Origin of the sequence: Deinococcus aquaedulcis, assembly GCF_019693445.1 — a bacterium.
Classification (GTDB): Bacteria; Deinococcota; Deinococci; order Deinococcales; family Deinococcaceae; genus Deinococcus; species Deinococcus aquaedulcis.
The window spans coordinates 1-54,187 of sequence record NZ_JAHRBL010000018.1; the positions used below are offsets into that span (position 1 = coordinate 1).

Genomic DNA, 54,187 nt, shown 5'->3' on the forward strand with positions numbered 1-54,187 from the left:
CGGCCGTTGACGAGCGATGTGCTTGGCTGATGACCCAAGAAGCTCTGGTTTCGCGCACGACGTACTTCCACTGGCTTCCCAATGCGTAATGTCCAATCTTTACTTCTTTTTCGTATCAGGCGGAAAAAGTCTCTATCGGCATGAAGAGTGCCCCCTCGTTTCTGGTCATCAGCTGACCAGCCGTCGCGCCAACGCCGCCTTTCCCCACACCCCGCCTCCCGCCACCCGCTCCCCTTACGCCCCCACCGCGATCACATTGCACGTGCACCGGGCCATGCTGGTGACCCGGCCGCGCTCGTCCTTGATCTCAATGGTCCAGACGAGCACCGTGCGGCCCTGGTAGGCCAGGATGCCTTCGCCGGTCACCCAGCCGTCCGTTACGCCGCGCACATGGGTGCCGTTGAGGTCTACCCCCACCGCCACCTGCCGCTGGGGGTCCAGGTTCAGCCACGAGCCCACGCTGGCGAGTTCCTCGGCCAGGGCAAGGTTGGCACCGCCGTGCAGGCGCCCGGCCGGCTGGCGGTTGCCCTCCACCGGCATCCGCGCCACCACCCGCTCGCGGCCCACCTGCGTGAACTCGATGCCCAGGCGCGCGCCCAGCGTGCCGGACAGGGCGTTCATGCGCCCGGCCAGTTCTTCCGGGCTCAGGGTATCGAGTTCGTGGGGGGTGGGCAGCTGAAGGTCGGGGTGCAGCGTCATGGCCGCATGCTAAGGACATCGCCCCGGAAGTGGAACCTGTCTGGCGCTTTTCCGAACAGGTGGAAACGTATGGGGCAATGTCCTCTTCTTACTTCGCTCGGTTGAAGGGGCGACCTTACCGCTAGCCCTGGCGGTGGGCCAGGGTGCGGCCCACGCCCAGGCCGTGGCGGTAGACCAGTTCGCCGCCCAGAAACCCCCCGGCGCCGGCCAGCAGCAGCCCCGCCCCGGACAGGGTCTTGCCCAGGCCGCGTTTGCCCTTCTTGCGTGCCAGCAGGGACGCCACGTTCAGGGTAAAGGCCACCTCGTTGACCAGACCGTGAATCAGGCCGGTGCGCCGGGCCTCGCCCCGGGTGTTCGACCAGTCGGCCCAGCCAGCGGCAATGGCGCCCACCGCGCCCACGGTTCCCAGCGTCAGGGCCAGATCGGCGGCGGCCTCGTTGCCCCCTGGCGTTTTGGCGGGCAGGTAGTCCAACGCCGCCGCGATCAGCCAGCCGCCCAGCGGCAGGTGAATCAGGATGGGGTGCAGTGGGTGGCCCAGCCCCTCGCCGTGCAGCGCGTCCAGCAGCGCGGGGGGCAGATGGTCTTCGGCCTGCCGCAACAGGGTCTGCAGGTGCTCGGCCGTGACTTCCAGGGTGTCGTGGTTGCTGAGCAGGTCCTCGGCGGCGTGGGCGGGCGGGGTGTGGCTCTTGAGCATGAGGGTCCCTCCTGCGCCCTACCGTGGCACCCGGCCCAGCCCGGCATATGGGAAGCGGGTTCAGGCGCGTTTAGAGGGGCAGAAGGGGGAACCCCTTGGGGGCGCTGAAGACGAGCGCCAGGGGTTCAGCTGGTGCCTGGGAGCGAGGCGGCCACACGCCAAGCGTCAAGCCTCGAAAAGCCCAACAGCACTTCCATCATCCTCTGCTCAATCGGGAATCAGGTCGCGGGGGTCTGGGGTCATGCAGGCTGTCCACGCGGCTTCAAATTCAGCCTTCTCCAGGCCCCGGCCGATCACCACCAGTTCAGACGTGCCGTCCCCGGCCGTCCAGGCGTCGGCGGTGAACAGATCGCGCACCGCCTGAAACAGAATGCGCTGCGGGTAGCCGTGCAGGTCTAAAAAGCCCTTGGCCCGCAGCACCTCGGCCGGGCGCGACAGCAGGAAGTCGGTCATGAAGCGCTGCCACGCGTACGGGTCCAGGGGCCGCTCGGCGCGCAGGATGAACGATTTCAGGCCCGGGGTGTGCGCGGCCTTTTCGTCCACCCCGTCCAGCACGCGGGGGTCAAAGTCGTCGCGGGCGATCAGGGCCGCCGCGTCCACCTGCCCCTGCTCCACCTTTTTCACGGCCGCCAGGGGGTTGACGCCGCGCAGCACCTCTTCGGCGTGGGCCAGCCGCCCCGGGTCGGCCAGATCGGTCTTGTTCAGCACCACCACGTTCGCATAGGCCAGTTGCCGCGCGGCCTCGGGGTGCTCGCGCAGGGTCTGAAGGACGTGACGGGCGTCCACCACCGCCACTAGGGTCGTGACCCGGAACGCCGCGCGCACCGAGCGTTCCAGCAGTGTGGTGAGCACTGGAGTGGGGTCCGCCACGCCCGAGAGCTCCACCACCACGGCGTCGGGCTTCTGATCTCGCATGGCGATGGTCACCAGCGCGCGCAGCAGGTCGTCGCGCCCGGTGCAACATAGGCAGCCGGCGGTCAGTTCGGTGACGTCGTCCTGCAGGCGCTCGATCAGGCTGCCGTCCACACCCGCTGCGCCAAATTCGTTCACGATCACGCCCAGGCGGTGTGGCAGGCTGCGGATCAGGTGGTTGACCAGCGTGGTCTTGCCCGCCCCTAGAAAGCCGCCGATCACCACGACGGGAATGCGCTGATCGGTCTGGGGCTGGGGCGTGCTCATGGGCCCCAGGATAGGGGAGAGGGCCAGGGTCTGTAGGGCAAGGGGAAGGATGGTCGGGCAGCGTCCTGTGCGCCATTCAGGCGCAAAGAAATGTGGGGATAAGCTGTGGGCCATCTCAAACCGCTCCAGCCGCGAGTGACTCATGCTCTGTTCTCGTTCCAGCGGAAGTTTATGCTGCTGGATATGAAGCGCGTGCTCCTGGCCTCCCTGCTGCTGCTGCCTGCCTGCAACGCCAGCGGTCCAGAACGCGACCCAGAAGGTACCCTTCAACCCAGCAAGAAGCGCACGGATGTCCAATGGGTCGAGCGTGGGGACTCCATTCCGTTTCGTCTCGTTGGTGGTGATACCAACGTGTTCTATCGCGCTGGTGAAAGTTGGGAACGTGTGGTGAAACGCCCCAGTCAGGATGCTGCGGCAGCATGCGATGCCACCATGACGCTGATGCCTTACGGGGACGGTGAGGGGTTCCCAATTGACACCCGGACAGAACAGGTTGGCTGGACCACCCTCAAGCGGGTGAAGCCAGGGGTGTATTTCTTCAGGACCAACACCAATCGCGCCTCCTGCACCTACACCGTGACGTTTTCCCCAGCACGCTAAGACTGCCCAACGAAGACACCCTTTGGGGCGTCTTTGCCTGGCTTCAGCCGACAAGAGGAGGTGTGCCGCAAGGCCGTAGCCTCACGACCAGCCAAAACGGAGGGGGCGGGCCGGTCACACCTGGTGAGCCAGGGGGCGGTGGAATTGGCGCTTCCCTCCACAGCACGTCCCGATCAACGGCTGTGACGTTGATCGGCGGCTCAGGGTTCGTCCGTGGCCCGTTTGATGACCTCGAACCAATTGCCGACCACCCACAGGGGCAGCGCCCCCGCCACAGAGGTCAGGGCAAAGCTGACTGTGAAGAACAGAAAGAGCGCATTGCGCAGTGTGGGCCACAAGGCGAGCCAGAAACTTGCCAACGTTGTGACCAGACGGGTCAGCAGCACGCCGAGAAATCCCCGCTGTCCCAGGTCAGCGCAAAGATCAAAACGGACAGACCGTTCCGTCTGGACGGCATTGCGTGACGGCGGTGTTCGGCCCCAAGGGTTTCTGAACGTCGGTCTCGCCATGTCAGGCCTGACAAGTTCACCCTCTTGTTTCTGGGTCTCCCGTTCTTGATGATGCCCGAGCATGCGTCAGGTGTCGTGGCCTCACAGCCAGAGCGGCACGGCGGCGACGGTCAACCAACCTGATCACTCACCGCACGCTTGTCGTACCGAGTGGCACGACGCCGAAGCTGTTTGGGGCGGCCAACTATCACCTTGGTCTACAGGCCCTTAGCCCAGCACGCGGTAGGCGCTCAGCATCCGCAGCACCGAGAGCACCAGCACCGCGATCCAGAGCGCGTGGTCGGTGCTGGGAATGACCTGGGTGCCGTGGTCGCCCGCGTAGCGTTTGCGCGCCCGCCACGCCAGGGCCAGAGCAATCAGGGGCAGGACCACAGCGAAGACATCGAAGTGATACCCCTGTACATGCTCAAGGCTGCCGGGACCATTGCTGGACCGCTCCTCCTGCCGCAGATAAAAGTGAACAAAGTACGGCGCGATGGCCAGCCCCAGGGCCCAGAACATGGCGCGGCGCAGCTCGGCTTCGGCCGGCGCTAATGGCATGAATTGTGTCATGGCTTTCAGTATAGTTGCCCCGGAATTCGCTGGGGGCCAGATTGGGGAGGATCAGAGCAGGCGAGCCTCTGGCCGCTGGCTTTCCAGAAAGTGCCCTTACAGCGGAAACCGAAGCCACACGGCCGTCAGCAATTTCACTGCACCCAGCGCCAGCACGCCCAGCCACAGCAACTGCTCGTCGCGCGGCAGGCGCGGGGTCCCCGCCGCCTTCAGATACTGCCCCCGGGCCCACAGCGCCAGCCCCAGGCCCACAGCGCACAGCACCAGATCCAGCAGGTCCACCCGGTAGCCCGAGGTAAAGGGCGCGCGGTCGGCCCAGTGGGTGTTTTCGATGAGCTGAAACACCGAGAAGTTCAGCAAAAAGCCGACGGCCACCGTCAACAGTGCGGCCACCAGCCGGCGCCGCAGCAGGGGCAGGGCAGAAGCAGGGCTGGACATGGGGGCAATGTAGGCGCAGGCCAACGGCGGCGCTGCCGCATCTGCCCGCCCCTTGCACCCGGTTCAGCCTCGCCCTGCCCCGTTCAGCTCCTGCCCTACACTGCTGAACGAATGCTGAACCTTGACACCCTGGCTGGGCGCGTGCTGCGCGGCGAACGGCTTTCTCACCGCGAAGGCCTGGACCTTCTGAACCTGCCCGACCACGACACCCTGCGCCTTGTGGACGCCGCGTGGCGCGTGCGCCGCGAAGCCTTTGGTGACCGCGTGAAGGTGAACGTCCTGCTGAACGCCAAAAGCGGCATCTGCGCCGAGGACTGCCATTACTGCTCGCAGGCCAAGGGCGCCGAGACCGACATTCCCCGCTACCGCGTGCTGCACCCGCGCGAGATGCTGGAAGAAGCCAGGAAAGCCCAGGCGGCGGGCGCGCAGCGCTACTGCATTGTGCTGGCCGGGCGCGGCGGCACCTGGAGCGAGGTGGAGCAGGTGGGCGAGGCCACGCGGCTGATCAAGGCCGAAACCGGCCTGGAAGTCTGCGCCTGCATGGGCCTGCTGCTGGGCGAGGAAGGCCAGAAGAAAGCCCAGGCCCTCCGCGAGGCCGGCGTGGACGCCTACAACCACAACCTCAATACCCATGAAGACCACTACGGCAACATCTGCTCCACGCACACCTACGCCGACCGGGTGGAAACCCTGACCCACGCGGCGCAGGCGGGCATGAGCACCTGCAGCGGCGTGATTATCGGCATGGGCGAGAGCCTGGAACAGATCGTGGATCTGGCCGCCACCCTGCGGGACCGGGGCGCGGACTCGATTCCGGTGAACTTCCTGATTCCTATTGACGGCACTGGCCTGGACGGTGCCCAGACCACCGCGCACTTCACGCCGTGGTTCTGCCTGCGGGTGCTGTCTCTGTTCCGGCTGCTGAACCCCCGCGCCGAACTGCGCGCCAGCGCCGGGCGCGAACTGCACCTGCGCAGCCTGCAACCGCTGGCGCTGCTGGTGGCCAACTCCATCTTCCTGGGCAACTACCTGACCGAAGAGGGGCAGGCCGCCGGCGCCGACTGGGCCATGATCGAGGACCTGGGCCTGCACGCCGACGCATCTGGCCCGCACCGCCTGAACGCCCAGCCCCAGCCCGTGCCCGCCCTGGGCGACTGAGGCGCGCGGTGCACCCCACCTTCTTTGTCACCGGCACCGATACCGGCGTGGGCAAGACGGTTCTGAGCGCCGCGCTGTGCCGCGCCTGGGGGGCCGCCTACTGGAAGCCCCTGCAAACCGGCGCGCAGGATGGCGACAACGACACCCGCGAGGTGGCCCGGCTGGCGGGCCTGCGCCCTCAGCAGGTCTTCGCCCCGGCCCGGGTGTACGCGGGCCCCTTTGCCCCCGAATGGGCCGCCACGCTGGAAGGCACGCGCGTCTCGGTGGCCGAGGTGCTGGCCGGCCGCCCCGCCCCCGCCGGGCCCCTGATCGTGGAAGGCGCGGGCGGCGTGCTGGTGCCGGTAAACGAGCAGGAGACGATGCTGGACCTGATGGCCGCGCTGGGCGCCCCGGTGATCGTGGCGGCGCGCAGCGCGCTGGGCACCATCAACCACACCCTCCTGACCGTGGGGGCGCTGCGGGCCCGGGGCCTGCGGGTGCACGGCGTGGTCCTGATCGGCCCCCCCGCGCCCCACAACCGGGGCGCCATCGAGCGCCACGGCGCCGTGCGCGTGCTGGCCGACCTGCCCCCGCTGGGCAGGGTGACGACGGAAACGGTCGCGCAGGCCGCCGCGCTCTTTGGGCCCCTGGAGCCGCTGCATGTCCACTGACCCCATCCTGGCGCTGGACGCCCGGCACGTCTGGCACCCCTTCACGCAGGCGCGCACGGCGCCGGACCCCACTGTGATCACGCGCGGTGAGGGCGCCAGCCTGTACACAGCGGACGGAACGCAGCTGCTGGACCTCGTGAGTTCGTGGTGGGTGAACCTGCACGGGCACGCCCACCCGCACATTGCTGGGGCGATTGCCGCGCAGGCGCACGCGCTGGAACACGTGATTTTCGCGGGCTTTACCCACGCGCCCGCCGCCACGCTGGCCGCCCGGCTGGCCGAACAGCTGCCCGGCGACCTGAACCGTGTCTTCTACTCCGACAACGGCTCGACCGCCGTGGAAGTGGCGCTGAAAATCGCCCTGCAGGCCGCCCACAACCGGGGCGAGGCCCGCACCCGCCTGCTGGCCTTTGAAGGCGGTTATCACGGTGACACCTTCGGCGCCATGAGTGCCGGGGCCAGCAGCGGCTTTTACGCGCCGTTTCAGGACAAGCTGTTTGACGTGACCTTCCTGCCATACCCCGCCACCTGGGATGGGGACCCGGCGGTGGAGGCCAAGGAGGCGGCGGCCCTGAACGCCCTGGACGCCGCGCTGGGCGAGGATGTGGCGGCCATCCTCCTGGAACCGCTGCTGCAGGGGGCCGCCGGCATGCGCCTGACCCGCCCCGCCTTTGTGGACGAGGTGATGCGCCGCGTGCGGGGGGCGGGGGCCCTGGTGATTTTCGACGAGGTGATGACCGGGTTTGGCCGTACTGGGCAGCTGTGGGCCGCCCGCCACCTGCAAAGTGCCCCGGACCTGATGTGCCTCAGCAAGGGCCTGACCGGCGGCTTTCTGCCAATGGGCGTGACCGCCACCACGGAAGCGCTGTACCGCGCCTTTGACGGGGATTCCTTTGCCCAGGCGTTCGCCCACGGCCATTCGTACACCGCCAATCCGCTGGCCTGCGCGGCGGCCCTGGCCTCGCTGGACCTCACCCTGAGCCCGGAAACGGCGGCGCACTGGGCGCGGATCGGCGCGGCGCACGCGGCCTTCCTGCCCGAACTGGCCGCGCACCCCTGCATTCAGCACGTGCGCCAGTGCGGCACCGTCCTGGCCGCCGAGATTCACGGCGCGGGCGAGTACGGCGGCAACGTCAGCCTGGACCTGCGCCGCTTTTTCGCCGCGCGCGGGCTGCTGCTGCGCCCGCTGGGCAACGTGGTGTACCTGCTGCCGCCGTATATCGTCACGAACGAGGAACTGCGCCAGGGCCACGAGGCCCTGCTGGCCGCCGCCACGGGGTTTGGCCGCCTGCATGGGGGCGCGCGCGGGGAAGGGGCCTCGTGAGCTGGGCGGTGCTGGAAGAGCGCCTGGCTACCCTGCAAGCCACCCACCGCGAGCGCACCCTGCACGACTGGACGCCCGACCCCCAGCCCGGGTACGTGCGGGTGAACGGGGCGCGCCTGCTGGACCTCGCCTCGAACGATTACCTGGGGCTGTCGCGCCGGGCCTGGACGCCCGAGACCGCCCAGGCGGCCCTGCGCGGCCACCTCCTGCCCGCAGAAACGGAAGTGGTGCTGGACGCCCTGACCCGTTACGGCGCCGGGGCCGCGCGGCTGATCAACGGCAACCACCCGGTGTATGCCCTGCTGGAACGCGAACTGGCCGACCTGAAATGCACCCAGGCCGCGCTGGTGTTCGGCAGTGGACTGGCCGCCAACCTGGGCGTGATTCCTGCGCTGGTGGGCCGGGGCGACGCCGTGTTCAGCGACGCCCTGAACCACGCGTCCATCATTGACGGTGTGCGCCTGAGCCGCGCCCAGACGCACATCTACCCCACGCGGGATCTGGGGGTCCTGGAAGAGGCGCTGCGGGCCAGCCCTGCCCCCCGCAAGCTGATCGTCACCGATGCCCTGTTCAGCATGGACGGCACCCTGGCCCCGCTGCCCGAACTGGTGGCCCTGAAACGCCGCTACGGCGCGTGGCTGATGGTGGACGAGGCCCATACCGGCGGCGTGTACGGTCCCCAGGGCGCCGGGCTGGCCCACGCGCAGGGGGTAGGCGCTGGAATTGACGTCCTGATGGGTACCCTGGGCAAGGCGTACGGCAGCGTGGGCGCCTATGTCGCCGGGGACGAGGTGCTGATTCGCTACCTGCTGAACACCGCGCGCACGTTCATCTTCACGACAGGTCTACCCCCTGCAAATATTGCCGTGAGCCTGCTGAACGTGCTGCAGGCCCGCAGCATGGACGCCGAGCGCCGCACCTTGCAGGGCCACGCCGCAAGGTTTCGCCGCGCCCTGACCGCCCAGGGGCTGGACACCGCTGGCAGCGAGTCCCAGGTGGTCCCGGTGGTCCTGGGCGCCGAGGACGTGACCCTGCGCCGCGCGGCGCAGCTGCGTGCCCAGGGCTTTGGCGCCGTGGCTATTCGCCCGCCCACCGTGGCGCCGGGGAGCACCCGCATCCGCTTCGCCCTCAGCGCGGCGCACGAGTGGGCGGATCTGGAACGGTGCGTGGACGCCCTGGTCCCGGCCCAGCCCGCGCGCTGATCAGTGGCCGGCACCCGGTCCGGGGCGCCGCTTTCCCGTACCCTGCGGGCCATGCCGGCCTCGCCCTCCGTTTTGCGCCGCCTGTACGGCCTGCTCACCCCCTACCGCCGCACGGTGGGCGCCGGGCTGCTGCTGCTGATTGGCAGCGTGGCCGCTGAACTGTACCCGCCGCTGGTCTGGATTCGCGTGGTGGACCAGGGCCTGCCCGCCCGGGACTGGACGTTTATCGGGGGGCACCTCGCGCTGCTGGTGGCGGTGTTTGCTGTGCAGCAAGTGCTCTCGGCGTGGCGGGGGCTGCTGCTGGAACAGGCGGGGCAGCAGTTCACGCTGGACATGCGGCTGGCGCTGTACCGCAAGCTGCAGGGGCAGTCGGCGGCGTATTTCGAGTCGCAGCGCACGGGCGACCTGATCGCCCGCGTGACGGGGGACGTGGACGCCCTGCAGGATGTGTTGGTGCGCGGCACCGACGCGGTGCTCGCCAACGCCCTGCGCCTGATTGGGGTGGTGGCGATCTTTGTGGCCCTGCAGCCGCTGCTGGGGGTGCTGACCACGCTGCCCATGCTGGCGGTGGGGCTCATGCTCTGGCGCTATGGCCGCACCGTGCAGCCCGCCTACCGCGCCGCCCGCGCCCGCTTGGGCGACCTGAGTGCTCTGGTGGCCGACCGCCTGAGCGGCATCCGGGTGGTGCAGGGTTTTGCGCGCGAAGGGGCCGAAGCTGCCCGGGTGGAAGCCCTGGGCCGCGTCCTGTACGCCGAGCAGCTGCGGGCCGTGCGGCTGCGTAACCGCGCCTTTCCCCGCGCCCGGTTCGTGGGCAACCTGGGCAACGTGATCATGCTGGGCGGCGGCGCGTGGCTGATTCTGGCCGGGCAGTTCACCCTGGGTGGGCTGCTGGCCTACCGGGGCTACGGGCGCTACTTCTACGGGCCCATTGATGATCTGGTGAACATCGGTGACCTGTTGCAGCGCGCGGCGGCCAGTGGGGGGCGGGTCTTTGAGGTGCTAGACGCCCCGGTGACCGTGCAGGAACGCCACGGTGCCCGGCCGCTGCCGGAACCCGCGCGGGGGGAGGTGCGCTTTGAAGGCGTGACCTTCGGCTACGACCCGGCCCGCCCGGTCCTGCGAAACGTCACCCTCACCATTCCGGCCGGGCAGCGCGTGGCCCTTCTGGGCGAATCCGGCGCGGGCAAGAGCACCCTGCTGGGGCTTCTTACCCGCACCTATGACCCGCAGGAAGGCCGCGTGACTCTGGACGGTATGGACCTGCGTGACCTCACCCTGAACAGTCTGCGCACCTACGCGGCTGTGATGGCCCAGGACACCTTCCTCTTTCACGACACGGTGGCGGCCAACGTGCGCTACGCCCGCCCCGATGCCACCGAGGCTGAGGTGCACGCGGCGCTGCAGGCCGCCCACGCGCTGAACTTTGTCGAGGCCCTGCCCGAAGGCCTGAACACCGTGGTGGGCGAACGTGGGATCAAGCTCTCGGGTGGGCAGCGCCAGCGCCTGTCCATTGCCCGCACCCTGCTGGCCCGGCCCACCGTGCTGCTGCTGGACGAACCCACCAGCGCCGTGGACGCCCAAAGCGAGGCGCAGGTGGTGGCGGCCCTGGGGGCGCTGATGCAGGGCCGCACCGCCCTGATCGTGACCCACCGCCTGAGCCTTGCCCGCACCGCCGACCGGGTGGTGGTGGTGCGCGGCGGGACCATCGTGGAGGACGGGGCCCCAGACGTGCTGCGCCGCCAGGGGGGCGCCTACGCGGCCCTGGAACGGGCGATGGGCGAAGCCGTGGGCCAGGAAATGCCGGCGCCAGCAGACGATTGAAGGCACGCTGCAAAAAAAGCGCCGGGGGTGGTCGCCCCGGCGCCATTGAGCCGCTTGGTTTACAGCACGCTCTTGACGACCTTGGTCACATTCTGCACGCTGAAGCCGAACTTCTCGAACAGCACGCTGGCGGGGGCGCTAGCGCCGAAGGTGTCCATGCCGATCACCGCGCCGTCCAGGCCCACCCACTCGTACCAGGGGGCCTTGCTGGCGGCCTCAATCGCCACGCGCTTGACCCCGGGGGTCAGCACCGAGTCGCGGTAGGAGCGCTCCTGGGCGCGGAAGACTTCCATGCAGGGCATAGAGACCACGCGCGCGGCAATCCCTTCGCCACTCAGGGCCTCGGCGGCGTCCAGCGCAAGGCTGACCTCACTGCCCGAAGCGATCAGGATGACCTGGGCCGCGCCCTCGGCGTCGCGGACCACGTAGGCGCCCTTCTTCACGCCCGCGTGGTTGCGCGGCAGAATCGGCAGGTCCTGGCGGGACAGGGCGATGGCGGTGGGGCCCTTGTCGTATTCCAGGGCCATCTGCCACGCGGCGGCCGTTTCGTTGGCATCGGCGGGGCGGATCACGTGGGCGCCGGGCACCGCGCGCAGCATGGCGAGCTGGTCAATGGGCTGGTGGGTGGGGCCGTCCTCACCCAGACCAATGGAGTCGTGGGTGAGCACGTAGGTCACCGGCTGCATCTGAATGGCGCTCAGGCGCAGGGCGGGCTTCAGGTAGTCGGCAAACACCAGGAAGGTGCCCACCAGCGGGCGCAGGCCGCCGTACAGGCTCAGGCCGTTGGCCGCAGCCGCCATGCCGAACTCGCGCACGCCGAAGAGCACGTTGCGCCCGCCCATGGCGCCCGCCTGCATCTCGCCGCCGTCCTTGATGGTGGTCTTGGTGCTGCCCGAGAGGTCCGCGCTGCCGCCCATCAGGCCCGGCACCACCTTAGCCAGTGCGTTGATCACCTCGCCGCTGGCGTTGCGGGTGGCCACCGCCTTGCCGCCTACCTCGTAGCTGGGCAGGGCGTCGGCCAGTTGCGCGGGCAGATCGCGGGCCAGCAGGGCGTCCACTTCGGCCGCCAGTTCGGGGTGGGCGGCGCGGTAGCCGTCCATCAGGGCGTTCCACTCGGCTTCCAGCGCCGCGCCGCGTTCGCGGGCGTTCATGTGGGCGGCCACTTCTTCGGGCACGGTGAAGGGCGGGTAGTCCCAGCCCAGGGCCTGCTTGGTGGCGGCCACGCCCTCGGCGCCCAGGGGCTCGCCGTGGGCCTTGCTGGTGCCCGCGCGGGGACTACCAAAGCCAATCACCGTGCGCACCTGAATCAGGGTGGGGCGGTCTGCGTTCTGGGCTTCGGCAATGGCCGCGCGAACCTGCCCCAGGTCGTTGCCATCGGCCACCTTCAGCACGTTCCAGCCGTAGGCGCGGTAACGGGCGGCCACATCGTCACTCTCGGCCTTGCTGGTGGGGGTGTCCAGCTGAATCTGGTTGTCATCGTGCAGCCAGATCAGCTTGTTCAGGCGCAGGTGCCCGGCCAGCGCGGCGGCCTCGTGGTTCACGCCTTCTTGCAGGTCGCCGTCCCCCAGAATCGCGTAGGTGTGGTTATCGAAGATGGCAAAGTCGGGGCGGTTGTAGCGCGCGGCAAGGTGCGCTTCGGCCATCGCCATGCCCACGGTCATCGCGGCGCCCTGGCCCAGCGGCCCGGTGGTGGCGTCCAGGCCCGGGGTGTGGAAGAACTCGGGGTGGCCCGGCGTCTTGCTGCCCCACTGGCGGAAGTTTTTCAGGTCTTCGAGCGGCATGTCGTAGCCGGTGAGGTGCAGCAGGCTGTAAATGAGCATGCTGGCGTGCCCGGCCGACAGCACAAAGCGGTCGCGCCCGGCCCATTCCGGGTGCTGGGGGTTGAAGCGCAGGAAGTCCTGCCACAGCACGTAGGCCATAGGGGCGGCCCCCAGCGGCGCGCCGGGGTGGCCACTGTTGGCGGCCTGCACGGCGTCAATGCTCAGGGTGCGGATGGTGTTCACGCTCAGCTGCGACACATCAGTGGACATGCTGTTCATCCTACCCTGCTCTGGATATGTGTCTTTCGTACACTTAGAGACAGGACCTTTACACACGCAGGAACAGGCCAAAAAAAGCGCCCCACCAGACGCGGGGGGCGGAAAAAGGGCCGAGCTTGAACAGCATCCGTCCTGGACCACAAGCACACCACGGCGCTTCCATTCCGGTACAAACAGAATACGGCATGGGCAGAATTTTGTCAAGGCAATCTGTGAATGTGAGGTGAGTATGAATCGGGTTGTATGGCGGCGGGCGCTGTTGAGCTCGGGGTGATGGGGGAGAGGGCTGGCTGCATATACGCTGCCCCGGGGTGGGGAAGGCTGGGGTGGTGGCGCTGCTTCCCCGGGCATGCCGTGCCCCCTGCCCCGGCACTCCGCCATCTGGCTTAGGGAGCCGATTCGCTTCCGGCCAGGGTGGCCGGGCACCATAGCCCCATGACCCACGCCCTGCACCCCACCGCACACCTCCCCACCCTGCGCCCCTTTCGCCAGGGCGACGCCCCGGCTGTGGCCCGCCTTGTGACTGAGAGCGTGCGCGGCCACTGGACCTACACCCCAGAGCTGTTCCGGGAAGTCTCGCCGCCCACCCGGCTGGTGGCCGAACAGGACGGCGCAGTGATCGGCACTGCCCGGCTCGCCCCCTTTGGCCCGGGGGTCCCTGACGCCCTGCGCCTGGATCTGGCCGGGGAAGCGGGCACCTTTACTGCGCTGACCCTGGCCCTGCTGGCCGAGGCGCAGGGCGGCTTTGCCCGCGTGCTGGGCGTGACCCGCGAGGATTTTGGCGAGCAGATGGCCTTTTTTCAGGCGGCGGGCTTTCGCAATGCGTGGCAGTCGTGGGGGGCGCACCTGGACCTGACAACTTTTGATCCTGCCCCGTTTGAACCCCTGCAGGAGCGCCTCTTCCTGGCCGGCTACGAGCCCGAGCGCCTGTCCCCCACGGCCCCGGAAAGCGACTGGGCCGCCGTGTTCGCCCTGCACGAGTTGGGCCTGCGCGACCGGCCCCGCAACCCCACCACCACGCCTGATCCCCTCAGCCCTGAGCGCCTGCGAGAGACCATCGTGCGGGAAGAAGCCGCCTTTGTGACCCGGCTTGGGGGCGAGATCGTGGCCCTCACCCGCCTGAGCCTGCGCGGCCCCGAAGTGGATTCCGAGGACACCGTCACCCACCCGGCGCACCGGGGGCGCGGCGTGGCCACCGCCCTGAAGGCCCATGCCCTGGGCTGGGCCAAAGCCGAAGGCTACACCCACGCCGGCACGGGCGGCACGGTGCTGAACCTGCCCATGCTGCGCGTGAACACCCGCCTGGGCTACCGGGTGGAGCGCATGTGGATCACCTGGGAAAAGGCGTTGGCCTGAGTGTATAGAGGGCCCGCCCAGACGTGGCTGTTGAGGCGTCTGGGCGGGCGTTTCTCGGGGTGGCTGGCTGGGCTTGACCCGGGCTGCATACCACGCTATCTTGTTTTTATCACCGCCGAAGAAGGCGGCTTTTTTGTTTTGGTGCCCTGCGTGGGGCTGGTGTGGTGGAGAGTCCCTTTGTCCGGCTGTTGTTCAAGAGGGGCAATAGGGCGGGTAGAGCAGCCGGCCGCAGATGAAGGCGAAGACGTTGGGCGTCGTTCAGCCAGGACCAGGACTTCAAAAGGCGAGCGTCCGTGAAGCATGCCTTCCCGCTTCAGTCGCAGTGAGGCTGGCGCCCGGTCACCCAACCGCTCCTCCTGCATAGCCTCCTCTCAATCACCGCGCAAACCAATGTCCAGCACGATGAAAACAGGCATCGCTGGCTGGGCTTGACCCCAGCTGCATACCACGGTATCTTGGTTCTATCACCGCCAAAGAAGGCGGCTTTTTTATTTTGATTGCTGTGGAGTGCCCGACCTGTCTCGGTGAACCCTGGAGTTCGGCTGAGAGGTTCACCGGCCTCAGCTATGCATCAGATTTGCCTTGCTTCTCCATAGAAAAGACGGCCAGGACGCCCAAAATCGGCCCCAACGGCTGGACTTGACCCGGGCTGCATACCGCGCTATCTTGTTCTTATCACCGCCGAAGAAGGCGGCTTTTTTATTTTGTCTTCTTGAGGGGGGCGTACTGGGCCACGCCGCCGGCCTGCTCGAAGGCTGCCGCAAGGTCGGTGACCGGGGTTTCGGGCTTGCTCTGGGAATCTCCGGGAAGGGTTTTGGCAAAGACCTCTAGGGCGTCCGCGTAGCTGTCGCCGTCGACGTCGGTGTTCGCGGCCAGCAGCTGGGACAGGGCCTGGGGGAAATTCAGGTGCTGCCCGGCGGCAGCGGCCTCGGCAAAGGTGCGCTGCAGGGCCTGCCCGAACGGGTTCCAGCCTGGCCCGCCCGCCGGGTCCACGTGGCAGTAGGTGCAGGGCATGACCCGGCGGTCCAGCTGCCACAGGGCGTTGCCTTCCGTCAGGTGCAGCTGCGGTGCAGCCTGGGTGCGGTACTTGGGCAGGGCCAGGGCGGGGGCAGCCACCACCAGCGCCCCCAGCAGCCCCGCCACCAGGCGCAGCGGGGTCATGACGCGATCCAGCCGGGGCCGGTAAACGAGCCGCCCAGAATCTCGCGGGCGTTCAGGCCCAGCCACTTGGTCAGGGCCTCGGCGTACACGCCCCGGAAGTCCTGCTTGTAAATAATGTCGCCGTCCGAGAGCTTTTCCAGGTCCGGGCTGCTGCCGTGAATGCCACCTTTGACGCCCTGGCCCAGCGCAAACATCACGCTGCCCTTGCCGTGGTCGGTGCCCGCGCTGCCGTTTTCGGCCACGCGGCGGCCAAACTCTGAAAAGCCCATCACGATCACGTCGCCGGCCACGCCCTGCCGCTCCAGGTCAGTCTGGAAGGCGGCCAGCCCCTCGGCCAGGGTCGCCAGCAGTTCGTCCTGCTCGGCGCGCTGCCCGGCGTGGGTGTCAAAGCCCCCCAGCGACACGTACAGCACCCGCTGGCCCACCCCGGCGGCGATCAGGCGCGCGGCCTCGCGCAGTTGCCCGGCGAACTTGGTCTGGGGATAGGTGGCGCCCGCCTTGTACTTCTTGGCGTTTTCCTGCACCCGGGCGGTGTTTTTCAGCATCTGCCGGGTGGCGCGCGTGAGGTACGCGGCCTCGCCCGTGCGGGGGGAATTCAGCATGGACTGAAACGGCGTTTGCATGCCGTCGGGCAGTTTCAGCTGAAAGTTGTCAATGGACTCGATGCTGGGCAGGCTGAAATCGCTGGCGCGCAGGGCCTGGGGCGTGGAGCCGCCCACGTTGCTGGCGCAGAAGGGATCGCCAATCTGCTCGGCGAGGCGGCCAATCCAGCCCTCGGCTTGGGCCTGGGTGGGATCGGCGGTGTGCCAGATCGCCATAGAGGCAAAGTGGCTGCGGTTGGGGTTGGGGTACCCCACGTTTTCCATCCAGGCCAGCTTGCCGCTGTCCCAGAGGCCCATGAGCGGGCGCAGGCTGGGGTGCATCCCCAGGTCTCCGGTGACCGTCAGCACGTCCTTTTTGGGAATGGCGATGTTGGGGCGCGCGGCGTAGTAGGCGCCGTTGGTGTGGGGAATCAGGGTGTTCAGGCCGTCGTTGCCGCCGGTCAGCTGAATGACCACCAGGGTCTTTTTGCCGCCGGCCTGCGCAGCGGCCCGCGCCAGAAAGCCCGGCATGCCGCTGGTGGCCGCCACCGCCAGCGCCGAAAGTTTCAGAAAGTCGCGTCGGTTGGTCATGGGGGAACCTCGGGTTGTGGGGAGTGGGTTGTCGGGTGTGGGAAAAGACTGTGGGGGACAGGGCGGTGGGGTTTCGGTGCCCCTGGGGCTCATCGCCCATGGCCCAAACCCCTTCACGCCAGCTGAAACTCGGGGCTGATCATGCTCATGTAGGTGCGCTGGCGGCCCTTGAGGCTGGACAGCAGCACGGCCGCCGCCGGGCGCTCCTGGCCGGTCATGGCGAGCAGGCTGGGGGGCTCGGTGAGGGCCGGGGCCTTGGAGGTCAGCGTGAGGGCGGCCGCCACCTGCAGGCGCAGCAGCAGGGTGGAATCATTGATCCATTCGCGCCCGCCGTCCCAGCCCTTGACGGTATCGGGTTCCAGCAGCAGCTGGCCCATGCGCCCGGCCGTGCTGGTGAGATTGAGTAGCGTCTTGGCGTCGAAGGTCGGCTGGCCCAGGGTGCGCAGCGCGCCCACGATGAACTCCACGGGCGAGCGAATAATGCGCGCGCGGCTGGCGTAAAACGCCTCGCTGCTCAGCAGCTCTTCCAGCACCGCGCCCACGTCGCCCTTGGTGCGGCGCCACGTTTCGGCGCTGCCGGCCACGGCGGCTTCGTCGGGGGTGTCGGCCACGAAGGCGCGGTGCAGCTTGCGGGCCACAAAGGTGGCGGTCTGCGGGTGGGCCGTGGCCAGCCGGATGATGTCCTCTCCCCGCAGGGTGCCGCTCTGGCCCAGGTAGGTTTTGCGCCCGCTGTCAAACTGCCCGGCCTGAAACACGAATTTGGGCTCGTCGAGATACTGCCTGTTGCCGCGCCCGCCCACGAAGGTCCAGCCGGTCAGGGCGCGGGCGCCCTCGCGCACGTCGGTTTCCGTGTATGGGCCGATGCCGGTGGTGAACAGCTCCAGCAGTTCGCGGCTGAAGTTCTCGTTGGGCTTGCCCTTGCGGTTCTGGTCGTTGTCGAGATAGCGCAGCATGGCCGGGCTCTGGGCAATGTCCAGCGTGAAGCGCTCGAAACTGGAGGTGGCCGCGTGGCGGCGCAGCAGCGCCAGATACCCCAGCAGGGCCGGGGTGTTGCGCACCTTGTCGGTGCCGACCACAAAGTGGTTGCTCCAGGTCAGCGCCAGTTTCTCGCGCAGTGGATGGGGGCCGTAGACCATTTCAAACAGCCACGCGCCGCGCGTGAGCTGAATGGCCGCGCCCGGCGAGGCCCCCTGCATCGGGTCAAAGGGGTTGTTCGGGGCCAGCGCCTGATCAAAGGCCAGGGCGGCTTTGGCCACGCTGCGGGCGTCCTTGCCGGCCAGGGCGCGAATCTGGGCGTCGGTGGCGCCAAAGGCGGTGCGGCGCAGAAAGTGCGCGGCGTCCTCGGCGGTGAGTTTTCGGGGCAGGGGGGTCAGGGACATGGCGGCTCCTTGGCGGGGCAGGATGGGGCAGGGTAGGGGCAACTACAACTTAGAGTCGGCGCGGGCCGCAAAAGTTCCGGGGGGCGGGTCTGGGCTGGGGGAGGGGCGGCGAGGAGTGACCTGAAAAGGACTGAGCGGCGTCTGGTCGGCGCGGGTGATGCCCGACAGCGCCGCGCCCAGGGGCCCGGGCGGCAGGTTGCCCACCAGCCACACAAAGCCGCCCGCCACCCGGCGCGAGGCCACCCCGGGCGCCGCCGCCACGTCCCGGCGCGCCAGCACCAGCGTCAGGGTGTTCAGGCCGTCGGTGAGGGCAATGTCCATGCCCGCTGCCCGGCGGCCCACGCCCGAGGGCACGAAACCTGGGGGCAGCCGCAGTCCCGGCAGGGCCTGGGCCAGCGCGGCGCGCAGGCCGGTCGGCACGGCGGGCGGGGCCACGTTCTGGCGCACCGGGGCGGCCCCCACCTTCACAAAGGCCGCGCGCCGGGCCAGCGCGCCCCCGGCCGAGCGTTCCTCGTAGGCCAGCGGCACGTTCCAGGCGGTGTCCACCCACAGCGACCAGCGCGCCGCCTGCCCCACCTTGGGGGTGAGGTCGTAGCGGATGACCGCCCGGCCTGCCACCGTGTCGGGGCCCACGCGGGTGGCCGTGAAGTTCTGCGCGATGAGATTGGGGCGCGCGGGCACCGTGGGCAGCGTGGCGGCGCGGCGGGTGGGTTCGGGGCGCGGCGGAAACAGCACCGTGACCTCGGCCTGCCCGCGCGCGGCCAGGGTGCGGGCCTGTTTCAGGGCGCCCAGCACCTCAGCCATTTCGGCCTCTGGGCCTGCCGCCTGCGCCGCGCCCAGCAGGGCCAGCCCTAGGGCCAGCAGCCTCACCAGCCCTCTCCCCAGGCGCTCTGGTAGACGTCGTAGGCGGCGCTGGCGGGCAGGGCGGTGGCGGCGGGGCGCAGCATCAGGGCGCCCGCCACCACGGCGGCCCCCAGCGCCGCCGAGAGCCAGCCGGCGCGGGTGTGCCGGGCCCGGGCCTGGGTCTGCGCCGCGCGGTGGGCCTCCAGAAAACGCGCGGCGGCAGTGTGGTCGGCCGGGGTCAGGGTGCGGGCCTGGGCGAACAGCGTGTCCAGTTCAGGGTGGGGGTCGGTCATGGGGTCACTCCAGCGGCCGTCAGCCAGTGGCGCAGGGCGGCGCGGGCCCGGGCAATGCGGCTTTTGACCGTGCCCAGTTCGGCGCCCGTGATCTGGGCAATCTCAGCGTAATCCAGCCCCGAGAGCTCTCGCAGGGCAATGGCCTCGCGCTGCTCGCGCGGCAGCGTGGCCAGGGCGAGTGAGAGGCGCTCGCGCACCTGCGCCTGCTCGCCCGCGCGGGCCGGGTCGTGGGGGGCGGCGGGTTCGGGGCCCTCGGCCAGCGGCAGGCTCTGGCGGGCCGCGAGCGCCTTGTGGCAGGCGTTCAGGGTCACGCGGTGCAGCCATGTGCTGAAGGCGGCGTCATGGCGAAAGCTCTTCAGGTGGCGGTGCATGGCGATAAAGACCTCCTGCACCACGTCGTCGGCGGCGCCCGGGCCCACCGTCACGGCGGCCAGGCGGTGCACGCCGGGCGCGTGGCGCGTCACCAGCGCCTCAAAGGCCCGCTCGTCGCGCAGGGCCAGGCGCGCCAGTTCGGCGTCTGGAAGGAGGGCGTAGGGGTCATTCAAGGGCACCTCGAATGTTAGAGGAGCGTGGGCCCCAAAAAGTTCCCCGGGCGTCCACCCGGCCGCGCGGCCCCCCCCGCTACACTGGGCGCCATGACCGGCCGTTCCCTCTCCCGCTCTGCGGAAGATTACCTGAAGCATCTGTACGTGCTGGGGCAGGCCGGCAAGGTGAACACCCAGGCCCTGGCCACCGCGCTGGAGGTGGCCCCCGCCAGCGTGACGGGCATGCTGCGCAAGCTGGCCGAACAGGGACTGGTGTCGCACGCGCCGTACCAGGGCGCGCGCCTGACCGCCGAGGGCGAGCGGGTGGCGCTGGAGGTGCTGCGCCACCACCGCCTGCTGGAACTGTTCCTGCACCGCGCGCTGGGCGTGCCGCTGGACGAGGTGCACGAGGAAGCCGAGCGCCTGGAACACGCCCTGTCCGAGCGCCTGGAAGCTCGCATTGCCGCGTGGCTGGGCGACCCCACCCACGACCCGCACGGCGACCCTATTCCCACGCTGGACGGCGAACTGCCCGCGCAGCCCCAGCGGCGGCTGTCGCAACTGGCCCCTGGCGACCACGCGGCGGTGGCCCGCATTCCCGACGACGACGCCGCGCAGCTGCGCGCCCTGATGGCCGCTGGCCTGACCCCGGGCGCCCCGGTGCAGGTGCAGGGTGTGGATACGGCGCTGGGCACCCTGACCGTCTGGGCCCAGGACCACACCCTGACCCTGGCCCTGGCGGTGGCCGCCCAGATTCATGTGACGTGGCCCGGAGCTGACGGGTGAGGGCTGATCGATGAGGGCCGAACCGTGAAGGCGAATCAGTGAGGCCCCGGGACCGGCTGGCCCGCCAGGGCCGCGCCCTGCACCTGGCCCTGGCCTTTCTCACCACCTTGCCGCTGCCCCACGTCACCCGGGTGGAGGAGGGCGACTTTGCGCGGGCCAGCGCCTACTACCCGCTGGCCGGCTACGCGGTGGGCGGCGCCGTGGCCGCGCTGCTGTGGTGGGGGCCGCCGCTGCCCGCCGGGGTGGTGGGCGCGCTGGGCGTGGGCCTGTGGCTGTGGCTGACCGGCATGCTGCACTTCGACGGGCTGGTGGACAGCGCCGACGCCCTGTTTGCCGTCAAGACCCCCGCCCAGCGCCTGGAGATTCTGCGCGACGTGCATGTGGGCGCCTTTGGGCTGGCGACGGGCGCGTTGAGCCTGCTGCTGCTCTGGAGCCTGCTGTCGGCCCCCCTGCCGCCGTACGCCCCCCTGGTGGCGGCGGTGAGCGCGCGGGCGCTGCTGCTGCTGCCCATGAACGGTTACCCGGCCGCCCGCGCCGAGAGTCTGGGGGCGCGCTCGCGCGAGGGGCGGGTCTGGGGCGCGCTGCTGCTGGCGGCCCCCACCCTGCTGCTGCCCGGGGCCTGGGTGGCGTGGCTGGCCGCCCTGCTGGGCGTGCTGGGCGCGGCGGCCTTTGCGGCGCGGCGCCTGGGCGGCGGCCTCAGCGGCGATGTGTACGGCCTGATTGTGGTCACGGCCGAACTGCTGGCCCTGGGCGCCTACGCCTGGGGCCGCTAGGGCAGGGGAGGGAGGGCCATGCTGACCCTGCATCTGGTGCGGCACGCGCCCACCGCGCCCAATGCCCAGCGGCGCTACCCGTTCTCCCACGAGGACGCGCCGCTGAGCCCCGGTGGCGAGGCCCTGGCCCAGACCCTCTACTGGCTGCTGGACCTGCCGCCCGGCACCCTGGCCTTCACCTCGCTGGCCCGGCGCGCGCAGCAGACGGCGGCCCTGGCCGGGTTTCCGGAAGCGGTGCCCACCCCGGCCCTGCACGAAGCCCAGTTCGGTGTGATGGCCGGGCACACCTGGGCCGAGCTGGAAGCCCTCTACGGCGAGGCGCCCCGCACCTGGATTGACGCGCTGGGTCAGCCGGGCTCGCCCCTGGGCCCCCCGGGCGGCGAGACGGGGGCGGCCTTTCACGCCCGGCTGTCGGCGTGGCTGGAGAGCCTGCCCCCGGCGGGCGAGGCGGTGGCCTTTACCCACGCCGGGCCACTGCTGGCCCTCTTGCGCCTGACCGTGGGCCTGCGTGCGGCGACTGTCCCCCCCGGCACGGTGGCGACCCTGGCGCGCGCTGGGGATGATTGGTGGCTGGTGCGCCTGTTGCCTCCGGCCCAGACCCCAGCGCCTGCCCCCTGTGCCACAGTGGGCCGCGATGAACCCTGACCACTTGACCGACCTTCACGCCCTGATTGGGGCGGTGCAGCCCGCCGACATCGCCGCCATGACCCGCGCCCAGGCCCGGCAGGCGCAGCTCACCAAGCCGCCCGGGGCGCTGGGGGCACTGGAGCCCCTCTCCATCCGGCTGGCGGGGGTGTTCGGCACCGAGCGGCCCCACCCGCGCGGCGTGGCGGTGCTGGTGGCGGCCGGGGACCACGGCGTGGCGGCGCAGGGTGTGAGCGCCTTTCCGCCCGAAGTCACCCCGGCGATGGTGGCCAACTTTCTGGCCGACACGCCCTACGGCCCCGGCGGCGCGGCCGTCAATGCCCTGGCCCGCAGCGTGGGGGCCCGGGTGTACGTGATGGACGCCGGGGTGAACGCCGAATTGCCCGCCCACCCCGCCCTGCACCGCGCCGCTGTGCGCCGGGGCACCCGTGACCTCAGCCGCGAAGCCGCCATGACCCCGCAGGAAACCGCTGCCCTGATCCTGGCCGGGGCCGCGCTGGCCCGCCGGGCCATAGAAGACGGCGCCGACCTGCTGATTCCCGGCGAGATGGGCATTGGCAACACCACCCCGGCGGCGGCCATCAGCGCACGGCTGCTGGGCCTGGACCCGGCCGCCGTGACCGGGCGCGGCACCGGCGTGGACGACGAGCGGCTGGCCCACAAGGTGGCCGTGATTCGCACCGCCCTGGCCCGCACCCCCGCCACCGACCCCCTGACGGTGCTGGCCGAATTTGGCGGGTACGAGATTGCCGCAATGCTGGGCATGATGCTGCAGGCAGCGGCCCTGCGGCGCGTGGTGGTGCTGGACGGCTTCGTGGAGGGCAGCGCAGCCCTGGTGGGCGTGGCCCTGGCGCCTGCCCTGCGCGACTACCTGTTTCCGGCCGGCCAGTGCGCCGAGGTGGGGCATGCCGCCCAACTGGCGCACCTGGGCCTGACCCCGCTCTTTGGGCTGGACTTGCGCCTGGGCGAGGGCACAGGTGGGGTGCTGGCCGCGCCGTTGCTGCTGGGCGCCGCCGCCACCCTGCGCGAAATGCGCACCTTTGAAGAGGCAGCGGTGCCGGGCAGCGCGTGAGTCGGGTGTTGGTGGGGTTGGGCGCCCCTGGCAACTGATCCCAGCTGCCAGCGCCGCGTCTGTCCATCCACGCCGCTGCCTCTGTCAGACGTGAAGGAGAGGTGGCTTTAGAGCGATTGACAAAAGAACCCCCTCACCCCTCGCTGCGCGAGGCCCTTCCCCACGAGGGGAGAGGGTCAAGAACCAACATCATCCTTATGTCCACTGCCCTAGGTTCGGCTCTGCTTGGTTGGCGTTGCCCATCCTTCACCATGAGGACTTCATAAAGAGGGGGTGCGTCCTTTTTTTGCCTCTCTCATGGAGAAAGGTGCGCACTTCGCCTAGACACGGCACTGACCGCGCGCTTAAATAAAGCATGAGAAACCTCAAGGTTTTAGGGTGGTTGATCTTCACCCTCTTGTGGGCCTGGGGCGGAGCCCAGACCCTGCCCAGGGAGGTGCGCGAGCGCATCATTCAGGCCACAGTGATGCTGATTCCTGCCGACAGTAGCGGCCGGCTGCAGTCCTCACTGGGGTCAGGGTCCATCATCAGTCCGCAGGGCTACATCCTCACGAATTACCACGTCATCGGAGATGCCAATGACCGGGTGATCGCGCCCCTGGTGCAGGTGCGCACCGTGCGCTTTGCCGACCGCGAGCCGGAATTCAGCTACTGGGGCAAGGTGGTGGCTGCCGATCCCAACCTGGACCTCGCCGTCGTTCAGATCGTCATGGACAAGAACAGGAAGGCGGTGTCTGGCCTGAAGCTGCCCTTCGTGGAACTGGGCGACTCGAACGCCATGAACATCGGTGACGACATCTTTGTGTTCGGGTTCCAGGGCACGGGCGGCATGACCCTCACGTTTTCGCGCGGGTCGGTGGGCGGTTTTACCGGCGAGGATCTGGAAAGCAGCGGGCGCCAGTGGCTCAAGCACGACGCCCAGACCGGCCCCGGGAACTCGGGCGGGGGGGCCTTTAATGAGCGCGGCGCGCTGATCGGCGTGCACACCGCCGGGATTGCGGGCAACAACAACTCGCGCACCTCGTTCATGCGCCCGCTGGCGCTGGCCTGGGGCCTGGTCACCCCCAACGTGCTGGGCTTCGTGGTGCAGCGCGGCAGCCAGGGCCCACAGGCCAACACCAACAATACGGTTCAGGAGCAGGGCGGCGCGTGGCCCCCGGCCCTGACCTCCGGGCAGAACAGCGTGGCCGGCACCGTGCGCGTGACCGGCAGCGCGGGCGCCGGCACCTGGACCCTGGACCTGACTGAGCCTCTGAAAGACGGCGGCCTGAAGGGCACCGCCAAGAACGGGTCGCAGACCCAGGCCGCTTTCTTCTATTACGACGAGGACGAGGACGTGGTCTGGGTGGAATGGACCCCCGACGGCAAGTCCTATGTGAGCTGCGTGGTGGAAGAGGACGGCGTGGGCGCCAGCAGCTGGAGCGGCATGGCCTACACCTTCAGGGACCAGAGCGCCGACGGGACCCGCACCGGCGACTGCACGGTGAGCCTGCGGGTCAAGGCGCAGGCGGCGCCCAATCCCAGCCCGTCGCCCAGCCCGGGCACCCTGAGCTGGCCCCCCACCCTGCGCGCGGGCCAGAAGTGGACCGTGAGCTTTGGCAATGCGGGCACCTACACCGTGACCCTGACCGCGCCGGACGACGAGGGCGGCTTTGAGGGCACGGCGGCGCGCGGCAACGAGCAGGGCAGCGCCCTGATGGACTATGCCGACGGCGAACTGCTGCTGATCGTGCAGCGCGCCGACAAGAGCTTCCTGGTGTGCAGCGCTGACCGCAGCGGCCTGAGCGGCGCTTCGCTGCGCGGCGACGCCACCAGCCACAAGAACTCCAGCGACAAGGGCACCAGCCTGGGGGCCTGCACCGTGAGCATGGGCACCGCCTCGGCGCCGACCCCGGCCCCCGCTGGCCTGAGCTGGCCGCCCGCCCTGGCCACCGGCCAGAAGTGGACTGTCGCCTTTGGCAACGCGGGCACCTACGCCCTGACCCTGGACCAGCGCGACGAGAAAGGCATCTACGACGCCGTGGCCACGCGCGGCAGCGAGCGCGGCACGGCCCTGATGGACTACTCCGATGACGAGCTGACTGTGATCGTGCAGCGCGCCGACAAGAGCTTCCTGGTGTGCGTGGCTGACCGCAGTGGGCTGAGTGGCGCTGCGCTGCGCGGCAACGCGAGCAGCCACAAGAACTCCAGTGACAAGGGCACGAGTCTGGGAACCTGCACCATCTCGCGCTGAAGCAGGCTCAGGTTGAAGCGCGCCCCGGGTGATGAAGCCCGGGGCGCGCTCCTGGTTCCAGGGTGGTCGGCTTCAACGCACCGCGAAAAGGGCTGGGTGGAGCCGCTATGGCCGCTCTGCCCCGCTGACGTCAAGGCAGGGAATTCGGGGACCGTCCGATGGGCATCCTGACCGCGCAGCGCCGGTGTGCCTCCTCTCCGCCGATGCTCAGGCCTGCGTTTCTCCCGTCTGCCCAGGCAGCAGGCGGCGCAGGTGGTCCAGATGCACGGCATGCCATTCGGTCTTGTCGGGCACGGCCCCCTGAATGCCGTCCACGTAGCCCAGGGCGCGGAACAGTTCCCCCGCCAGCACCGCGTCCTCGTGCAGGGCGCGCAGGTCGTCCAGCGGGGCGTGGTCGGTCCAGGCCGCCAGATAAACGTCGCGGGCTGCCGCCAGTGCCTCCGGCGGGGTGTCGTCTGGGGCAAGGTAGGCCGGGTTGGCGTCCAGAAAGGGGTGGGTGGCGCAGACATCCGACCAGTCCAGCAGGGTGAAGGTGCCGTCCCGGGCAGTGACATTGCCCGCGTGCAGGTCGCCGTGGCCCAGGGTGGGCGGCAGCGGGCTGGCCGCCAGCCGGGCCAGGGCGGCGTCCAGGGCGGGCTGGCGTGTGCGCAGGGCGGCGGCCTCAGCGGCAGTAAACCCTTTTGTCTGCCCCACCTGCAAGCCCTCGTCGCTCAGCAGGTGGGGCAGCCAGCGGCGCACGTATGCTGGGCCCCGGTCACGCAGCCCCAGCGTGGGCAGCAGCGGCAGACTGGCGCGCTGCACCCAGGCGAGGTGGCGCAGCAGCCCGGTCAGGTCGTCCGGGCCTGCCTCCCCGCTGTCGGCCAGCAGCAGGAAGCCGCGCGCGGTGTCGGCGGCCAGCACCCGGGGCGCGGCGCCTGGCACCTCGCGCGCCAGCACCGGGGTGAGCGCCACCTCGCGGGCAAAAAACTCCGGCACCGCCTTGAAGTACACCGGGCCCCCATCCGTGGGCACCCGCCACAGCAGGCTGATCTGCCAGTGCTTGAGCACCTCGGGTTCGCCTGTGCGGGTCAGCGCCTGCGCCGCCAGCTCCGTATCCAGCCACGTCAGGGCCTGGGCTGCCCAATCGGCGTGAAACCAGGGAATGGGGGGCGGCGGGGTCAGCGCGGCCTGCCGCCAGCCGGAAACCTCTGCTGGTGCTCCCTCTGGCCCCACCGCGTCCGGGCCCAGCGGCGCGGCGCTGTGCAGGTGCCACACGCACTGCGCCCGGGCCACGCCGTCCTGGGTGCCCAGCGGCGTAAAGGCGAGGCGGCGCCCCAGCTGCGCCCGCAGGCCCAGCGTCTGCGCCGCCTCCAGAATGTGCTGGCCGTAATACGTGGGCGTGTGCACCGTCAGGGTATGGTGCGCGGCCTGGGCCTCACCGGGGTGGGTCAGGATCAGGTGCAGCGTGGTGTGGCGCTGGGGCGCGGACATGGGCCCCAGCGTGGCACACCCCCACGCCTGCCCACATCGGCCACGTGGCCTGCGCCGCCCTTACGCCGGGTCGCCGTGCTGAGCGTTCAGACCGCGAAACACCGCGTCGTAGGTGCCGTTGGCCACGGCATGGCGCAGCGGCCGCACGCGTTCCACCAGCACGTAAGGGGCGTTCGGCTGGGTGTCCAGCAGGTGCAGGGTTTCTTCCATAAAGTCGGCCAGCGGCATGGCGCGCGGGTCCTGGCTGCCGCCGGGCATCAGCTCGGTGGCCACGTAGGGCGGCGCCAGCTCGGTCACCTGCACCGCCGTGCCGCGCAGTTGCCAGCGCAGCGATTCGGTATACGAGTGCAGCGCGGCCTTGGTGGCGCTGTAGGTGGGCGTGACCGCCAGCGGCACCGACGCCAGCCCGGACGTCACGTTCAGGATGGTCGCCTGGGGCTGGCGGCGCAGGTGCGGCAGCAGGGCGTGGGTCAGGCGGATGGGACCCAGCAGGTTCGTCGCCACGGTGGCCTCAGCGGTGGCGGTGTCTGGCTGGGTCAGCAGGTCTTCAGCCACCATGATCCCGGCATTGTTGATCAGCACGTTCAGCGTGGGGTGCTCGGCGGTCATCCGTTCGGTCAGGGCGGCGATGGACACCGGGTCGGTCACGTCCAGCGCGTAGGCGTGCAGGTTGGGACGTGCGGCGGCCACCTCCTGCAGCGTTTCCAGGCGGCGCCCCGCCATCAGCACCGTGTTGCCCCGGTCATGCAGGCCCTCGGCCAGCGCGCGCCCAATCCCCGAACCGCCGCCTGTGAGCAGCACCGTCTTTCCTGTGATGGTCATGGTGAATCCTCCTGGCCGCACCCTACGCCCCTCACTCTCTTTTGGGAAGAAGGCACCCAAAAGTGCTATGGTCTCCCTATGGAGAGTATCGAGCAGGCCGCTGTTCCTGGCCCCTGGCCCAAGGCCGCTCCCGAAGTGGAAGCCCTGGTGCGCGAGATGATTGGGCGGGTGGCCGACAAGTGGACGCTGCTGATTCTGGAGGTGCTGGAAGAACACGGCACGCTGCGCTTTACCCAGGTGGGGGAGCGGGTGGGCGGCATCAGCCAGAAGATGCTGACCAAAACCCTGCGCCAGATGGAAGCCGACGGCCTGCTGCGCCGCACCGTGCACCCCGTCATTCCCCCCCGCGTGGAATACACCCTGACCCCGCTGGGCCACAGCCTCAGTGAAGCCTTCTGCCCGGTGTGGCTGTGGGCCGAGGCCAACTACGCGGCCGTGATGCGCGCCCGCGCCGCCTTTGCCGGGGCGGCGGCAGAATAGGACCTATGACCGACCGCGAACTGAACTTTGCGCGCGAGATTCTGGGCCAGCGGAGCTACCGCGAGGTGCCTGACCCCGAAGTGCTGCAGGAGGCCGAGCGCCTGCTCTCGGCGTGGCTGGCGGGCGAGACGCGCATGGAACGGCCCAAGCTGTACGACCACTACGCCCTGCTGCTGCTGGCCCTGACCCGGCAGGTGCGGGCCCTGGAAGCGCGGGTGGCGGCCCTGGAAAGCGCCCGGCCCGAATGATCCGGGTCAAGGTCTGCGGCACCACCAGCGTGCACGACGCCGTTCTGGCCGCCGAAGCGGGCGCCGACGCCCTGGGTTTTATCTTCGCGCCGGTCAGCAAGCGGCTGGTCACGCCACAAGTGGCGCGCGAGGCGGGCCTGGGTGTGGGGCCCACGGTGGCGCGCGTGGGGGTCTTTCTGGACCAGGGCCTGGACGAGGTGCTGCGCCTTGCCGACGCCGCCCGCCTGAGTGCCGTGCAGCTTCACGGTCCTTTGTCAAGTCTTTACGTTGAAACAGTGGCCGCGTATTATCCCGTTCTGCGCGTGCTGCGCCCCGCCGATCTGGCGGCGGCGGCCGTGTGGCACCCTCCCCACATCACCCTGATGGTGGACGCCCCCGAGCCCGGCAGCGGGCACGCCCTGGACTGGGACGCGCTGCGGGCGGCTTTTCCACCCGGGGCGTGGCTGGCAGGGGGCCTGAGCCCGGCCAACGTGGCGCAGGCCATCACCACCCTGAAGCCCGCCGGGGTGGACGCGGTCAGCCGCCTGGAAAGCCGCCCCGGGGTCAAGGATGAGGCCGCCGTGCGGGCCTTTGTTCAGGCCGTGCGGACGCTAACAGCCCCCAGTTATCCACAGTGAAACGCGAAGCTGTGGATAACTTTGGAAGCGGTGGAACAGGCCAGCTCAACCACAACAAATGCCCATTGGGCGCCATTTTTCTGGGTTTTTAGCCTGGATTGGTTCCCCAGTTATCCACACCTTGTCCACAGCGCCTGTGGATAAACCTGTGGATAACTTTGGCGTTACAGGCCCAGCGCGGCGGCCAGCGCCTGCCCCCCGTCCACGATGGTGGTGGCGGGGGCCAGCGTGAGCCCCACCCCGAAGAACGGCACACGCGCGGCGGTGTGCGACTTCACCCGCAGATTCTCCAGATTGCCGTGGTCGCTGCTCAGCACCACACGCGCTCCGGCCTGCAGCGCCCCCCAGAGCAGGGCGTCCACCCGGCGCAGGTAGGCGCGGCCGGCGGCCCAGACCTCGGGGCCCGCCTCCGGCCCGCCCTGATGGCCCAGCAGGTCGCTGAACCACAGGTCGGCGGTCAGCAGGTCCACGTGGGCGGCGGCGCGCCCTAGCGCCTCGCCATGCCGGGCGATCTCGTCCAGCGCCCCCTCTTCGGTCCACGGGCCTGTATAGGCCAACCCCAGGGTGGCGCCCAGCAGTGGCACTCCGCCTGGGTTCAGCGGCAGCCCGGCGGCCTGAAACGCGAAGGGAAAGCAGCCCAGGCGGTTGCGGGGTCCCCGGGTGCCCGCCTGCAGGTAAGCGGGGTGGTAGCCGTTGGCCAGCACCGCGCGGCCCCCGGCCTGGGTCAGGCGCACGGGCAGCGAGGCCGCCCGCAGCAGCGCCTGCAGGGTGGGCCCCGGGTGCGGCCCGAAGTGCTCGCCCATCAGGGCCACCGCGTTCTGCCCGGTCAGCCAGCAGCTCTGCCCGGTGCCGGACTGTGGCAGTCCCGGCACGCCCAGCACCGCGTCCAGCGCGGGGACGGCGTCCACCAGCGGGCGCAGGGTGGGCAGGTCCTGGTCCCACACCGAATCTGGCGGGGCGTCCAGCGGGTGCCCCACGCCGTCCAGTGCCAGCCACAGCAGCCCGGTCATGGGCCAAGGATAGGGCCCAGGAGCGCCGTCAGCGCCAGGTGAACGCGTCTATGGCCGTGCCGTCCTGGTCGGTGACGGTCACGGAGCGCTGGTCCTACAGCCCGCACCCAGGCGGGGCTTAGATCGCTCATCAAGGCCCCTCGGGTTCCCAGGCCGGGTGCAGGCCAGCCACGCGAATGTGGCCCTCGCCGGGGTCAGCATCTATTGGAATGGACAGGCCCAGGGGCCAGGGCGCGCGCCATGTCGGAGACCAGCAGGCTCACGGAGGTGGAGCTGAGGATAGGGTCAGCGCATCGGTTGATCAGGGCTTTGGCGGATGCAGCGGCGGGAGTGGACGGCATAGGCTCCTTGTGGAGGCAGAGATGACGCTCAATCAAGCTCTTGACCGGCTTTACGACGTGTTCGGCCAGGTGCCAAAACCAGCAACTCTGGACGCCTGCTCCTGTTGCATGGACGACACTGAAATCCGGTTCATCCTGCGTGAGCCGCTCAGAACCCTGACAGCCTCTCACCTGAGTTCATACGCGTCGTCGGCGCTGTATACGGTCGGCGGCTGGGATGATTTCCGGTATTTTCTGCCTCGCCTGCTGGAGTTGGCCGTGCAGGGCGAATGGGTCTGGCCCGATGCCGAGTTGATTTGCAAACGGGTGCAGTACGGATTGGACGAGGGATATGTCTTGAGCGGTGAAGAGGCGCGAGCGCTCAGTGCCTTTCAGGAGGCGTGGTGGCGCTGGACGTTGGCGCACCTGCCGGACCAGGTGCCCTTGTCTGTGGAGGAAGTGCTGGTCGCAGCCCTCATTGGTGGCACCCCTCTGGAAGACCTCTTGGCCGACTGGCGGACTTCTTCAAGTGCATCCGCTCGCTGGCATCTGGCGCTTTTTATCAAGGTCAATTTCATGACTCTGGCCCTGGGGAAAACGATGAATCATCAGCTTCCCAATGGCGTGGCTGTCTCTGAGGCACTGGCGCAGTGGGTGATGGCGCCTGAACAGCGCGCCTGGTTGGAAGAGGCGTTCTTCGCTGACCCCGATGGACCTGCAGCTCAGGACATCAGTGACGCTTTGCTGTGGCTGCCGCCCCAGGACGCCCCATGAGCCGCCCCCTGCCCCCCGGTACACCTGTCACGCTGCATGCGCCGCAGGCTGGCCTCCCGGCCGGCACCGCTGGCGTAATTGTGGCCGCGCCCCAGGCCGGCAGTGTGTACGAGGTGGACTTTGCTGGGCAGGTGGTAGGGGTCAACCGCGTGCACCTGAAAGTGATGCGCCCGGACCTCCATCCGCCGCCCGTTCACGAGGACCTGCGCCCCTACGTGCAGTACGCCTGCGTGATGGGCAGCCGGGCCTTTGGCCTCAGCACCGACACCTCGGACACCGACCTGCGCGGCTTTTACCTGCCGCCCGCGCGGCTGCACTGGGGCCTGGGCGAGGTGCCCCCCCAGCTGGAATTTGCGGCCCCCGGCACCGAGGAGGTGTACTGGGAGGCCCGCAAATTCGTGCTGCTGGCCCTGAAGGCCAACCCCAACGTGCTGGAGGTGCTGGCCTCGCCGCAGCGGGTGACGGTGACGCCCGTGGCCGGGGCACTGCTGAACATCCGGAGCGCTTTCCTGAGCCGCCGTATTGCGCAGACCTACGGTGAATATGTGCAGGCGCAGTTTCGCCGTATGGAGGCCGACCGGCGCACCCACGGCGAGGTGCGGCCCAAACACGTAATGCATCTGCTGCGGCTGCTGCTCAGCGGCGCCCACGCCCTGCGCACGGGCGAGATCCTAGTGGACGTGGGCGAGCACCGCGCGGCGCTGCTGGCGGTGAAAACGGGCGAGATGACCTGGGCTGAGGCCGACCGCTGGCGGGCGCAGTTGCAGCGCGACTTTGAGCACGCGGCGGCGCACACTGGCCTGCCCGACCGTCCGGACTTTGGGGCGGTGGAACGCTGGTTGGTGGATGCGCGGCGGGCAGCGCTGGACTGGTAGGCCAGATCGCGTGCCTCGGCGCGACGCATGGCCGATGTCGCTCCTCGCCGGTGCCCGGTAGGGTAACGGGCAGTGATGCCCCATGCGAATCAAATACCCCTCCACCCCCCACCTGCCCTGGTCACCCGGGCTGCAAAACGACGACCGCCGCATTCCTGACCTCTGCGGCTTCAGCGGCCACGAGGTCGTGGTGACCGAGAAGCTGGACGGCGAGAACACCAGCCTCTACCGCGAAGACCTCCACGCGCGCAGCCTGGATACCCGCCCGCACCCCTCGCGCACCTGGGTCAAGGCCGAGCGGGGCCGCTTTGGTCACGAGATCCCCCCGGGCTGGCGCCTGTGCGGCGAGAATGTGTATGCCGTGCACAGCCTGCGCTACGCCGATCTGGAAGGCTACTTCTACCTGTTTTCCGTGTGGGACGAGCACAACGTGTCGCGCCCCTGGGACGAGGTGCGGGCCTGGGCCCAGCAGGTGGGGGTGCCCACGCCGCGCGAACTGTACCGGGGCCCCTGGGACGAGGCCGCCCTGCGCGCCCTGCCAGTGGACCCCGAGCAGATGGAAGGCTACGTGGTGCGCGTGACCGGCGAGATTCCGTATGCCGACTTTGGGCGCTGCGTGGCCAAATGGGTGCGCCGGGGGCACGTGCAAACGGACGTCCACTGGCTCAGCAAGCCCGTGGAGGCCAACGGGCTGAAGGAGACGCCATGAACAACGCCGCCCGCGTGAAGATGGCGCAGGAGACGCTGGCCCTGCTGGACGGGGGCGGCTACGCGCTGAACGGTCAGCCCATTACCCTGCCCGACCCAGGCCCCATGCTGGCCGGCACCCGGCTGCTGACGCCCGCTGAGGCGCCCACGCTGCTGGCCGCGCTGCCCGGGGCCCGGGACCGCTGGGCCACCCGCACCGAGGTCACGCCCGAAACCACCTTCGCGGCGGCGCGGCGCCTGCGCGCCAGCGGCCCCGAAGTCCTGGCGCTGAACTTTGCGTCCGCGCGCAATCCGGGCGGCGGGTTCCTGAAGGGCAGCCTCTCGCAGGAGGAAGATCTGTGCCGGTGCAGCGGGCTCTATCTGTCGCTGACTGCGCCGCCGGTGTGGGGCTATTACGCCGCCAACCGTGAGGAACCTTCCGCGCTGTACACCGACCACCTGATTTACAGCCCGCAGGTGCCCGTGTTCCGGGACGACCACGGCGCGCTGCTGGCCCAGCCGGTCACGGTGAACGTGCTAACGGCCCCCGCCCCTAATGCCGGCGCGGTGGCCCAGAACGAGCCGGCGCGCCGGGCCGAGGTCCTGCCCGCTTTGCGCCGCCGCGCCGCGCTGGTGCTGGGCGCCGCCGCCCTGACTGGCCAGACCCGGCTGGTGCTGGGGGCCTGGGGCTGCGGCGTGTTTCAGAATGATCCGCTTCAGGTGGCGACTGTCTTCCGCGACCTGCTGGCGCAAGAGGCCCGGGGCGTGTTTGAACAGGTGACGTTCGCGGTCTATGACCGGCAGCCGGGCCAGCCGGTGCTGGGCGCCTTTCAGGCCGTCCTGGGGGCCCCATGAGCCCCCCTGCCGTTCCCGACGTGCTGGCCCTGCTGGCGGAGGGCCGGCCGCTGACCTTCGAGACCATCAGCGCGGCCTTCACCCCTTTTGTGCCGCTGCTGGCCCGGTTGCCCGACACCCCGCAGGACCCCCAGTGGCACGCCGAGGGCTCCGTGGCTGCCCACAGCGCCCTGGTGGTGGCCCACGCGCACGCCCTGGCCGATGAAGCGGGGCTGGGGGGCGAGGACCGCGCCGCGCTGCTGCTGGCCGCCGCCCTGCATGACCTGGGCAAGGCGCGCACCACCCGTGAGGAGCCCGATGAAACGGGGGCCCTGCGCATCCGCTCGCCGCAGCACGCCCGGCGGGGGCGTGACGAACTGGCCTTCCGGTTGCTGGACACCGGGATAGCCCCAGTCCTGCTGCTGAAGGTCCTGGCTCTGGTGGCCGAACACCACAGCCTGCACCGCGCGCTGGACGGCGACGGGCTGAACAGTGGTTGGTCGCGGGGCGTGCCGGCCCTGGCCCGGCGGGCGCCGCTGCCCCTGCTGACCCGGCTGGCCCGCGCCGACGCCCGGGGCCGCGTGGTCCTCAGTGGCGACGCGGCGCGCGGCGAGGACAGCGCCGACCTGCTGGAACTCGCCGCGCAGGACCTGGGGGTGTGGGCGGGGGGCGATCCCTTCGCCGCCTTCCGCGCCGAGGTGGCGGCGCTGCTGCCCGGGGCCAGCCCGGACCTGCAGGCGCTGGCCGCAGGGCGCGGCCTGCAGGACTGGGAGGCGGGCCGCATTCACACCCCCCACGAGGCGGCGGCCCGCGTGCAGGACGCCGCCCGGCACGGCTTTCCCCGCCTGACCGTGCTGTGCGGCCCCAGTGGCAGCGGCAAATCCACCCTGGCCGCAGCGTTTCCAGATGCCGAGGTGATCAGTCTGGACGACCTGCGCGCGCAGTTGGGTGGGGGCCGCCACGGCGCTAAGCACGGCGCCTGGGTCAGTGGGCAGGTCATGCAGGCTGCCCGCGAAGCGCTGCGGGCCGGGCTGCGCCGGGGGGCCCACGTGGTCTGGGACGCCACCAGCCTGCGGCGCAGTGGCCGCGCGCAGGTGCTGGGCCTGGGCCGCGATTACGGCGCCCTGACTCGGATCGTGGTGGCCTGGACCCCGCCTGCCCTGGCCGCCGCGCGCAACCGCGCCCGCCCCCAGCCAGTGCCCGCCGCCGTGCTGGCCGACCAGTTCCGGGCTCTGGACTTCCCCGAGGTGTCCGAAGCCCACGAGGTCATCCTGCGCGGCCCAGAGGAGGAAACATGGACGCTTTAACTTTCCCGCCCCAGTTGGCCGCCGCCGCCGCCGACCACCCCTGGCCGCTGGTCTTTGCCACCGTCAGCGGCGCGCACCTGTACGGCTTTCCCAGCCCCGACAGCGACTGGGACCTGCGCGGCGTGCATGTGCTGCCCCTGCGCGAGGTGCTGGGCCTGGTCGTCAAGCAGCAGACTGTTGAGATTGTCAGCGACCCAGCACTCGAATACATGCAGATGGCGCCTTATGGACCCCAGACTGAACTCGATCTGGTCACGCATGACGCCCACAAGTTCGCGGCGCTCCTCCTGAAGCGCAACGGGTATGTCCTCGAACAGCTGCTCTCGCCGCTGGTGGTGCACACATCGCCCGCGCACGCGGCGCTGGTGGCCCTGGCCCCGGGCGTGCTGACCCGGTACCACGCGCACCACTACCTGGGCTTTACCGCCAACCAATGGAAGCTGCTGGAAAAGGAACCGGTGCCGCGCGTCAAGCCGCTGCTGTACGCCTTTCGCACGGTGCTGACCGGCCTGCACCTGCTGAACACGGGCGAGGTCCAGGCGAATCTGGAGGTGCTGAACGCCGGGGCCCAGCTGCCCTTCCTGACCGACTTGATGGCCCTAAAGCGGGAGGGGCGCGAGGCCGAACCGCTGCCCGGCGACCTGTCTTTTTACCGCGCCGAACATGCCCGGCTGGTGGGGGCCCTGGAGAACGCACAGGCCACGACCCGTCTGCCCGCTGCGGTGCCCGAGGAGGTGCGCCGCGCCGTCAGCAACTGGGTGGTGGCCGTGCGCCTGGGGGAGTTGCCATGTTCCTGAACGTCGTGGATGTGGAAGCCACCTGCTGGGACGGACCGCCGCCCCCCGGGCAGGTGAGCGAGATCATTGAAATCGGCCTGTGCGTGCTGGACCTGTCCACCCTGGAACGAACAGAGCGCCGCGCCCTCTTCGTGCGTCCAGAGCGTTCGGCGGTGAGTGCCTTCTGTACGGAACTCACAGGGCTGCGGCCACAGGATGTGGCGGCCGGCCTGAGGTTCCGGGACGCCTGCGCCGTCCTGCGGCGCGAGTTCCACACCGATTCGCGCCCCTGGGCCAGCTGGGGCGACTATGACCGCAAGCAGTTTCAGGCGCAGTGTGCGGCAACCGGCATCCCGTACCCCTTCAGTACCCGGCACATCAATGCCAAGAAGGTGTTTACCGAGGCCCACGGCCTGAACAAGCGCCCCGGCATGGCGCAGGCGCTGGCCCACGCGGGTCTGCCCCTGGAAGGCCGCCACCACCGGGGCGTGGACGACGCGTGGAATATCGCGGCATTGGTGGCGGGGCTGGTGCGAGCGGGGGGGTGGCCGGGGTCAGGGTCTGACGGGGTTTGGGCTTCGGGCTGACCCCTCCACCCCTTCGGGGCACCTCCCCTTGAGGGGAGGCAACAGCAGGCTTTGAGCGGAATGTTCGGCGTTGGCTCCCCTCCCAGGGGAGTTGGCCGCGCAGCGGCCTGAGGGGTAACGCGGCAGCAGACCCACCCCCCTTCGGACGGTCCACGGGCCCTGCCGTCAAGGGCCCGGCTCACCTCGTTTCTTTTGGCTTCACGCTAGCCTCATGGGTGTGACCCCGGCCGCCGCTCCCCCCTCTGGTTCGTGGCTGGTGGCCGTGAACCTGCCGGTGGTGGCCTGCGATTTTGCGCCCCTGCACGGCTTTCAGGGGCCGGCGCCGCTGGGCTGCCGGGTGCTGGTGCCTTGGCGTGGCGACCTGATCGTGGGGCTGGTAGTGGGCGCCGGGGACGGCCGGGGCGCCCACCGCCTGCGCGAGGTGGTGCATGTGCTGGACGACCCCGGGCAGCCCTGGGTGGCGCCCGCCACCGTGCAGGGTATTGGTGAGTGGGGCCGCGACGCCCGGCTGCCGGCGGGCCTGATCTGGGGCGACCTGCTCGGCGTGGGCTGGGCCGCCGCCTATGTGCATCTGGTGCGCGCGGTGGACGACGCCGACCTGAGCCCCTTTGCCCGCAAGGTGCCCGGCACCCGCTGGACCGACGCCGAGCACTTTCCGCCCGCACTGCTGGACGCCATCCGCGAACAGGGGCTGCTGGAAGAACGCTTTACGCCGCAGCCACGCCTGAAAACCGTGGTGCAGGCCCGCGCGCTGGCTGAGGTGCCGCCCGCCTCGCGGCTGGTCACGCTGATTCAGGCGGTGGCCCCGCCGCCCGCGTCCCTGACCCCCAAGCAGGCCCAGGCCTGCGCGTGGCTGCGCGAGCACGGCCCGGCCGACACCCTGAGCGCCTGGGCCAGGGGCGCAGGCCTCAGCAACAGCGTGGTCACGGCGGCCCTGAACGCGGGGGGCGCCGCCTACGTGCGCGCCGAGGCCCCGCTGCCCGAGGCCTGGACATGGCTGCACGAGCGGGGGACGGTGGACTCCTACGCCGCCTGGGCCAATGGCGCCAGCGCCGACGGCGTTCCCCTGAGCCCCACCCAGGCCGGCACCCTGGCCCTGCGCGGCTGGGCCGACACGCTGGAGGTGCCCGCCCCGCCCCCGCCGCTGCCTGAAGCCGTGCCCCAGGCCGCCCTCCCGGCAGAGTTGCCAGACCGCCTGCCCCACGTCCCGGTGTGGCGTCTGCACGGTGGGCGGCTGGGCGCGCGCTGCGCGGCGCTGGCGCCCCGGGTGGCCGCGCTGCTGGCCCAGGGCCAGAGCGTACTGGTCCTGGCCCCGGACCACACCACGCTGCGCCGCGCCTGGGACGGGCTCTCGGGGCTGGCGGCCCACGCGGGCACGCGCGCCGTGCAGGTCAGCGGCGCCCTCTCAGAGGTGCAGCGCGAGCACACCTGGGCCCTGATTCAGGGGGGGGAAGCCCGGCTGGTGGTTGGCAGCGCCCACGCCCTGGGGGCGCCCCTGCCGGCCCTGGGCCTCTTGATCGTGCTGGAAGAAGCCAGCGACGCCCACAAGCTCCTGAGTGGCAGCCGCGCCTTCGTGCCCGACCTCGCCGCGCGGGTGGCCGCCGCCCACGGGGCGCAGCTGGCCTACGTGGGGTCGGCCCCCGCCGCCGAAAGTGTGCCGCACCCCGGCGCGGTGCTGCCGCCCCCGCGCGCCCGCGTGCATGTGGTGGATTACGCCAACCCCCCCGAACAGCCGGAACTGGGCCCGCTGTCCGGTGTCCACCTGAAGATGGGTGGCCTGGGCTATCCCCTCAGCCACGACCTCGCCCGGGTATTGCGGCAGGTGCAGGAGCGCGGCCGACAGGCGGCCCTGCTGGCCCCCCGGCGCGGCTACAGCGCCCTGCTGCGCTGCCCGGGTTGTGAACATGTGCCCCAGTGCCGCCACTGCGACGTGCCGCTGCGCTTTCACCAGCAGACCCGGCAGCTGACCTGCCACCAGTGCGGCTATCACCAGCCGCCCCCCGACCGCTGCGACGAGTGCGGCGAGCGCATGTGGCAGGCGCGCGGCCCCGGCACCGAGTGGATTGCCCAGGAGGTTGCCAAGCTGCTGCCCGGCTTTCCGGTTTACCGCTACGACAAGGACCAGCAGGATGACCTCTCGCCCCTGGTGAACGGCGAGAGCGGCGTGGTGGTGGGCACCCAACTGCTGCTTTCGCACGACGCGCCGCCGGACCTCGCCCTGATCGGGGTCACCCTGGCCGATACCTGGCTGAATGTCAGCGACTTCCGCGCCAGCGAGCGCTACCATCGCCTGCTGCGCCAGCTGACCGAATGGCACCCCACCCGCGCGCCCATGCTGGTGGTGCAGACCTTCCAGGCCGACCACCCCGCCCTGAAGGTGGTGGTGGATGGCCAGGGCGTGCTGGCCTACCCCGCCGCCGAGGAACGCGCCCGCGCCGCGCTGGGCTACCCGCCCCACGCCCGCCTCGCCCAGATTGAGGTGAGCGCCCGCGAAGCGGCCAGAGCCCAGGCCGCTGCCCAGGACCTCGCTGCCGCCCTGCATGGGGCCGGCGCCACCGCCCAGGAGGTGCTGGGCCCGGCCCCCAGCCCGGTGGCGCGGCTGCGCGGTGTGTACCCCTACCACCTGTTCCTGCGCGCCCGCACCGAAGCCCGCCTGGGCGAACTGTTGCGCGTGCTGGACTCCCGCACCTGGAAAGCGCGCGTGCGGGTGGATGTGAACCCCCGGGGCGGCCTGTAAGCCGGTCTGCCGCCGACACCTCTCACCCGGAACAGGGTTGAGGGAGTCAACGCCACGCCCAAAAACCCGTTTCGCTCGGATTGAGCCGCAGATAGGATCGGAGGGTAGTGAAAATGCCTTGCTGCTCGCCTGATAGCTTGCTGTATTCCCCTCTCCCCTGGTGGGAGAGGGAGGGAGGAGCGGAGCGACGGAAGGGTGAGGGGGCCACCGCGTGGCTCGGAGGGGCGTGGCATCCATTCAGTCCCGTCTGGCCGGGGTTCGGCTCCTGCTCAAGCGAGGTGGGCAAGCCGCAAGCGAAACGTGGTCTTGGCCGCTGAGCACGCACCCCCTCCCAGCCTCCCCCGCAAGGGGGGAGGGGCAAAAACAGCGTGGTCGTCGCACGACTCTCTGCAGATGGCTCACCAGTCCTAATCGTTGACCATCCGCCCCTCCCTTAACCCAGCTGACCAGCCAGTCAGACTGGCGTCAAGCGGCACCGTCAGTCTGCCCCTCATGAAAGTGTTCAAATTTTCCATTTCGCTGCTGCTGCTGGCCCAGGCTGGAACCGCCGCTGCCGCGCCGCAACTTAGTGCCCAGAGCATTATCGTCAACCCAGCGCCGAGCGGCCTGCAGGTCAGCGTGCGCACCAACCGTGACCAGTCCGGCAACGGCACGCCTCAGTACCGCCCCGGCGACCAGCTGGAGTTCTACACCCGCGTGAACAAGAGCGCCTACGTGTACCTCTTCAACATTGACCCCCAGGGCCGGGTGAACCTGCTGGCCTCCAATGGCCTGCAGGCGAAGGGCAATTTTGTGAAGGCCAACACCACCCGCGTCTTTCCGCGCAAGGGCGACCGCTCCACCTTCCTGCTGACCCTGCCCCAGGGCCTGAACCGAGTGCTGGCGGTGGCCAGCCCCAAGCCGCTGAGCCTGGAGCAGATCGCGCAGGTGAAAGACACCCAGGGCGGCGCCGTGCCCCTGACCGTGACAGGGCAGCAGGGCCTGGCCCAGGCCCTGAGCATCGTGGTGACCCCGGTGCAGGGCTGGACCAGTGACGTGGCGCAGTACGAGGTGACCCGCCGCGCCCTGGGCACCCTGCCCGTGCTGGACCCCGCCGCGCGGCAGGCCCAGGTGCGCTTTACCAAGGACGCTCGCCTGAGCGAAATCTACGTGGCCTACGCCGACCGCCTGCGCGCGGCGGGCTACCGACCCGTGAAGGCCCAGTACGGTGAGGACCGGGCCAGCGGCACCTTCGTGTCGGGGAGCCGCCAGCTCACGCTGGACGTGCGCAAGTCGGGCCAGCGCTTTGATGTGAAGCTGGTGCGCAAGTAAGACGGGACTCAAGTGATTCCACACCCGTCCGAGCCACCCGGTGGCCCCCTCACCCCTCCGTCGCGCCGCTTTCAGAGTGTGGCTTTGACCTGTGGCGCTTAGGGCACTCGCACGCCGGTCAGCACGCGGTACAGGTCCAGCGCGTAGGAATCGGTCATGCCTGAGACATAGTCGGTGATGGTCAGCACCCGCTCGTAGGGCGTAAGCAGTCGGGCAGCGTCGGCCGGCGCAGCGGTGTCAACCAATCTGCAAAAGGTGGGGTCGGGACGAACTTTCAGATATTTGCGGGGCAGCATCTTCAGCAACTTCTCGCCTGAATTGCTCAGGTGTTCGCCGGCTTGCAAGTCTGGCGGCAGGGCGCCCAGCAATTCGTCCAGCAGGCCGCCAATCACCTTGAAGCCCGCGTACTCCACCTGCAAGACGCGCTCATCGGTGTACACCCTGGTTTTGGCCTCGGTGCCCAGGGCTTCGAAGGCGGCGTACAGGTCAGGCTCCGTGTGCTGCACGGCGTCAATAAGGGCGTGAGGAAAGGCGCCCTCACGTAGCTCGTCCAAGTGCGCATGAACCACCGCCATGACGGCCCGAATGAGCTCGCCAATCACTTGGGCCCGCAGGGCAGAGACATCGAGCCTCTCCATGTCATCCAGCGACTGACCACGGAAGCGGGGGGGCAGCATGGGCCGCAACAACTCGCACAGGCGGCGCTTGGTGATCAGCCGGGCGTCGCAGGCGTCTTCCAGATCCACCACGCGGTAACAAATGTCGTCGGCGGCTTCCATCAAGTACACCAGCGGGTGTCGGGCAAAGTGACCCGGCTGGTGCAGGGTCAGGCCCAGCGCGGCGCGCACCATCTCGGCTAAGTCGGCGTCGGCTTGTACATAGTTGAATTTTTTGCGCGCGCAGTCGCTGCGGTCGCGGGGGTGGCTGCTGCTCTGCGGGTATTTCAGCAGCGCGCCGTAGGCGGCCAGTGTCAGGCGGCCCCCGCCGGGGCGCTCCCGGTCCCAGAGCCTCGCCATGATCCGGAAGCTCTGCGCATTGCCCTCGAAGCGCGCCACGTCGGTATATTCGGCCGACGACAGGTGCGCACTCAGGAGGCCCTGGTGCCGCGCGGCCCACTCCTGAATCGCAGCCTCGCCAGAATGACCAAAGGGCGGGTTTCCCAGGTCGTGCGCTAGGCAGGCCACGCTGACCACCGTGCCCAGGTCATCGGGCGAGAGGTGGACGGGCAGGTGCCCCAGGGCACGCAGATGTTTGCCGAATGCTTTCCCCAGCCCGCGCCCCACATTCGCCACCTCCAGCGTGTGGGTCAATCGGGTGCGCGTAAAGTCCGACTTGGCTAGCGGAAACACCTGCGTCTTGTCCTGAAGCCGCCGGAAGGCGCTGCTAAAGGCAATGCGCCCGTAGTCAGCATCAAACGGGGTTCGGCCCGTGGCCGCGTCTTCAAAAGGGTCGTCCCTACGTCCATGCAGCCGTCCATGTTCCAGCAGCTGCGCCCACCGCTCCTGTGCCATACCCGAGTGTTTCACAGCGGTGATAGGGCAGGGCGCCATTTTGTGGTTGCCCTGCTCCCCGCCGCTCCTCTCGATACGGGACTCAGGTGAGCCGAAGGGGGGTAAGCGGACTTGCAGAGCTACATCGCAGAGCGAACTCGAGCAAGACGCGACTGCGGCGATGGAAAAGCATATTGGGCTCCTCAAGAGGCCCGCTTTAACCTTCCAGCCACACCCGCAGCCGGGCCGGGCCACGCAGGCCCGGATTGGGTTTGAAGGGCGGCGCCGGTTCCACCCGCAGGTGCGGAAACTGCTCGGCCAGCGCCGCGAACACCTCTGCGATTTCCAGCCGCGCGAGGCTGGCGCCCAGGCAGTAGTGCGGCCCGGCGGCAAAGGCGAGGTGGCGCGCACTGTTCGGTCGGTCCCAGTCCAGGCGGTCCGGCTCAGGAAAGACCTCGGGGTCGCGGTTGGCCGCCCCCAGCAGCAGCTGCGTGAACGCGCCCGCCGGAAGCGTCTGCCCCCCCACGGTCAGCGGCGCGCTCAGGGCGCGGCCATCCACCTGCACAGGCGAGACCACGCGCAGCAGTTCGTCGGCCACGCCGGCGTGGCGGGGCTGCGCGACCAGGGCCGCCCAGGCGTCCGGCTGGCGCGAGAGTTCCAGCAGGCCGCCCGGAATCAGGTTGCTGGTGGTTTCGTGCCCGGCGGTGAGCAGCAGCACCGCGTTGGCCAGCAGTTCGTCGCCGCTCAGGCGCTCGCCGCCGTCTTCCACCGCCGCCATGGCCGAGAGCAGTCCTGGGCGGGGCCGGGCGCGCAGTTCGCCGGCCAGATCGCGAAAGTATGCGCGCATCTCTCGGGCGTCGGCGTCAATGCGGGCCATCAGTTCGGGGCTCTGGCTGGCGCTGCCCAGCAGATCGGCCACTGAAGCCGACCAGCGCACGAACCGCGCCTCGTCCTCGCCCGAGAGCCCCAGCATCCCCATGATCACGCGCGCAGGCAGCGGGTTGGCCAGCCCCGCCACCAGATCGGCCCCCGGTCCCTGCGCCCGCAGCCCGGTCAGGAGTTCGGCGATCAGGGCGCGCACCAGTTCGCGCTGCTCTTCAATGACGCGTGGGGTAAAGGCCGCCGACACCAGCCCCCGCAGGCGGGCGTGCGCGGCGCCGTTGCGGAAGATCATCATGGGTTGCAGCAGCCGCAGCCCGTCCGAGAGCGCCGCCGCCCCTTCCATTCCCCCGCCGCTAACCGCCCCAGAGAAGCGCAGCACCGCGCTGTTCACCGCGTGGCCGGTGAGGTACATGCCCACCCAGGTGCCGTGGTCCAGCCGCATCACCCCGCCCTGGCTCAGGGCGCGCACCCGCTCGTAGGCAGGGTAGGGATTGGGAATGTTGTCTGGGTGCCACAGCGCAGCGGCGGCGTCCTGAGCAGCGTGGGGCGGCGTGGGCTGGGTCATGGCCCCAGCGTGCGCCGTGTCTACTCGGCACACAAGGGCCGCTGCCGAGTAGAGGCGGCGTACCCTGAGGGTGTGGCCCAGGTCTTCCAACATGTCACCGACCCGGAAGCGGTCAAGGTGTTTCTCAACCTGACCTACCTGCCGGTGCTGGCGGCGCTGATGACCCGCGAATGGACGGTCTCGGCGCTGGCCGCGCACCTGGGGCTGGCGGTGAACGCCACGCACCACCGCGTGCGCCGCCTGGTGGCCGTGGGACTGGCCCAGGAAACCCGGCTGGAGGCGCGGCGCGGGCGCCCACTGCGCCACTACCGCGCGCCTTCAGCGCTGCTGGTGCCCTACCACTGCACGCCGCTGGACACGCTGGAAGACCTGATTGGCCTGCACGAGGACAGCTTTCAGGTGGCCTTTCAGCGGGCGGTGGTGCGCGCCGGGCTGGCGCTGGTGGACAACCGCAATGACATTGGCCTGCGGCTGTACGTGGAAGGCGATGAGGTGGTCTCGGACATCACACCCACGGCCGGGGCCTTCAGTTTCCGCGACCTGCTGCGCCCCGACGCCCCCGCCCTGCTGGCCAACCGGGGCCTGCTGCATCTGACCCGCGAGGACGCCAAGGCCCTGCAAACCGAATTGAGCGAGGTGCTGGCGCGCTACCTCCAGAAGACTGGGCCAGAGCCCTACCTCTTCCGCGTTGGGCTGGCGCCGGATCTGCCGGGCAGCGCAGGTTAGGACGGCCTACCCTCACGGGGCCAGATTCACCGGGAGAGCCTGCATCTTCGCAGGACCAGCAAGGTCATCTCCTGCTTCACCCACCTTTGAAAAGCGTCCCAACGTCACCCCACACTGCGCGGGCGGCCAGAACGCCTTCACCACTTACCACTCCCCACTTACCCCCTTCTCGTCACGCCGTCAGTGGTGAGCAGCGCGCCATACAACTCCGGGCGGCGGTCACGGAAAAATCCCATGCCAGCGCGGAACTTGCGGGCCTCGCGCAGGTTCAGGTCGTGCAGCAGGGCCCCTTCCTCGGTTTCCCCGAATTCGGCCACCAGTTCGCCGGTGTAATCGGAAATGAAGGAGTGCCCGTAGTAGGTCTGGGTCAGGTCGCCCACCGTTTCGGTGCCAATGCGGTTGGCGGCGCCCACGTAGCTGGAATTGCTGACCGCGTGGCCGATCATGGCGCGCTGCCACATGTGATGGCTGTTGGGGGTTTCCACCTCGGCGGGTTCGGTGCCAATGGCGGTGGGGTACAGCAGGAAGTCGGCGCCCTGGAGCATCATGACCCGGGCGGTTTCGGGGTACCACTGGTCCCAGCAGATGCCCACGCCCACGCGGCCGTAACGGGTGTCCCAGACCTTGAAGCCGGTGTCGCCGGGGTTGAAGTAATACTTTTCCTCGTAGCCGGGGCCGTCGGGGATATGGGTTTTGCGGTAGTTGCCCAGCACGCGGCCGTCGGCGTCAATGCACACCAGCGAGTTGTAGTGCGCCTGCCCGGCCCGCTCGAAGTACGACAGTGGCAGCACCACGCCCAGTTCGCGCGCCAGATTCTGAAAGCGGCCAATGAAGGGGTGGCCTTCTTGCGGGTGGGCCAGGGCAAAGTAGTCCTCGCGCTCCACCTGGCAGAAGTACAGGTTCTCGAACAGTTCGGGCAGCAGGATGACCTGCGCGCCCTGTTTGGCGGCGTCCCGCACATGGGCCTCGGCGCGGGCCACGTTGTCGTCTAACTGGTCGGTGACGTGCATCTGCACGACGGCGAGTTTCACAGTCTCCGGGGTGCTCATGCGCCCCACGCTACCGGATGAAGGGGCAGGCAATGGTGCGCGCGTCCTTGGCTGAGGGCGGCGTGAAGGGCGCCCACACTTTTCCGGGGCCCCTGACGCGCCTTCAGGCTGCTGGGCCACGCCAATATCTTGGTTGTGGTTCGCCGCGCGGTGGCGTGCTGCAGGCAGGGTGGCAAGGAGCATGGGACTGCCTCTTGGGCCCCCGCCGCCGGGCCTCTAGACTGGGCCCGATGGACCGCCGCCGCCTGGTCACGCTGCTGGCCCTGATGGTGGGGCTGGTGGGCTTCGGGACGGTGGGCTACCGGGTGCTGGAAGGCTGGAGCTGGCTGGACTGCCTGTTCATGACGGTCATGACCCTGACGACCGTGGGCTACGGGGCGCCGGGCCCGCTGCACGAGAGCGGCAAGGCCTTCAGCGTCTTTTTAATGCTGGTGGGCATTGGCCTGATGCTGTACCTGCTGACCCTGCTGGCCGAAACCCTGGTGCGCGCCGCCACCGACCCCGATCTGGCGCGGCGGCGCAAGGAGAAGCGAATCATGACCCTGAGCAACCACACGATTGTCTGCGGCTACGGGCAGGTGGGCGAGGCCGTCAGCGTGGCCCTGCGCGGCGCCCGGCGCGAGGTGGTGGTGATTGACCCCCGGCCCCAGCACCTGGACTGGGCCCAGACCCAGGGCCTGCACACCATCGTGGGCGACGCCACCGACGAGGACGTGCTGCGCCGCGCAGGCGTGGAGCAGGCCGCCTCGCTGGTCACGGTGATCAACAGCGACCCCAGCAACCTGTACGTGGTGCTCTCGGCCAAGGGCCTGAACCCGGCCATCCGGGTGATTGCGCGCGCCAGTGACGAGGCCGCCGCCCGCAAGATGCGCCGCGCCGGGGCCGACGAGGTCATCAACCCCTACCAGCTCAGCGGCAACCGCATCGCCGCCATGATGCTGGCCCCGCGCCTGAGCCGCCTGCTGAGCGGCGACGTGAGCAGCGAGCACTTCACCATCCGCGAACTGGGGGTGCCGCCCGCCCTGGTGGGGCGCACGGTGGCCGAACTGGGCCGCGAAACCGGCGCGCTGGTGGTGGCGGTGTGGCGCGCGGGCCAGCCCATCCGCAGCCGTCCCGAAGAGGTACTGCGCGAGGGCGACGCCGTGCTGGTGGCCGGCGCCGCCGCCGAGGTGGAAGCGGTAGAAAGCCTGCGCGGGGGCGGGTAGGCGCCGGGCAGGGCGGGTGCTACCGTGCCCCCATGACCGACCTGTATTTCGATTTCCTATGCCCCTACGCCTGGCGCGGGGTGGAACTGGCCGCCGCCCTGCGCGCCGGGGGCGAACGGTTCTGGTTGCGCCACTACTCGCTGGTGGAGGGCAACCACCCCGGGAACGCCACCGAGTTGACCTGGCGCCTGACCGAGCAGCCGGGCCGCGAGGGTGCCCCGCACCAGCAGGGCAGTCTGCGCGCCTTCGTGGCCTCGCACGCAGCGGCGGCGCAGGGCGAAGAGGGCCACTGGGCCTTCACGTTGGCCCTGTACCGCGCCGTGCACGAGGACAAGCAGCCGCTGGAAGACGCCACCATCATGGCCGCCGCCGAGACCGCAGGCCTGGACCTCGCGGCCTTTGAGCGGGCCCTGGCGGACGACGACGCCCGCCGCTCAGAGCTGCGCGCCGAACTGGACGCCGCTCGCGAGGTGGGCGTGTTCGGCACCCCCACCTTTGTCCTGCCGACCGGCGAGGCCGCCTACTACCGCTTTGAAACCCTGACCCGCGACCCCGCCATCGCCCGCGAGTGGTGGACCCTGTACCGCACAGTCCTGACCAGCGAGGCCGAGATTGGCACCATCAAGCGCGCGAAAAACCGTGCGCCGCGCAAGGGGGGCGTGAAGCCCTGAGGGGGCCATGGGCCATGAGCTCTGAGCCATGAGGAAAAGCGGCACCCATTGGCCATCTGCCATTTGCCATCTGCCGCCCGCCTCCCCCAACGCCCCCTGAACCGTGCTCCCATCCCCCGGTGCCCCGCGCCGCCTAGCCTCGGCGCATGACGCTGAGTCTGCCCCAGGCCCCCGCCGGCCCCTCGCCCATTCACGACCTCGCCGGCCTGACGCTGGAGGTCAACCAGCTGGCGCGGGGGGTGCGCTTTTATGGGCAGGTGCTGGGGCTGCCGCTGTTGCACCTGGATGAGGAAAGGCAGGTGGCCCAGCTGGCGGTGAACCGCGCGCAGGCCCTGACCCTGTGGCGCCCGGTCACGCGCCAGCCCAACGAGCCGTGGCTGGGGCCGCTGCGGGCCCGGGGCGGCAGCCACGTACATTACGCCTTTCAGATTCGCCCGGAAGACCTGCCACGCTGCCGCGCGTTGCTGGACGCCCACGGCCTGCCCTGGCAGGAGATCAACCTGGGCACGCCTGAAGCCCCGGACCCCACGCTGTACTTCTTCGACCCGTTTGGGCATGGCCTCGAACTGCGAGCCGTGAACCGCCTGGACGCGCGCCAGCCCGCGTGCCCAGTGCCCGAAGAACCCTTGCAGCCCCAGCCCCACGCCCTGCCGGTGCTGGGACTGCGCGAGGTGGCGCTGGCCTTTGGTGATTACGACGCCATGAAGGCCCGCCTGCCCCGTGCCTACGGCTTCGCGCTGGCCAAGGAGCAGCCGGACCGCAACTTCGCTCAGTTCACCCTGGGCCCCGCGCCCGAGCCGGACGGCAACGGCACGCCCCGCCGCTGGCTGTACGCCTGGGACCCGCAGGTGGGGCTGGCCGACATGCTGGGCGGCGACCACGCCCACGTCACCTTCTACGCTGATGTGGCGGCGGTGGCGCAGCGCGCTCAGGCCGAGGGCCTGCCCTGCGTGACCCAGGGCGAGCGGCTGGCCGTGCGCGACCCCGAAGGCCATGTGTTCGAGTTCCGCCCATTGCCCCAGGAGCTGTAAAGGGAAGGGTCCCGCGCTGGGCCCCTCCCGTTGTCAGCCCCTCGCCCCCCGGATTTCTAAGGAGAAATGCCCGATGAACACAGCGTCTTACCCCTCCCCCCTTGTGGGGGAGGCTGGGAGGGGGGTTCACGAGCTAAGCGTTCCAGACACTCTTCTTTTGCCACCCTCTTGCCCTGACTCAAAACGTGTTCGCACCAGTACACCAGTGCCAAGGGGCGCGGGGTGACGCTGGGAGCGTCTGGCTTCGATCACCACCTGCTCTAGAGTTCCCCTTCGTTTCCCGCCCTATCCCACTTCTGGCAGGCCCAGTCGCCGCGCCACCTCGCCTCTGGGTTGGCTCAGGCCGCTCCGCACATCCATATAGGCGCGGTACACCTCGTCGGCGCTGTGGATCAGCACCGCCAGCACGCCGTGTTCATCCACCTGCATGCCCTGAAGGCGGAAGCCAGCGCGCAGCTTGGGCACCAGCACGGCATTGTTGGTGAGGTGGTGGTGGCTGCGAATCAGGGGGTAGCCTTCGCCGTGCAGGGCCACCATGACCAGCGGCAGCAGGCGGCGGTACACGCCCCGGCCCCGGTGCGCGGGCAGCAGCGCCGTATTCACCATGTAGGCGGTGCGGCTGTCCCAGGCGCGGCTGGCCTGCCAGCCAGCCACCGTGCCCTGGTGGGCGATCAGCCACGCCCACAGGGGTCCACGCGGCGCCGCCGCTGCGGGCGCCCCGGCCCAGTCAAACGACACCGTGCTGTACGCGAAGGGTTCCAGCCGGCCGTACACCTCGCGGTACAGTTCCGGCGAGACGCGGTGCAGGCTGTACCCACCGCCCAGGTCGGTGCCGGGGTCAGCCTCTGCGGAGAGAGGAATAGCGAGGGCCTCGGAAGACGGCGGCGCCGGCACATCCGGTAAGCCCAGGCGCCGCGCCGTCTCGCCCTGTGCGCGCTGAAAGCCGCTGCGCACATGCATGGCGTCCCGGTAGGTGTCATCCATCGACAGGGTCAGCGCCGCGTTCAGTCCGCCTTCGTAGGCATTCAGCCCCTGCAGGAAAAACCCAGCCCGCAGCTTGGGCACCAGCACCGCGTTGTTCGTGGCGCGGTGGTGGCTCTGCACCAGCGTGAAGCCCGCCGCCCGAAAGGCCGCCAGCAGGTGCGGCAGCAGCCGGGTGTACAGGCCCTGTCCCTGGTGGGCGGGCAAGATCCCGGTGTCGGCCATGTACACCGTGCGTTCGTCGCGGGCGTGGGCGTGGTGCCAGCCGATCAGCTCGTCGCCCCGGTAGACCCCCCAGTTCCACGCGTTGCCCAGCGGCGGGGCGTCACGGGTGGGCGGGTCGAAGGCGTACAGCGAGTTGCCGCCGAAAATCTGGTCTTCCAGGCGCGCGCAGGCGGCGCGGTACTCGGCCAGCGAGATGGGACGGGCGTGATAGCCGCCGCCCAAGTCCATTACTCCGGCTTCCACGGCTGGCCTGCGGGCTGCTGCTGCGTCACGCAGTGAAACGAGCCGCCGCCCTCAATAATCGCGCGGCTGCTCAGGCCAATCACCTCGCGGCCGGGGAATAGCGGGGTCAGCACCTCCAGCGCGCGGGCGTCGTTGGGGTCGCCGTACTGGGGCACCGCCACAAAGCCGTTGCCAATGTAGAAGTTGGCGTATGTGGGGGGCAGGCGGCCCTCGGCGCCCTCCAGGCGGTGGGCGGGCAGGGGCAATTCCACAATCCGGAAGGGCTGCCCGCCCAGGTCCGTCATGGCCTGCAGGTCGGCCAGATTCTTGGCCATGACCGCGTGGTTGGGGTCGGCGGGATTGCTCTCCACACTGGTCACAATGGTGCGCTCGTCGGTGAAGCGGGTGATGGTGTCAATGTGGCCGTCGGTATGGTCGTTCTCTAAGCCGCCGTCCAGCCACAGCAGCTTGCGCACGCCCAGCATGTCGTTCAGCAGCAGGGCGTAGCCCTCTTCGGTCAGGCCGGGGTTACGGGTCTCGGTCAGAAAGCACGAGCGCGTGGTCAGGCCCACCCCGGCGCCGTTGACCTCCAGGCCGCCGCCTTCCAGCACAAAGGGCAGGGCCCAGCGGTGCACGCCCAGGTGCCCCGCCACGTAGGCCGGCACGCGGTCATCGTTGTGCCACTCGAACTTGCCGCCCCAGGAATTGAATTTCCAGTCGGTCAGGGCCACTTCCCCGCCGCGCTGCACGAAAATGGGGCCGTTGTCGCGCACCCACACGTCGTCCAGCGGCACGCGGTGAAAGGTCACGTCGGCGCCCTGCAGGCGGGCGCGGGCGTCGGTGTCGCTCTCCTCGTCGCGCACCAGCAGGTGCACATGCTCAAAGCGGGCGATGGTGCGCACCAGCTCCGCAAATTCGCCGCGCACGGCCTTCAGGTGCCCAAACCACAGCTCGTCGTCGGCGGGCCAGCTCAGCCATGTGGCGGCGTGGGGCGCCCATTCGGCAGGCATGGCAAACCCCAGTTCGCGCGGGGTGGGGTCCTGGGCAGGGGAGAGGTCAGACATGGGCGCAGGCTAGAGCAGGTTGTGGGTTGTGGGAAGTGGGGCTGGGCGTGGGCAGCGCCTGCGCTCCCTCAGGTGAGGCGGCCAGCGTCAGGGCGTCCTGTTAGGGTCAAGCGGTGAAGCGCTGGCTTTCCCTGTCCCTGTTCGTCTCTGTGGTCGCTGGCAGCGCGCAGATCAGCCCACCGGCCCCTTCTGATGCCCAACTGCTGGCCGGCGCCAGGACCTTTTTCGGTACGTACTTAGCCGCCCACCAGGCCAAGGATGCCGGGCGTGTTGCGGCGCTTTACCACGACGCCGCGCGAATCATCGTGACGCGGCAGAGCGCGGCCAACGGCAGCCGAACACTTGAGTTTTCAGGCGTGCAGTACAAAAAACTGCTCCTGAGCGTGCCCCTCACCGAGGCCCCGGACCGTTACCTCAACCCGGCCTACCGGGTGCTGGGGGACGGCGCGGTGCAGATCACCAGTCAGCGGCAGAGCATGAGCCGGGGGTACACCGCGCCCCATGTGCTGTTCCTCCGGGCCGATGCGGCGGGACGGTTCTGGATCATGGCGGAACAGGCCATTCAGAAGGTGCCGTAAGCCCCGGCTTTACTCACGCACGTCGGTGTACTGGGGCGGGCCCGCCGGCGGGGCCGGATGGGCGGCCCAGGTCTGAAACGGTGGCGGCGCCAGCGTGTGCAGTCGTTCGCCACCCAGGTCCGTGCGGCTGATCCACGCGCTGACCCCTAGAACCGTGAGGCCCTGCGCCCGCAGGAACGCGGCGGCGGTTCGCGCGTCCCTGCCGGTGCAGATCAGGTCGTCCACGTACACGGCGCGGTGGCCAGGGGCCGGCACATGCATGCGGTGCCACGCGGGGACTGGTTGCAAGGCCAAAAAGGCCACGGGCAGCCCCAGGTGCCGCGCCACAAACGTGGCCAGCACCGCCCCGCAGGCCGGGGCCCCCACCAGCAGCGTGGCCCCGGGAAAGTGCCCAGCAATAGCCTGCGCCTGCCACGCCGCCACCCGGTCCAGCTGCGCCGGGTCGCGCATGATCTCGCCCTTCTCAATCCAGCCGTCAGCGATCAGGCCGTTGCGAAAGTGGGTCAGGCCAGGGCGCAGGGCGCCGCCCGCCTGCAGCAACGGCAGCAGGCTCCCGGAAACGGCGCTCACCGTCAGCCGATCAGGGGGCTGTCGCCGTTGCCCGCCAGCGCGCGGAAGCTGGCGGCCTTCTGCCCCAGGCCCATGCGGTCGTAGCAGCCCGCCAGTTTCAGGGCAAAGAACTCCACGGCGCGGCAGTCTTCACGGCGCTCGGCCGCTTCCAGGCAGGTGCGGTAGTGCAGCACAGCGAGGTGGTACTGGGCCGAGGCGGCGGCGTGTTCGGCACGGCAGTGGCTCATGCGGAGGGACACGATGTCGCTCGGAACGGTGCTCGCTGCGGACATACCCGGCAGTGTAGCCACACCCGGGCCAGGATGAATGCAAGATGAATCAGGTTTGCAGCGCCAGATTGTGCGTCCCGCACGCTGTTTTTCCGCTATAGCCGAAATGAGACGACGAGATTTTTTACACTGCTGGGTCATCTGTCCTGCTGCCAAGGGGCTTATTCACAGAGGGGCCGCGCCAAAAAAAGCCCCTTGTGGGCTCAGCCCACCACGCGGGCGCGTACCGTCAGGTCCGGCAGGTTCACGTCCGTTAGTTCCACCTGCACCTCCTGCCCGGCGGGCACGGCGCTGCTGAGGGCCACGTCATAGGCCAGTTCGGGAATCAGCAGGGTGGCCTGGGGCCCGCGCCGCTCCACCACCACGGCGGGCCACACGCGCCCCGGCTGCGCGGCCACAAAGCGCAGGGTGTGGTGGCGGCGGCTGAGGCGCTCGGCCTGCCGGGTGGCGTCGGCGTTCATCTGGGCCTGGGCCACGCGGGCGGCCACCGCTTTGCCGCTCAGGGGCTCGGCGCCGGTCAGGTGGGCGCGCAACTGCTGGTGCACCACCAGATCCAGATAACGGCGCATGGGGCTGGTGGCCTGGGCGTACAGGTCCAGGCCCATGCCCGCGTGTGGCCCCGGCGCGGGCTGAAAGCGGGTGCGGGCCAGGGTCTTGCGCCGCGCCCAGTGGGCGCTGAGGGTGTCGCCGCGCACGTCGCGGTGCGGGGGGTCCTGGGTGGCAAAGGGCAGGGCCAGTTCGTGGTCGTCGGCGTAGATGGCCGCCGCCCAGCCGGCCAGGGTCATGCACTCCTGCACCACGGCGCGCATGTCCGGCTTGGGCAGCGGGGTCACCACGGCACCGCTTTCGTCGGCCTTCACACGCACCTCCGGCAGATCAATGGTCAGGGCCCCTTCGGCCTCGCGCAGGGCCCGGCTCTGGGCCGCCAGCCGCGCCAGCGTCACGAACGGTTCCTGCCCGGCGTCCAGCGCCGCCTGCGCCCCCGTGTAGGTCAGCCGGGTCACGCGCACGGTGGTCAGGGCCACGTCCACGGCGTCGGCGTTGCCGTCCTGATCCAGATCCAGGCTGATGCTCAGGGCCGGGGTGGTGGGGTGCAGGCCCAGGCCCGCCTGCGCCACCAGGGCGTCGGGCACCATGCCCACCGTCTGGTCGGGCAGGTACAGGGTGGCGCCGCGCGAACGTGCTTCCAGGTCCAGGTCGCTGTCGGGGGCAATCAGCGCCGCCACATCCGCCACATGCACCCACAGCCGGGTCCCGCCCCCCGGCAGGGGCTCCACCGCCACCGCGTCGTCGGGGTCGCGGTTGCCCTCGTCGTCAATGGCGTAGCTCTGCAACTGGGTCAGGTCCAGGCGCGGCTCCTCGGGAAAGGGCGGCACCGGCAGCGTCACGGGCTGCAGGGCCGCGCCCAGCCGATCGGCGTAGGGCGTGCGCGCCTCATCCCACAGCCCCGCACGCAGCAGCAGGGCGTGGGCCGCCTGCGGGGTTTCCGGCAGTTTCAGGTCGCGCAGGGTGCGGCTTTTGTCCTGTTTGCCCCGGGCCAGCAGTTCCACTTCGGTGCGCTGGGCCGGTGTGAGCTCGGGCATGGTCATGCTTCAGAGGATAGGGGAGGACAGAGGTAGAGGGGATGGCAAGCGGAGGTTTCACTTTAGGTAAGGCTGGGTTGTTAGGGACGGAAGCAAAGTATGGAGAGTGGTGTGGAATAGCTTGGTTGATCTGCTCACCGGACAACTAGCAAAAGCTGTGCTGGTCACAAAATTTTCGCTGCTTGTGTCTACCTGACCCTCTCGCATGGCGTCCTCTACTGGGCTAGAACAGCCTGCGCCTCAACCCCAACTTTCTAAATATGGAAATTTTAGATTGACAATCACTCAAACTTATGTTTCTATATTTGTAAAGGAGACGAGCATGAATGAACAGCATCCGCAGGACGACTTCCGTTCGCACGTTCAACGTCTGGTGGCCGAAGGCAAACTCACCGCCGAGGAAGCCAGAGGGCTGCTCGAAGAGACGGCGCCTGGCTCAGACCTGCCGCCGGTCAGCCTGGACAGCTCCGCGACCCTGCCCCCACCCCAGGCCGAACACGCCCTGCACCTGCTGGTCAAGGGCTACAGCCTGACGGTGGTGCAGGACCCGGCCCTGGGTGCGCCGCACCTCAGCGCCAACGAGGAAGGACGCCTGACCCTGGAACAGACCCCGCAGGGCTGGCGGGTGGCGCGTGTGCCCGGCTCCATGCAACACACCGGCCCCGGCCAGGGCAGCCTGAAGGCCATCCTGACTGTGCCCTTCACCCCGGGCCATGTGCGCGCCGAAGTGAACGGCGGCAACCTGACCCTGCCCGATCTGGCCGGCGACATGCGCGCCGAAGTGAACGGCGGCAACGTGCGCATGGGCCGCGCGGCCAGCCTGCGCGCCGAGGTGAACGGCGGCAACCTGACTGCCGCTGAACTGGGCGGCCCCACCCACCTGCGGGTGAACGGCGGCAACCTTTCCCTGAAAGGTGCGCGCACCCTGGACGCCAGCGTGAACGGCGGCAACCTGAAATGGGCGGGCGTCCTGAGCGGCGGCGATCACCGCGTGGAGGTCAACGCGGGCAACGCCACCCTGTACCTGCAAGAAGGCAGCAGCGTGCGCCTGGACGCCAGCGTCACCGTGGGCAACTTCCGCGCCGACTTTCCCACCCAGCGCCAGGGCGGCTTCCTGAA

General features: G+C 69.6%; 54 protein-coding genes (1 of these 54 cut by a window edge). 30 read left to right on the plus strand and 24 right to left on the minus strand.

The annotated features are described in order from the left end of the window. Positions 1-234: 234 nt before the first annotated feature. The 3 genes from KMW22_RS15845 to KMW22_RS15855 form a co-directional block, all read right to left on the minus strand. Positions 235-699 (minus strand): PaaI family thioesterase, encoded by a 465-nt coding sequence (locus tag KMW22_RS15845; RefSeq protein ID WP_221090999.1) that lies wholly within the window; start codon positions 697-699, stop codon positions 235-237. 121 nt (positions 700-820) lie between these two features. After that, entirely contained in the window at positions 821-1,393 is a 573-nt protein-coding gene (locus tag KMW22_RS15850; protein WP_221091000.1) for a DUF2231 domain-containing protein, read from the minus strand. 207 nt (positions 1,394-1,600) lie between these two features. After that, positions 1,601-2,572 carry a CobW family GTP-binding protein gene (locus tag KMW22_RS15855; RefSeq protein WP_221091001.1) on the minus strand — a complete coding sequence of 324 codons (972 nt, stop codon included), beginning with the start codon at positions 2,570-2,572 and terminating at the stop codon, positions 1,601-1,603. Between the two features lie 183 nt (positions 2,573-2,755). On the opposite strand from KMW22_RS15855, the gene KMW22_RS15860 reads away from it, so the two are divergent. Further along, positions 2,756-3,172, plus strand: a complete 417-nt coding sequence (locus tag KMW22_RS15860) for a hypothetical protein (RefSeq protein ID WP_221091002.1) — start codon at positions 2,756-2,758, stop codon at positions 3,170-3,172. Between the two features lie 200 nt (positions 3,173-3,372). On the opposite strand, the gene KMW22_RS15865 is transcribed toward KMW22_RS15860, so the two are convergent. From KMW22_RS15865 to KMW22_RS15875, 3 genes are all read right to left on the minus strand, one after another. Further along, a complete protein-coding gene (locus tag KMW22_RS15865) occupies positions 3,373-3,558 on the minus strand; it encodes a hypothetical protein (RefSeq protein WP_221091003.1) in 186 nt (61 codons plus the stop codon). A 330-nt stretch (positions 3,559-3,888) separates the two neighbouring features. Further along, the gene (locus KMW22_RS15870; protein ID WP_221091004.1) at positions 3,889-4,233 is read right to left on the minus strand and encodes a hypothetical protein; all 345 of its coding nucleotides are present in this window, start codon (positions 4,231-4,233) and stop codon (positions 3,889-3,891) included. Between the two features lie 96 nt (positions 4,234-4,329). Then, entirely contained in the window at positions 4,330-4,671 is a 342-nt protein-coding gene (locus tag KMW22_RS15875) for a hypothetical protein (RefSeq protein WP_221091005.1), read from the minus strand. 111 nt (positions 4,672-4,782) lie between these two features. Between KMW22_RS15875 and bioB the strand changes: the two genes are divergently transcribed. From bioB to KMW22_RS15900, 5 genes are read left to right on the plus strand one after another with little or no spacing between them, the layout of a single operon-like run. Next, the gene (bioB, locus tag KMW22_RS15880) at positions 4,783-5,829 is read left to right on the plus strand and encodes a biotin synthase BioB (protein WP_221091006.1); all 1,047 of its coding nucleotides are present in this window, start codon (positions 4,783-4,785) and stop codon (positions 5,827-5,829) included. 8 nt (positions 5,830-5,837) lie between these two features. Beyond that, positions 5,838-6,479 carry a dethiobiotin synthase gene (gene bioD, locus KMW22_RS15885; protein WP_328774727.1) on the plus strand — a complete coding sequence of 214 codons (642 nt, stop codon included), beginning with the start codon at positions 5,838-5,840 and terminating at the stop codon, positions 6,477-6,479. Then, positions 6,469-7,803 carry an adenosylmethionine--8-amino-7-oxononanoate transaminase gene (bioA, locus tag KMW22_RS15890; protein ID WP_221091007.1) on the plus strand — a complete coding sequence of 445 codons (1,335 nt, stop codon included), beginning with the start codon at positions 6,469-6,471 and terminating at the stop codon, positions 7,801-7,803. Before bioD ends, bioA begins: the two co-directional genes overlap by 11 nt. After that, complete coding sequence (locus KMW22_RS15895; RefSeq protein WP_221091008.1) at positions 7,800-9,005, plus strand: aminotransferase class I/II-fold pyridoxal phosphate-dependent enzyme; 1,206 nt, start codon at positions 7,800-7,802, stop codon at positions 9,003-9,005. The genes bioA and KMW22_RS15895 overlap by 4 nt, the downstream gene beginning before the upstream one ends. A 51-nt stretch (positions 9,006-9,056) precedes the next feature. After that, the gene (locus tag KMW22_RS15900; RefSeq protein WP_221091009.1) at positions 9,057-10,826 is read left to right on the plus strand and encodes an ABC transporter ATP-binding protein; all 1,770 of its coding nucleotides are present in this window, start codon (positions 9,057-9,059) and stop codon (positions 10,824-10,826) included. 59 nt (positions 10,827-10,885) lie between these two features. Here the strand turns inward: KMW22_RS15900 and tkt are convergent, their stop codons facing one another. Further along, entirely contained in the window at positions 10,886-12,856 is a 1,971-nt protein-coding gene (tkt, locus tag KMW22_RS15905; protein ID WP_221091010.1) for a transketolase, read from the minus strand. Positions 12,857-13,300: 444 nt separating this feature from the next. Between tkt and KMW22_RS15910 the strand changes: the two genes are divergently transcribed. Continuing rightward, positions 13,301-14,221 carry a GNAT family N-acetyltransferase gene (locus KMW22_RS15910; RefSeq protein ID WP_221091011.1) on the plus strand — a complete coding sequence of 307 codons (921 nt, stop codon included), beginning with the start codon at positions 13,301-13,303 and terminating at the stop codon, positions 14,219-14,221. Positions 14,222-14,920: 699 nt separating this feature from the next. On the opposite strand, the gene KMW22_RS15915 is transcribed toward KMW22_RS15910, so the two are convergent. The 6 genes from KMW22_RS15915 to KMW22_RS15940 all read right to left on the minus strand — a co-directional run bounded on the left by KMW22_RS15915 (position 14,921) and on the right by KMW22_RS15940 (position 19,614). Further along, positions 14,921-15,382, minus strand: coding sequence for a hypothetical protein (locus KMW22_RS15915; RefSeq protein ID WP_221091012.1), 462 nt, complete (start codon positions 15,380-15,382; stop codon positions 14,921-14,923). Then, positions 15,379-16,554 (minus strand): DUF1501 domain-containing protein, encoded by a 1,176-nt coding sequence (locus KMW22_RS15920; protein WP_221091013.1) that lies wholly within the window; start codon positions 16,552-16,554, stop codon positions 15,379-15,381. Before KMW22_RS15920 ends, KMW22_RS15915 begins: the two co-directional genes overlap by 4 nt. Positions 16,555-16,667: 113 nt before the next feature. Further along, a complete protein-coding gene (locus tag KMW22_RS15925; protein ID WP_221091014.1) occupies positions 16,668-17,933 on the minus strand; it encodes a DUF1800 domain-containing protein in 1,266 nt (421 codons plus the stop codon). Positions 17,934-17,975: 42 nt separating this feature from the next. Continuing rightward, positions 17,976-18,803, minus strand: coding sequence for a transcriptional regulator (locus KMW22_RS15930; RefSeq protein ID WP_221091015.1), 828 nt, complete (start codon positions 18,801-18,803; stop codon positions 17,976-17,978). Continuing rightward, a complete protein-coding gene (locus KMW22_RS15935; protein ID WP_221091016.1) occupies positions 18,800-19,069 on the minus strand; it encodes a hypothetical protein in 270 nt (89 codons plus the stop codon). Before KMW22_RS15935 ends, KMW22_RS15930 begins: the two co-directional genes overlap by 4 nt. Continuing rightward, a complete protein-coding gene (locus KMW22_RS15940) occupies positions 19,066-19,614 on the minus strand; it encodes an RNA polymerase sigma factor (RefSeq protein ID WP_235693051.1) in 549 nt (182 codons plus the stop codon). Before KMW22_RS15940 ends, KMW22_RS15935 begins: the two co-directional genes overlap by 4 nt. A 90-nt stretch (positions 19,615-19,704) precedes the next feature. Between KMW22_RS15940 and KMW22_RS15945 the strand changes: the two genes are divergently transcribed. From KMW22_RS15945 to KMW22_RS15965, 5 genes are all read left to right on the plus strand, one after another. Next, positions 19,705-20,379, plus strand: a complete 675-nt coding sequence (locus KMW22_RS15945) for a metal-dependent transcriptional regulator (RefSeq protein WP_221091018.1) — start codon at positions 19,705-19,707, stop codon at positions 20,377-20,379. Between the two features lie 38 nt (positions 20,380-20,417). After that, positions 20,418-21,152, plus strand: a complete 735-nt coding sequence (locus tag KMW22_RS15950) for an adenosylcobinamide-GDP ribazoletransferase (protein WP_328774728.1) — start codon at positions 20,418-20,420, stop codon at positions 21,150-21,152. An 18-nt stretch (positions 21,153-21,170) separates the two neighbouring features. Continuing rightward, positions 21,171-21,797, plus strand: a complete 627-nt coding sequence (locus KMW22_RS15955) for a histidine phosphatase family protein (RefSeq protein WP_221091019.1) — start codon at positions 21,171-21,173, stop codon at positions 21,795-21,797. A gap of 4 nt (positions 21,798-21,801) precedes the next feature. After that, positions 21,802-22,869: a nicotinate-nucleotide--dimethylbenzimidazole phosphoribosyltransferase gene (gene cobT, locus KMW22_RS15960; RefSeq protein WP_407928453.1), complete on the plus strand. Its 1,068-nt coding sequence runs from the start codon at positions 21,802-21,804 to the stop codon at positions 22,867-22,869. A 382-nt stretch (positions 22,870-23,251) separates the two neighbouring features. Further along, positions 23,252-25,102, plus strand: coding sequence for a S1 family peptidase (locus KMW22_RS15965; protein WP_221091021.1), 1,851 nt, complete (start codon positions 23,252-23,254; stop codon positions 25,100-25,102). A gap of 207 nt (positions 25,103-25,309) precedes the next feature. Here the strand turns inward: KMW22_RS15965 and KMW22_RS15970 are convergent, their stop codons facing one another. Both KMW22_RS15970 and KMW22_RS15975 read right to left on the minus strand, forming a co-directional pair. After that, the gene (locus tag KMW22_RS15970) at positions 25,310-26,572 is read right to left on the minus strand and encodes a phosphotransferase (RefSeq protein ID WP_221091022.1); all 1,263 of its coding nucleotides are present in this window, start codon (positions 26,570-26,572) and stop codon (positions 25,310-25,312) included. A 60-nt stretch (positions 26,573-26,632) separates the two neighbouring features. Next, on the minus strand, positions 26,633-27,394 hold the full coding sequence (locus KMW22_RS15975; RefSeq protein ID WP_221091023.1) for an SDR family oxidoreductase: 762 nt from the start codon (positions 27,392-27,394) through the stop codon (positions 26,633-26,635). Between the two features lie 78 nt (positions 27,395-27,472). On the opposite strand from KMW22_RS15975, the gene KMW22_RS15980 reads away from it, so the two are divergent. Genes KMW22_RS15980 through KMW22_RS15990 form a run of 3 tightly spaced genes read left to right on the plus strand, consistent with a single transcriptional unit; the run spans position 27,473 to position 28,739 of the window. Further along, the gene (locus KMW22_RS15980; RefSeq protein ID WP_221091024.1) at positions 27,473-27,874 is read left to right on the plus strand and encodes a winged helix-turn-helix transcriptional regulator; all 402 of its coding nucleotides are present in this window, start codon (positions 27,473-27,475) and stop codon (positions 27,872-27,874) included. Positions 27,875-27,879: 5 nt separating this feature from the next. Next, a complete protein-coding gene (locus KMW22_RS15985; RefSeq protein WP_221091025.1) occupies positions 27,880-28,122 on the plus strand; it encodes a hypothetical protein in 243 nt (80 codons plus the stop codon). After that, positions 28,119-28,739: a phosphoribosylanthranilate isomerase gene (locus KMW22_RS15990; protein WP_221091026.1), complete on the plus strand. Its 621-nt coding sequence runs from the start codon at positions 28,119-28,121 to the stop codon at positions 28,737-28,739. Before KMW22_RS15985 ends, KMW22_RS15990 begins: the two co-directional genes overlap by 4 nt. A gap of 164 nt (positions 28,740-28,903) precedes the next feature. Here KMW22_RS15990 and KMW22_RS15995 read toward each other — a convergent pair whose 3' ends face one another. Further along, the gene (locus KMW22_RS15995; RefSeq protein WP_221091027.1) at positions 28,904-29,749 is read right to left on the minus strand and encodes a metalloenzyme domain protein; all 846 of its coding nucleotides are present in this window, start codon (positions 29,747-29,749) and stop codon (positions 28,904-28,906) included. A 362-nt stretch (positions 29,750-30,111) separates the two neighbouring features. Between KMW22_RS15995 and KMW22_RS16000 the strand changes: the two genes are divergently transcribed. From KMW22_RS16000 to KMW22_RS16040, 9 genes are all read left to right on the plus strand, one after another. Beyond that, positions 30,112-30,843: a hypothetical protein gene (locus KMW22_RS16000; RefSeq protein WP_221091028.1), complete on the plus strand. Its 732-nt coding sequence runs from the start codon at positions 30,112-30,114 to the stop codon at positions 30,841-30,843. Continuing rightward, positions 30,840-31,718, plus strand: a complete 879-nt coding sequence (locus KMW22_RS16005; RefSeq protein ID WP_221091029.1) for a nucleotidyltransferase domain-containing protein — start codon at positions 30,840-30,842, stop codon at positions 31,716-31,718. The genes KMW22_RS16000 and KMW22_RS16005 overlap by 4 nt, the downstream gene beginning before the upstream one ends. A gap of 82 nt (positions 31,719-31,800) precedes the next feature. After that, positions 31,801-32,427, plus strand: coding sequence for an RNA ligase family protein (locus KMW22_RS16010; protein ID WP_221091030.1), 627 nt, complete (start codon positions 31,801-31,803; stop codon positions 32,425-32,427). Further along, complete coding sequence (locus tag KMW22_RS16015) at positions 32,424-33,260, plus strand: TIGR02452 family protein (protein ID WP_221091031.1); 837 nt, start codon at positions 32,424-32,426, stop codon at positions 33,258-33,260. Before KMW22_RS16010 ends, KMW22_RS16015 begins: the two co-directional genes overlap by 4 nt. Continuing rightward, the gene (locus KMW22_RS16020; protein WP_221091032.1) at positions 33,257-34,546 is read left to right on the plus strand and encodes an AAA family ATPase; all 1,290 of its coding nucleotides are present in this window, start codon (positions 33,257-33,259) and stop codon (positions 34,544-34,546) included. The genes KMW22_RS16015 and KMW22_RS16020 overlap by 4 nt, the downstream gene beginning before the upstream one ends. Continuing rightward, on the plus strand, positions 34,534-35,343 hold the full coding sequence (locus tag KMW22_RS16025; RefSeq protein ID WP_221091033.1) for a nucleotidyltransferase domain-containing protein: 810 nt from the start codon (positions 34,534-34,536) through the stop codon (positions 35,341-35,343). The genes KMW22_RS16020 and KMW22_RS16025 overlap by 13 nt, the downstream gene beginning before the upstream one ends. Beyond that, positions 35,334-35,909, plus strand: a complete 576-nt coding sequence (locus KMW22_RS16030) for a 3'-5' exonuclease (protein WP_221091034.1) — start codon at positions 35,334-35,336, stop codon at positions 35,907-35,909. Before KMW22_RS16025 ends, KMW22_RS16030 begins: the two co-directional genes overlap by 10 nt. A 211-nt stretch (positions 35,910-36,120) precedes the next feature. Further along, on the plus strand, positions 36,121-38,646 hold the full coding sequence (priA, locus tag KMW22_RS16035) for a replication restart helicase PriA (protein WP_221091035.1): 2,526 nt from the start codon (positions 36,121-36,123) through the stop codon (positions 38,644-38,646). 492 nt (positions 38,647-39,138) lie between these two features. After that, entirely contained in the window at positions 39,139-39,957 is an 819-nt protein-coding gene (locus KMW22_RS16040) for a DUF4384 domain-containing protein (RefSeq protein WP_221091036.1), read from the plus strand. Positions 39,958-40,055: 98 nt separating this feature from the next. On the opposite strand, the gene dgt is transcribed toward KMW22_RS16040, so the two are convergent. Both dgt and KMW22_RS16050 read right to left on the minus strand, forming a co-directional pair. Further along, positions 40,056-41,468: a dGTP triphosphohydrolase gene (dgt, locus tag KMW22_RS16045; RefSeq protein WP_221091037.1), complete on the minus strand. Its 1,413-nt coding sequence runs from the start codon at positions 41,466-41,468 to the stop codon at positions 40,056-40,058. Between the two features lie 196 nt (positions 41,469-41,664). Then, positions 41,665-42,894, minus strand: a complete 1,230-nt coding sequence (locus KMW22_RS16050; protein ID WP_221091038.1) for a cytochrome P450 — start codon at positions 42,892-42,894, stop codon at positions 41,665-41,667. Between the two features lie 72 nt (positions 42,895-42,966). Between KMW22_RS16050 and KMW22_RS16055 the strand changes: the two genes are divergently transcribed. After that, positions 42,967-43,620, plus strand: a complete 654-nt coding sequence (locus KMW22_RS16055; protein ID WP_221091039.1) for a winged helix-turn-helix domain-containing protein — start codon at positions 42,967-42,969, stop codon at positions 43,618-43,620. Positions 43,621-43,778: 158 nt separating this feature from the next. Here the strand turns inward: KMW22_RS16055 and aguB are convergent, their stop codons facing one another. Further along, entirely contained in the window at positions 43,779-44,669 is an 891-nt protein-coding gene (gene aguB, locus KMW22_RS16060; RefSeq protein ID WP_221091040.1) for an N-carbamoylputrescine amidase, read from the minus strand. Positions 44,670-44,899: 230 nt separating this feature from the next. On the opposite strand from aguB, the gene KMW22_RS16065 reads away from it, so the two are divergent. The 3 genes from KMW22_RS16065 (at position 44,900) to KMW22_RS16075 (ending at position 47,576) form a co-directional block, all read left to right on the plus strand. Continuing rightward, positions 44,900-45,874 (plus strand): potassium channel family protein, encoded by a 975-nt coding sequence (locus KMW22_RS16065; RefSeq protein ID WP_221091041.1) that lies wholly within the window; start codon positions 44,900-44,902, stop codon positions 45,872-45,874. Positions 45,875-45,906: 32 nt separating this feature from the next. Continuing rightward, the gene (locus KMW22_RS16070; RefSeq protein ID WP_221091042.1) at positions 45,907-46,545 is read left to right on the plus strand and encodes a DsbA family oxidoreductase; all 639 of its coding nucleotides are present in this window, start codon (positions 45,907-45,909) and stop codon (positions 46,543-46,545) included. 146 nt (positions 46,546-46,691) lie between these two features. Then, positions 46,692-47,576: a VOC family protein gene (locus tag KMW22_RS16075; RefSeq protein WP_221091043.1), complete on the plus strand. Its 885-nt coding sequence runs from the start codon at positions 46,692-46,694 to the stop codon at positions 47,574-47,576. A 285-nt stretch (positions 47,577-47,861) separates the two neighbouring features. Here the strand turns inward: KMW22_RS16075 and KMW22_RS16080 are convergent, their stop codons facing one another. Continuing rightward, a complete protein-coding gene (locus KMW22_RS16080; protein WP_235693052.1) occupies positions 47,862-49,010 on the minus strand; it encodes a GNAT family N-acetyltransferase in 1,149 nt (382 codons plus the stop codon). Beyond that, positions 49,010-50,068, minus strand: coding sequence for an agmatine deiminase family protein (locus KMW22_RS16085; RefSeq protein ID WP_221091045.1), 1,059 nt, complete (start codon positions 50,066-50,068; stop codon positions 49,010-49,012). Before KMW22_RS16085 ends, KMW22_RS16080 begins: the two co-directional genes overlap by 1 nt. Before the next feature lie 113 nt (positions 50,069-50,181). Between KMW22_RS16085 and KMW22_RS16090 the strand changes: the two genes are divergently transcribed. Then, complete coding sequence (locus KMW22_RS16090; protein ID WP_221091046.1) at positions 50,182-50,646, plus strand: hypothetical protein; 465 nt, start codon at positions 50,182-50,184, stop codon at positions 50,644-50,646. A gap of 9 nt (positions 50,647-50,655) precedes the next feature. On the opposite strand, the gene KMW22_RS16095 is transcribed toward KMW22_RS16090, so the two are convergent. The 3 genes from KMW22_RS16095 to KMW22_RS16105 all read right to left on the minus strand — a co-directional run bounded on the left by KMW22_RS16095 (position 50,656) and on the right by KMW22_RS16105 (position 53,074). Further along, positions 50,656-51,216: an orotate phosphoribosyltransferase gene (locus tag KMW22_RS16095; protein WP_328774729.1), complete on the minus strand. Its 561-nt coding sequence runs from the start codon at positions 51,214-51,216 to the stop codon at positions 50,656-50,658. A gap of 2 nt (positions 51,217-51,218) precedes the next feature. After that, positions 51,219-51,488: a hypothetical protein gene (locus KMW22_RS16100; protein ID WP_221091047.1), complete on the minus strand. Its 270-nt coding sequence runs from the start codon at positions 51,486-51,488 to the stop codon at positions 51,219-51,221. A 200-nt stretch (positions 51,489-51,688) separates the two neighbouring features. Beyond that, a complete protein-coding gene (locus tag KMW22_RS16105; protein ID WP_221091048.1) occupies positions 51,689-53,074 on the minus strand; it encodes a ribonuclease catalytic domain-containing protein in 1,386 nt (461 codons plus the stop codon). A 316-nt stretch (positions 53,075-53,390) separates the two neighbouring features. On the opposite strand from KMW22_RS16105, the gene KMW22_RS16110 reads away from it, so the two are divergent. After that, positions 53,391-54,187 carry the 5' portion of a DUF4097 family beta strand repeat-containing protein gene (locus KMW22_RS16110; protein ID WP_221091049.1) on the plus strand. Its footprint extends 88 nt past the window's final position, so the window shows 797 of its 885 coding nt (coding positions 1-797); the start codon lies at positions 53,391-53,393; its stop codon lies off the right edge, out of view.

Bases quoted from the DNA above. Each gene is read 5' to 3' on its own strand.
- KMW22_RS15845 (WP_221090999.1), bottom strand. From the start codon at position 699: ATGACGCTGCACCCCGACCTTCAGCTGCCCACCCCCCACGAACTCGAT.
- KMW22_RS15850 (WP_221091000.1), bottom strand. From the start codon at position 1,393: ATGCTCAAGAGCCACACCCCGCCCGCCCACGCCGCCGAGGACCTGCTC.
- KMW22_RS15855 (WP_221091001.1), bottom strand. From the start codon at position 2,572: ATGAGCACGCCCCAGCCCCAGACCGATCAGCGCATTCCCGTCGTGGTG.
- KMW22_RS15860 (WP_221091002.1), top strand. From the start codon at position 2,756: ATGAAGCGCGTGCTCCTGGCCTCCCTGCTGCTGCTGCCTGCCTGCAAC.
- KMW22_RS15870 (WP_221091004.1), bottom strand. From the start codon at position 4,233: ATGACACAATTCATGCCATTAGCGCCGGCCGAAGCCGAGCTGCGCCGC.
- KMW22_RS15875 (WP_221091005.1), bottom strand. From the start codon at position 4,671: ATGTCCAGCCCTGCTTCTGCCCTGCCCCTGCTGCGGCGCCGGCTGGTG.
- bioB (WP_221091006.1), top strand. From the start codon at position 4,783: ATGCTGAACCTTGACACCCTGGCTGGGCGCGTGCTGCGCGGCGAACGG.
- bioA (WP_221091007.1), top strand. From the start codon at position 6,469: ATGTCCACTGACCCCATCCTGGCGCTGGACGCCCGGCACGTCTGGCAC.
- KMW22_RS15900 (WP_221091009.1), top strand. From the start codon at position 9,057: ATGCCGGCCTCGCCCTCCGTTTTGCGCCGCCTGTACGGCCTGCTCACC.
- tkt (WP_221091010.1), bottom strand. From the start codon at position 12,856: ATGTCCACTGATGTGTCGCAGCTGAGCGTGAACACCATCCGCACCCTG.
- KMW22_RS15910 (WP_221091011.1), top strand. From the start codon at position 13,301: ATGACCCACGCCCTGCACCCCACCGCACACCTCCCCACCCTGCGCCCC.
- KMW22_RS15915 (WP_221091012.1), bottom strand. From the start codon at position 15,382: ATGACCCCGCTGCGCCTGGTGGCGGGGCTGCTGGGGGCGCTGGTGGTG.
- KMW22_RS15920 (WP_221091013.1), bottom strand. From the start codon at position 16,554: ATGACCAACCGACGCGACTTTCTGAAACTTTCGGCGCTGGCGGTGGCG.
- KMW22_RS15925 (WP_221091014.1), bottom strand. From the start codon at position 17,933: ATGTCCCTGACCCCCCTGCCCCGAAAACTCACCGCCGAGGACGCCGCG.
- KMW22_RS15935 (WP_221091016.1), bottom strand. From the start codon at position 19,069: ATGACCGACCCCCACCCTGAACTGGACACGCTGTTCGCCCAGGCCCGC.
- KMW22_RS15945 (WP_221091018.1), top strand. From the start codon at position 19,705: ATGACCGGCCGTTCCCTCTCCCGCTCTGCGGAAGATTACCTGAAGCAT.
- KMW22_RS15955 (WP_221091019.1), top strand. From the start codon at position 21,171: ATGCTGACCCTGCATCTGGTGCGGCACGCGCCCACCGCGCCCAATGCC.
- KMW22_RS15970 (WP_221091022.1), bottom strand. From the start codon at position 26,572: ATGTCCGCGCCCCAGCGCCACACCACGCTGCACCTGATCCTGACCCAC.
- KMW22_RS15975 (WP_221091023.1), bottom strand. From the start codon at position 27,394: ATGACCATCACAGGAAAGACGGTGCTGCTCACAGGCGGCGGTTCGGGG.
- KMW22_RS15980 (WP_221091024.1), top strand. From the start codon at position 27,473: ATGGAGAGTATCGAGCAGGCCGCTGTTCCTGGCCCCTGGCCCAAGGCC.
- KMW22_RS15985 (WP_221091025.1), top strand. From the start codon at position 27,880: ATGACCGACCGCGAACTGAACTTTGCGCGCGAGATTCTGGGCCAGCGG.
- KMW22_RS15990 (WP_221091026.1), top strand. From the start codon at position 28,119: ATGATCCGGGTCAAGGTCTGCGGCACCACCAGCGTGCACGACGCCGTT.
- KMW22_RS15995 (WP_221091027.1), bottom strand. From the start codon at position 29,749: ATGACCGGGCTGCTGTGGCTGGCACTGGACGGCGTGGGGCACCCGCTG.
- KMW22_RS16000 (WP_221091028.1), top strand. From the start codon at position 30,112: ATGACGCTCAATCAAGCTCTTGACCGGCTTTACGACGTGTTCGGCCAG.
- KMW22_RS16005 (WP_221091029.1), top strand. From the start codon at position 30,840: ATGAGCCGCCCCCTGCCCCCCGGTACACCTGTCACGCTGCATGCGCCG.
- KMW22_RS16010 (WP_221091030.1), top strand. From the start codon at position 31,801: ATGCGAATCAAATACCCCTCCACCCCCCACCTGCCCTGGTCACCCGGG.
- KMW22_RS16015 (WP_221091031.1), top strand. From the start codon at position 32,424: ATGAACAACGCCGCCCGCGTGAAGATGGCGCAGGAGACGCTGGCCCTG.
- KMW22_RS16020 (WP_221091032.1), top strand. From the start codon at position 33,257: ATGAGCCCCCCTGCCGTTCCCGACGTGCTGGCCCTGCTGGCGGAGGGC.
- KMW22_RS16025 (WP_221091033.1), top strand. From the start codon at position 34,534: ATGGACGCTTTAACTTTCCCGCCCCAGTTGGCCGCCGCCGCCGCCGAC.
- KMW22_RS16030 (WP_221091034.1), top strand. From the start codon at position 35,334: ATGTTCCTGAACGTCGTGGATGTGGAAGCCACCTGCTGGGACGGACCG.
- priA (WP_221091035.1), top strand. From the start codon at position 36,121: ATGGGTGTGACCCCGGCCGCCGCTCCCCCCTCTGGTTCGTGGCTGGTG.
- KMW22_RS16040 (WP_221091036.1), top strand. From the start codon at position 39,139: ATGAAAGTGTTCAAATTTTCCATTTCGCTGCTGCTGCTGGCCCAGGCT.
- dgt (WP_221091037.1), bottom strand. From the start codon at position 41,468: ATGGCACAGGAGCGGTGGGCGCAGCTGCTGGAACATGGACGGCTGCAT.
- KMW22_RS16050 (WP_221091038.1), bottom strand. From the start codon at position 42,894: ATGACCCAGCCCACGCCGCCCCACGCTGCTCAGGACGCCGCCGCTGCG.
- aguB (WP_221091040.1), bottom strand. From the start codon at position 44,669: ATGAGCACCCCGGAGACTGTGAAACTCGCCGTCGTGCAGATGCACGTC.
- KMW22_RS16065 (WP_221091041.1), top strand. From the start codon at position 44,900: ATGGACCGCCGCCGCCTGGTCACGCTGCTGGCCCTGATGGTGGGGCTG.
- KMW22_RS16070 (WP_221091042.1), top strand. From the start codon at position 45,907: ATGACCGACCTGTATTTCGATTTCCTATGCCCCTACGCCTGGCGCGGG.
- KMW22_RS16075 (WP_221091043.1), top strand. From the start codon at position 46,692: ATGACGCTGAGTCTGCCCCAGGCCCCCGCCGGCCCCTCGCCCATTCAC.
- KMW22_RS16080 (WP_235693052.1), bottom strand. From the start codon at position 49,010: ATGGACTTGGGCGGCGGCTATCACGCCCGTCCCATCTCGCTGGCCGAG.
- KMW22_RS16085 (WP_221091045.1), bottom strand. From the start codon at position 50,068: ATGTCTGACCTCTCCCCTGCCCAGGACCCCACCCCGCGCGAACTGGGG.
- KMW22_RS16100 (WP_221091047.1), bottom strand. From the start codon at position 51,488: ATGTCCGCAGCGAGCACCGTTCCGAGCGACATCGTGTCCCTCCGCATG.
- KMW22_RS16105 (WP_221091048.1), bottom strand. From the start codon at position 53,074: ATGACCATGCCCGAGCTCACACCGGCCCAGCGCACCGAAGTGGAACTG.